The organism is Streptomyces smaragdinus, assembly GCF_009604385.1.
Classification (GTDB): Bacteria; Actinomycetota; Actinomycetes; order Streptomycetales; family Streptomycetaceae; genus Streptomyces; species Streptomyces smaragdinus.
Genome location: NZ_WEGJ01000001.1, coordinates 1 through 55,820, shown reverse-complemented (window position 1 = coordinate 55,820; position 55,820 = coordinate 1). Strand labels below are relative to the sequence as shown.

Here is a 55,820-nt window from a genome sequence, read left to right as displayed (position 1 = left end):
CGGCTGGAACGGTGCCTGGTCCATCAGGGCACCGGTCGGCAGCGACGCCACCATCCGGGTGTCCGCGCTGGGCTTCCACACCATGTACACGCAGACCTTTCAGAACCTCTCGGCCGACATCGACGGGATCTACCTCCAGACGCCCGACGTGGTGGTGGCCGCCGCCCTCCAGGGCCTCATCGCGGTCTACGAGGGCCGCGACCCGTTCACCGACGGCTGCGTCGTGGTCTCCACGGTCAGCGACCCGCGGGTCGTGGGCATGCCGTACGACGACTTCTGGGACTTCATCCCGCACGGCGTCGCCGGCGCCACGGTGACCGCGAGCCCGCCGCTGGCCAAGCGGTACTACTTCACCGAGGACGTCATCCCGGTGCCCTCAATTCTCTCGCCTACTCCGAGCTGTTGTCGGCTCGCTGCACTGAGTGCCGAACCGGTCCATACGCCCGCGCTCAGACAGAGGTGGGTCTCAGGCCCACCGGCGGGGCAACCATCCTGCGCTCCTGATCGGGGATCATGGGCGGCATGGAACACATTGCGCCGGTGAGCGTCCTTGCTCTCCGTCCTGTCCTTCCGCATCCGCAGTCGATCATGAAGGGGGCGGGCATACGTCCTTTGATCGACGACCAGGACGTGCTGGAGGAGATACATCCGGACGGCGATTCAAGCTGCTATCAGCAGATGTGGCTCGGTTCCTCGGAGACATGGCCGCTGTGGGCCGCTCGCGAGCCTCGCCGTGTCGAACTGTCGAACAACGACTGCGTCACCGATTGCTGTGGAGGAGTGTTCGTCACCATCCAGCGTCGTGGCGATCACGTCGAGTGGGTGAGCTGGGAGAACACCAACGACATACGGGTCCCTGTTCCACCGGAGGTCCGCTTCGACGCCTCACAGTACGACGCCGAACTGGCTCGGGTCGTAGCTGACCACAGCTGGGAGGAGCCCGTAGACACGGCGGCCCGTCTACTGGCCCACCGGATCGCTGCAACCGACTGGTACAAGCGGTGGGACTGCCAGCCGTTCGCGCACGGCATCCGTGTGCAAGAGCGGGGGGAGTCTGCTGAAGTAGTCATGCCCTTCGTCACCAGCCAGTTCGACGAAGGCGGTACGTACCGCTGGCACGTCATGTCCGTGACTGCGCAGGAGCCCGTCGAGGAACAGGTAGGGCGGTTCGTTGAGCAGATCACAGCTACCGACCCCCGCGAGAGTGCAAAGGGTCCCTGACAGCGCCCCCGGGGGCCTCGTGCATCAAGGGGCGCTGGTGGGCAGCGTCCGGACAAGGCTGCGCTGACCTCTGTTGTCGGTGCGCCGGTCCAGCTCGGTGCGCAGTTCGTGGATGACCTGGGCATAGACGGCGACGCGCTCGCGAAGCCGGGCGTTGTCCTCCCGCAGTGCGCGTGCGATGGCTTCGGCGTCTACTGCGCGGGCGTGCAGATGCTGGAACGCGGGCGGGATGCCGTTCACCTCGGACTTTCGGCGGGTGAATTCTTCCTTCAGGTCAACGTGCTTGTGGGTGAGGACCCAGCGCTTGACGCCTGCCTCGGCGGCAAGTTGCAGCGTGGTGAGCGCCCCCGTGGACCGGGTTGGACGGCCGTCGAGGAGCCGTTGGATCGCTGCGGTGATGGCGTCGCGTTCGTCGTCTTGGTCAGTGGCCATCGTGAGGTTCTCCGGTGCGGTCGTGGGCGGTGACGATGCGTTCCAGGCGGTCGAGTTCGTGCTGTTCGCGGGCGTGTCGGAAGGCGGGAGCCAGCGGGTCGTCGACGAGTGGCCGTAGTCGCTCGATCTGGACGAGGACGTGTTCGATGTCGCGATCGGTCCTTGCGATGTTGACGCAGTTCGGGCGGCAGTCGTCGAGGTCGGGGGTGCGACGGGTGCTGTCCTCCTCGCTGCGCAGGCGGCAGGCTGCTCGCTTGGGGTCCAGGACGCAGGTCATGCCCTTGCCGGGGAAGATCTGGAGGTCGGGGTTGGCGAGCATGGTGGTGGCGTGCCGCTTGGTGCGCAGAACTCGGCCGGCGAAGCGAGTGGCGGCCTGGACGCGGTGCCGGTAGGTCTCGGCTGCTGGGCCGCTGACCTGCTCGCCTTCACGTAGGCGCTGGTGCGCGTCGGCGAGAGTGTCCAGCCGGGCCAGCCAGTCTTCGAAGGCGAGGTCGTCGGGGAAGCCGGAGGTGTAGTTTCCGGCGTAGCCGAGGGTCATCTGGACGCGGAGGTGTCCGTATTGGATGGCGGCGGCAACCAGGCCCCGTGGCCGGCGGACGATGAACCAGGCCAGGGTGCGGCGCAGGCGGGCGGTGTAGATGACCGGGTGGACCGGGTCGGGCGGAATGCGGTCACTGCGGCCGTGCTCGGTGCAGTAGGTCTCGACCCAGGCCAGGAATTCGGCGATGTCGTGGTTGATCCGGGTCTCCGATCGGGAGGCGCCGACGCGGCTGCGCAGGATGGTCTCGCCGTCGCGGCCGTCGGTGAACAACGTCGCCGGGAACAGCCAGGTGCTCGTGTGGAGCCGTTCCAGGACGGCGACGGCGGTGGCGACGGCCTCGGTGACGACCCACGGATCGGCCCGGATCTCGCCCTCGGGCATCTTGTCGCCGGCAGCGTCGCGGACACCTTTCCAGTGTCTGCCGCGCAGGAGGACCAGGCCGTGGGCATGGTCTCGTTCGACGCAGCCGCGTTCCAGACTGAGGACTTCGCCTGCCCGCATCCCCGACAGGTAGCTGATCACGATGAAACAGGCCGTGCTCAGGTGCCGGGCCAGGAAACCGGCCTCGGTGTAGTCGATGGCCCCGTCGTGCCAGGGCCGGCCGTCCAACCGCCCGGTGACCGGCGCGTCCAGCGGCGCGCCCTCGATGACGCACAGCCCCATCTCGGCGAAAACGGCGCGGTTGCTGGGGGCGTCCAGCGCGCCGCGGCCCGTGTCGAGCACCTTTCCCAGATGCGAGAGGTTGACCCGGAGCGTGCCGTCCTTATCCCGGATGCCGGGAAGCGGACGTCCCTGCTCGCGGTAACCGCTCAGCAGGACGCGCAGGGCGTCGGTCAGCGCGCCCTTCGGGCGCCGCGGTGGGGGAATGTCCCGGCCCCCGCGGCTGCGGCCGCTGCGCTCGCTGAGGACAAGGTGCTCGCTGAATGCCGCGGTGATGTCCTCAGCGAAGGTCTCCACGAACCGCAGGGACCAGGCCAGCAGCGCCGAAATCGTCTCGGGGTGGATGCGGGGGGTGCGGTTCTCTTCGCGGACGGCTCGCCGCTGCTGGAGGATGTCCTGAATGCGCTCGCCGCGCCAGGGCGGTGTCTGCGGCAGCCGGTCGGCCTCGGGCAGCAGGTCCCGGTAGGACCACACCCGGTTGTCGGCGTACACGTGAACGTCCCCAGCCGCGTACGGATGAACGCGGCCGGTTTCTGATGTGCTCAGGTCTTCGGGTGGGCACTCTGCTGCCAGGTCGGTGCGACGTGGCGGAGGGGGTCTGTGGTGGTTTTGGATCCGTATCGCTGGCTGGAGTTGCGGCGTTTTCGCGGCCTGTTGGAGTCCGGCGCGATGAGCCTGTCGGAGATCGCCCGGGAGACCGGGCTGGATCGCAAGACGGTCCGCAAGTATCTGTCCGTATCGGGGTCGGCGACCCCGCCACGCCGTTCGCCCGCGGGTCGGTCGCGGGCGAGGGTGGTCGACGCGTTCGCGCCGCTGATCGACTCGATGCTGCGGGCAGAGATTCTGATGAAGGCCGCGGTCATCCACGAGCGGCTGGTCAGTGAATACGGTTTCACCGGCAACTATCAGCGGGTCAAGCTCTACGTCCAGGAAGCCCGGCCCCGGATCGCCGAGGAGTTGGGTATCACGCCGAGGGAGCTGGCGGGGATGCACCGCCGGTTCGAGGTGATCCCGGGCGCCCAGGCCCAGGTCGACTGGGGCGATGAGGGCAAGATCCTGGCCCATATGGGGATCGCGAAGGTCTATTCGTTCCACATGACGCTGTCGTACTCCCGTGATCCGTTCTGCTGCTTCACCACCAGCCAGGACATCGGCACCTTCTTCGAGTGCCACCGGCGGGCGTTTGCCCACTTCGGCGGGGTGCCGATGACGATCGTCTATGACCGGACCAAGACAGTCGTGCGCCGGCACGTGGCCCCCGGCAAGGCGGTGCCGCTGCATCCGGAGGCCGTCGGTTTCGCCGGCCACTACGACTTCGACATCGACGTGCTGGCGGCCTACCGCCCGACCGGCAAGGGCCGGGTCGAGCGGCAGGTGCTGATCGTGCGCGACCACGTGTTGTCCGGCCGCGCGTTCGCCTCCGTCCCCGAGATGGATGCCGCCTTCGCTGCCTGGGTGCCGGTGCGGCGAGGCCAGATCCACAAGACCCATCGGGAGGTCATCGGCGAGCGGGCGGCCCGCGACCACGCGGCCCTCAAGTCGCTGCCGCCGACTGTCTATGTGGTGGCCGAGCGGCATCTGCGGCCGGTCGGCAAGGACAGTCTGATCGCGTTCGGCGGCAATCTCTACTCGGTGCCTGCCCGTCGGGTCCGTCCGCGTCAGCTGGTGGAGATCCGGGCCACCAAGTCGCAGGTCATGCTGCATTCGACGGTTCCCGGCCCGGACGGGCAGTCGCTGCTGGCCGCGCATCCGCGGGCGGTCGGGCGTGGAGCGCGGGTGGTCGACGAAGCGCACTGGGACGGGCTGCCCACCGGCAAGACCCGCGCCACCACCACCGGTGACGTCGACCCGCCGCGGCCCAGGCCACAGCCGCCGGGTGATCAGGCAGGTCCGCTGCAGGCCCTGCTCAACCGGGCCGCCGCCGCCCGGATCGAGGTGGGCCGCCGGCCGCTGTCGGTCTATGACGAGTTGACCGGCACCCGCCCCTTCAACAGCCCCCGACCTGCAAAGGAATCGTCTTGAGCGAGCTGACCGGCACCCGCATCCGCACCACGGCCGCGAAGCTCGGCCTGCCCCACCTGGCGGAGACCTGGAACGAGTACACCCGCCGCGCGGACGAGGGGAAACTCGGCTACCTGGACTTCCTCGACCTGGTGTTGTCCGAGGAGCTGGCGGTCCGCGACGACCGGCGCTTTCGCCAGGGCCTGCGGCTCTCGAAGCTGCCGCACCACAAGACGCTGGACGAGTACGACTTCTCCTTCCAGCCCGAGCTCGACCCGCGCAAGGTCAAGGACCTCGCCACCTTGTCGTTCGTCGAGGCCAAGGCCAACGCGGCTCTGCTGGGTCCGCCCGGGGTGGGCAAGACACACATCGCCGTCGCGCTGGCGGTCGCGGCCTGCCGGGCCGGCTACTCGATCTACTTCACCAGCCTCGACGACATGGTCCGCAACCTCAAGGCCGCCGAGACCGCCGGACGCCTGGTCAACAAGCTCGGCACCTACCTGCGGCCCTCGGTTCTCGTGGTCGATGAGGTCGGCTACCAGCCGCTGGAACGGGCCGAGGCGAACCTGGTCTTCCAGGTGATCTCCAAGCGCTACGAGAAGGGGTCAATCATCTTGACCTCAAACAAGACCTTCAGCGAATGGGGACAGGTGTTCGGCGACGAAGTCCTGGCCACCGCCATCCTCGACCGCCTCCTGCACCACTGCGACGTCGTCGCGATCAACGGACCCAGCTATCGGCTGAAGAACCGACTCCAGGCCATCGAGCGAGACACCAACGTGGCCTAGCAACTGGGGACGTTCAATCGTACGCAACTGGGGAGAGAAGGTCGTACGCCGACACCGGTTCACGATCGAGAGCCGGTCCTCGCGCTGGCCATGGCTGGTCTCGGTTGCTTTGACGTGCGCGGCGTAGTCATCGAGGTCGGCCAGCGACACCTCGCCGAAGCATGCCCGGCCGCGTCCGTGGAGCCAGTCGGTGAACAGCCGGAGGCTGCGGAACATGGAGGTGATGGTGGTGATCGCCAACGTGCGCGGACGGAAGTAGAAGGTGGAGACGCCGGCGCTGGTGTGGTTGAGCAGCAACCACGTAAGCGTCTTGACCGTATGCAGGAACGGCCCGGCGATGGGGCTGAAGTCGATAGAAAACGCGGTGGTGTGGCCCTCGAAGACGGCGGGCGAAAGGCGCCAGCGCTGATCAGCGAAGACCGACAGGGTGCTGGGGTCGGTCCCGGGGCGCAACGGCCGGTTGAGCAGTACGAGGGTGTCTGGCTCGGGCAGTGCAGGCGCAGATGGGGCCGGGGTGGTGTCCGGGAGGATCATGTCAGGTCGAGTCCTCGGGTCAGGAACCGCTCGACCAGGGCGCGCTGCTCGGCGGTGATCTCGGTGCGGGTCGTGGCGATCGTCGCGGTGGGGAAGCTGGCGAGCAGGTCGGCCAGTTGCGCGACGGGCCCGGCGAAGCGTTCGGCCCCGCGCAGAGGCGTCATCTCCTGCCTGCGGGCCTCCAGTCCGTCCTGGACGGCGATCAGCACCGGCAGGTGCGCCGGAGTCGCGCGGGCGCAGGGACAGGACAGGCAGAGCAGGAACGAGGCCCGGCAGGGCTCGCCCGCTGGGCTGTGCGGGGTGGCCAGGTGGTCGGTGCAGCCTCCCAGCACGGTGTCCAGTTCCCCGGCCAACAGCTTCTTCAGGGTGGCCGTCTCCAGGCCGTGGCGCCTGGCGACGGCCTCGGGCCTCTCCCGGGCCTCGGCGACATCGGTGGCCGTCAGCACCCGCATGACCTGCGCGGCCCTCGCGCCGGCCAGTTGCTCCTCCAGCACGTCCGCGACGACCTTCTGATACTCGGCGAGGTTGCCGCGGTTGCGCGCCAGATACTCGTTCGCCAGCGTCCGTTCCGTGTGCGCGACCGGCTGCTGGTGGCGCTCCAGCCAGCTCATCCGCAACCGTCGGCTGTCGACCACGAGCGGAACCGGAAGACCGTCCTCGCCCAGGGCGTCGGCGCGCAGGTTCGCGCCACGGCTCCAGCTGGCCAGGATCGAGTTGGGCAGGCCGGCGCGGAATCCGCGGGCCTTCTCCACGCCCTTGGCGCAGAAGAAGGCCAGGAGCAGATCGGTTCCGATGTGCGCCCGTGCTGGGCCGGCCAGATCGACCAGCAGCGCGTAGACCCCGAACGGTGTGTGCAGGTCGAACTGCCGGTGAGGGCTGCCGCCTGGCCCGCCGGGCGCGCTGCCGGAAAATGCGGTCGGCATGTGTGCGCGATCCCGGCCGCGGCGCGGCTTGACCAAGTCCACCACCGCAGTCGCGGTGGTCCCGGTGTGCCCGTCGGCGCGGTGGTGCGTCGCCGTGGCGGTGGCGATCGTGCTGTAGTTCTGCCCGGTCAGGCAGAGCAGCAGCACGCCGGCCGCGCCGATGTCGGAGAAGGTCAGGTGCAGGTCCGCCATCAGCCGGCCCGCCCCGAACGGACGGACGCAGTGGTCGGGCTGCTGGCGGGTGTCCCTGCGCGGGACGTCGCCGCGCCGCTCCACGTAATCCAGCAGCTCGCCGTGCTGCCAGGTTCGCGGCTCCGCTTCGGCGTCGATCTGTCCGGCCCTCCAGCGGGCCAGCAGTTCCCGCCCGGCGAAGATCCGCTCGGCGGCCCGCCTGAGCTGGGAGCGCGCGGTGGTGGTGATGCGGTCGAACTCGGCCGTCGTGTAGCTGGCGGCGGGCGTGGAGTTGCGCTCCAGGCCCTTGCTGGCCAGCCGCGCCAGGAAGTCCTGCCCTGCGCCCTCGGGTGCGAACCGCAGCACCGAGCGCAGCGTCGGCAGCTCCCGGTTCAGGTTCGGCGTGCCCAGACCGGCCATCTGAAAGCTCTCCAGGTGGGCGGCTCGAAGCTGCGCCGGATGGGCTGGCGGGCGGTTGAGCGAGGCCAGGTGGTGTGCGAATCGGCGCAGCAGACCGTAGGCGCTCAGGGCCGAGGAGGTCGTCCTGCGCCGCCCGGCCGGAGAGGTCGCCCCGGCGAAGGCGGTGGCCAGCCACACCACCAGCTCGCGGGTGATGGGGAAGGCGGCGAAGTCGTAGTCGACCGGCGGGCCGCCGCGCTCCGGGAAGAAGCGGACCAGGCACTGCCCGTCGTCGAGGAACAACCGTTGCGGCGCTTGGTATCCGGGTGTCGGCAGCGCAGCCGGGCGCCCTGCAGCGCGGGTCATGACGGTTCTCCGGCGACCGGGTCGGACAGGACCTGCGGGTGCGTGGCGAACATGGACGCCATCAGGGCCGACAGCGCAAAACCGTGAGCGTGCTCGATCAGCAGCGAGACGTCGAGGTCGCGGAAGGGCTCCAGGTAGGTATCCATGGTGGTCGTCACGTCGGCGTGCCCCATCAGCGTCTTGACCAGATACCAGGTGTCGCCGAACTGGGCACGGAAGTCGCGTACCTCCTCAGCGTTCAGGTGCGCGACCTGCCGCTCGTAGAGCAGCCGGCCGACCGAGTACCAGCGCAGCGCGAACGAGTGCCGCATCATGTGCGCGTTCGCCTCGAACGAGGTGAGCCCGGCGCGGGCGACCCGCTCGTTGCCGGTGTCGAAGGTGTGTTGCCAGCCGTGCGCCGCGCGCGGAAGGCCGTCCTCGTTCAGCCAGACCGCCAGCGGTTCCAGTCCGGCGGCGGTCCGGCGGAACAGCCTCTCGCGGGCGGCGGGGTCCAGCGAGTCCATCGACACGGTCACCCGCCGGCCGCCTGCGTCGCGCATCTCCAGGCGGCGGTTGCGGGTCCTGCGTTCGACCAGCAGCAGCCCCGGCAGCCGCTCGTAGCGGCAGACGCGCTGAGCCCGGCGGACCGCTGCGGCGCGCTCGCCCTCCTCGTAGGCCAGGACGTCGACCAGGACGCTGCGCGGCATCCAGAACCGGCGCCCACGTCCACCCTTGGCGCATGCCTCCGCCAGCCGACAGGTGTAGTAGGTGCGGGTCTCGTCGTCGGCGGGCAGCTCCAAGCGCAGGACGCTGGCCCACTCACTCAGCCGCAGCCCGGTGCCGTAGAGCCCGTCGACAAACGCGCAATCGCGCTGGCTGTTGCGGCCCCGCCACCCGTCGATCTCCCGACCACGCAGGTCCAGTCCGCGCAGCCCGACGTCGACCCAGCGGGCGTAGCCCGCCGGGTCCAGCCACTTCACGTCCTTGCTGCGTACGAGATGCGGGCCCGCCTCGAACGACTCCGTCACCGAGCCCGGGTCAGGACCGGGAACCTGCCGCCGGGCCACCGGATCGCTCACTCCGAACCGGAACCCGGCCCAACGGTAGAACGCGCTGATCGCGACCAGGTCGCCCAGCACCGTCCCGCCGGCCACGCGCCGGACGTTGGCCTCGGCGGTCATCCGCCAGAACTTGAACCCGGCGACGTCCTCTTCGTCGGCGTCGTGCCAGGCCCGGCCCACCGCATCAAGGAACCCCAGCCAGACAGCGACCGCGAAGGCATACTTCCTCCGCGTGCCCGTGCTCGCGTTACGCATCCGCGCCGAGGCGAAGAACCCGTTGACCTCCGGCACCGACCACCCATCGGCCCGCAGCAGCACCGGCTGCCCCGGCTGCGTACCGTGCGCGTGCGCCCACTCCGCCAGCGTCGGCAGGCCCGCCAGCACCGGATCGACCGCGTACCACGACACCTCCCGCCGCGGGTCACACCAATGCACCTGCCACCGCGCCAACGGCCCGGCTTCCACCTCAAGTTCATCGATCATCAACGAGTGAACATACAGCCACTCACAGTCACTGAAATCCCAGCAACAGTTCCTTGTGGCTAGAGACCGCCGGCCGGACCACCGTCGACGGCGGCATCCTTTTCCCGAACGTCCCCCCGGGCACGTACGAGTTCACCGCCACCCACCCGACGGTAAAGTTCGCGAAGTTCACCGCCACCTGCACCGGCAACCGCCTCATCAACGCCAGCCCGCCCCAGGGCCTGCACGGCATGCCGTAACCGGCCCCGTCACTGCCCTGCCCATGCCGCCCGCGAATCGCCGAGGATCCTGGCGCAGGACGCCGGAGCCATGCGGTTGCATGGTGAGCGGTGGGCCCCGAGTGGTGACTTCGAAGGAGGGCGGCATGGCGCGGGTGCTGGAGCGGGCGGAGCTGGAGGTCCTCGTGGTGGATCACCTCTTCGCCGTCGTCGACGAGGAGGGGACGACAGGGCCGCGACCACCGTTTCCGCATGAGACCGGCGGTTGGGTGAGCGCGGCGGGGTCCACACTGTTCGTGGAGATCGAGGACCCGCTGGTGGCCACCGCGGTCCTGTGTCTGGAGGCCTGGGACGGCGAACCACCCGGGGACGATGCTTCGTGGACCGCTCGCGAGACGGTCCGGCTGGATCTTCCCAGCGGGGTCATCGGAGTGGAGGAGATGGAGGCCGGCGGGGAATCGGACGTGCTGCGGGTGCCGAGCCGGGGCGTTCATCGGGCCCGGGTCGCCCTCCGGGAAGACCCGGAGGGCCCGCCCAACGTCCTGGTACGGCTATGGCCCGCGCAACCGGCCGCTTGAGGCAACCAGCCGTATGCGGCATGAAGCGTGCGGAACGCGCCCGTTGCCGGAGCGGATCCGGCTCCGCACCGGCAACGGGCTTCCGCATGGGGCTTGCCGGCAGATGCGCCGGCGGGCCTACGGCTGAATCGGCAGGAAGAATTCCTCGTGGTCGAGGATCCGGTCCACGCCGTACCAGCGTCCGAGGCGGGCTCCGGCCTCGCGGTTCACGGTCCGGTTGACCCAGCGCACCGAGAACTGATCGCGGAATTGCGCCTGCTGGTCCGCGGGCTCGTACTTGAAGCGGGCCGCGCCCTCGTAGGTGGAGGCGAAGGGGTACTCGTCGCAGTCGAACGGGCCGCCCGTCGGCGGCTGCGGCGGCATTCCGATGGTGCCGCAGAAGCCGGTCGACACGTTCCGGTTGTCGATGACCCGGGCCCGCTGCGCCGGCATCAGCCGGCTGCCGGGCAGCCGGTGGAGCGGGGCGACGGGCGTCGCGCCCACCAGGTTCTTGAACGCACGCGGAGGCACCGTGGAATCCGGATCGGTACGTGCGTCGTCGATGTGCTGCGCCACGCCCGCCACCGCGGCGTCACCCAGCCGGTACGCCATTCCGGGGACGGCGCGGTCGAAGACGCTGCCCATCCGGGAGTTGCCGGGACCCAGATAGACCGCGCTGTCGAAGCGCATCCCGCCCTCGGGGCTCTCGGTGTCGAGGGCCTGGAAGTACCACGGCAGGTCGAACTCGTACTCGATGTGGAACACACCGGTGCCGATCTGCGCGCCGTGCGAGATGTCCGGCTCGCTGGCCTGGGAGATGACGTCGAAGTGGGCCCCGCTGTCTCGCCGCCATTCGTTGATGGACTTCTCGGTCTCATTGTTGAGACCGGGGAAGCAGGCGTTCTCGTCCGTCTCCGGGAAGTCGTCGTCGAGGTAGTTCCCCTCGCACTCGATGGACGCCTCCAGATCGGCGCCGGACCCGGAGAACACGCCGGTGGTGAGAATATTGTCCACGCTCAGGCGGAAGTCCGCCCATCGGCTGCTCGCGGGATTGGACTCGTAGCCCGAGGTCTTGCCGTACCCGATCAGCGTGTTCGTCGAGGCGTAGGTGCCGCTCAGTCTGCAGCGGGGCGGGAAGATGCCGCATTCGAAGGCGGGCATGAACAGCACGTGCTTCTGGCAGTACGAGTAGCGGTTCTTGATCCAGCCGGCGTCGGCGCTCGCCGCCTCGGAGTTGTCGTCGCACTGGTCGCGCGTGGCGTAGTCGAAGATGTCCGCGGGTACGCTGCCGCGCGGGAACCGGGAGGAGTCGACGACGTATCCGGCCGGCGTCGCCTGTGCGGCCGCCTTCGTCCGCGCCGCCTTCGCTCCCGTGATCCGGGAAGGACCGTTCTCGGTGGCCGGCTTGATGCCGAGCCGGTCCAGGTCTCCGTGCTCCTTGACCTCCTCGACGAGTTTGTCCGGGTGCTCGACGAGTGCCGGGTCGGAGATGACGTACGGAACTACCTTGTAGGTGGTGCGAGTGTCGGACGACTGCGCCTGGGCGGGCAGGCTGCCCAGAAGCAGTAGTGTCGCGGCGGCCAGTGCGGTGGCTACCGCCGTTAACGGTCGTGGTGTCACGGCTTGCGTCTCTCTTTTCGCGTCAGATCATGAAGTTGCACCTCGATGCTGCCGTGACGGGAGTGCAACTCCTTCCTGAACTCGCCGATGCCACCCATTTGCGGATCCAAATACCTTCCGAACTCATCGGATAAGCGACTTCATTACTTGGGTCTGCCCGCCATTTCGTGAGGGCGGTGGTCGGGAGGTCAAGAGATCGATGTCATCTGATTTCCGGCCGGTTTAAGGTGGGCAGAGTTTCTGGAATTCACCGGCGGCGCTGAGCAACACCAGGACCTGTGAAAGAGTTCGCGGAAGCGCGTGATGGGCAGACCTGCTCGGGTGATCCACAAGACCCAGAGCGGCTACTCCGGTCCGACTCGTGGGTTCCGAGGTGTCGGTCGCGGCGGGTCCGGCGCGGGCGTGGCTCCACCAACGGCTCCCGGGGGACCCAAGCGCAGACATGACATGCCCAAGTAAAGATTCCGGGTTTGTTGAACGCGGGGTATTGACGCCCCGCCATCGGCCCCGGATCCTCTCTGTCTGAGAAGCCAGACAGAGTTCGATATTTCGAACACTGTCGACCGCAACCGGTCTGCGCCTGCTCCCGCGCAACAGACCACCGCACGCCGGCACCCGCACCGCCCCGTTTCCCGTCCGGTGACGCACTCCCGTGCCCGCACCGGCTCCGGGACACCTGACGAGGACGTGCGCGACGCCGCGCGGCGGGCCCGACTGAACCGCGATGGGAGCACTCACGGATGAGACGCACAGCCCTGTCGGCTGCCGTACTTCCCACCACGCCCACCTCCGGCACGGCGCCGAGCGGCAGACCGCCGGCCGGCCGGCGCCGCCGCACCGGCAACAGCACCGCCGTGGTGATCCGAGACCGCGGCGAACAGGCCGACCAGCAGTGGACTCTGCGCGGCTGACACCGCGAACCACGGCACATCGCCGGCCCGGGCGGCCTCGGACGGAGCCGCCCGCCCCCCACACAAGGAGGACGAAGTCCCATGCACGGACGAAGCTTTACCCGCGGACATCCCGCCGCGGCACTGGCCGCCGCAATCGCGGCCCTGGTCTGCCTCGCGGCGATGCTCGTCGCCACCGGCCCCGCCCAGGCCGCCACCAGCGGCAACCTGCGCGGTGTCGGCTCGGGCCGGTGTCTGGACGTGCCGAACGCCAGTCAGACCGACGGCACGTACCTGCAGATCTGGGACTGCTGGAGCGGGACCAACCAGCAATGGACACTGACGGACAGCAACCAGCTGACGGTGTACGGCAACAAGTGCCTGGACGTCCCGGGCCACGCCACCACGGCCGGCACCCGCGTCCAGATCTGGAGCTGCAGCGGCGCCGCGAACCAGCAGTGGCGGGTGAACTCCGACGGCACGGTCGTCGGAGTGGAGTCCGGACTGTGCCTGGACGTCACGGGCGCCGCCACCGCGAACGGCTCGGCGGTGGAGATCTGGACGTGCAACGGCGGCAGCAACCAGAAGTGGACCGGCCTGACGTCGACCCCGCCGGGCGGTTCGTGCTCACTTCCGTCGACGTACCGGTGGACCTCGACCGGCGCGCTGGCCCAGCCGGCGAACGGCTGGGTCTCACTGAAGGACTTCACCAACGTGGTGCACAACGGCCGGCATCTGGTCTACGCGTCGAACGTCTCGGGATCGTCGTACGGCTCGATGGCGTTCAGTCCCTTCACGAACTGGTCGGACATGGCGTCCGCCGGCCAGTCGGGGATGAACCAGGCCGCGGTGGCACCCACGCTGTTCTACTTCGCACCCAAGAACATCTGGGTGCTGGCGTACCAGTGGGGTCAGTGGCCCTTCATCTACCGCACGTCGAGCGACCCCACCAACCCCAACGGCTGGTCCGCTCCGCAGCCGCTGTTCACCGGCAGCATCTCCGACTCCGGCACCGGACCGATCGACCAGACGCTGATCGCCGACGGCCAGAACATGTACCTGTTCTTCGCCGGTGACAACGGCAGGATCTACCGGGCGAGCATGCCGATCGGGAACTTCCCGGGCAGCTTCGGCTCGTCGTACACGACGATCATGAGCGACTCCACGAACAACCTGTTCGAGGGAGTGCAGGTCTACAAGGTCCAGGGCCAGAACCAATACCTCATGATCGTCGAGGCAATGGGTGCGAACGGGCGTTACTTCCGCTCGTTCACGGCGTCCAGCCTGAGCGGTTCATGGACCCCGCAGGCCGGCAGCGAGAGCAACCCCTTCGCGGGCAAGGCCAACAGCGGCGCCACCTGGACCAACGACATCAGCCACGGTGACCTGGTGCGCAACAACCCCGACCAGACCATGACCATCGACCCCTGCAACCTGCAGCTCCTGTACCAGGGCAAGTCCCCCACCGCGGGCGGTCCCTACGACCAGCTCCCCTGGCGACCGGGCGTCCTGACCCTGCAGCGCTGACCTGCCGGATCCGGCGCGACCCGCTGAACCGATACAGCCTCCCCAGGAACCCAGCCGTATGGCCGCCGGAGTTCCTGGGGAGGCACCCACGGCGGCTGCCTCTCCGTAGCCAGGCCACGGACATGACATCCGGTGTCTCACCCGTCGCCGTGGCAGGCGTTCCCGCCCCCGGTGCCGAACCAGTCGGATCGCCACCCGCCACCGGGTCGGGGCCGGACCTTGCGGCTGTTGTCCGTGTGGCGAGGGTGATCCATACACTGGTGGGGTGCCGGCAGACTTCCACTCCCTCGGCGGGCTGCTCCGGGCATGGAGGGAACGGCTGCTCCCGTCGGATGTGGGGCTGGCGTCGGTCGGGAACCGGCGTACCAAGGGGCTGCGCCGCGAGGAACTGGCGGCGGTGGCCGGGGTGAGCAGCGACTACATCGTCCGGCTGGAGCAGGGCCGGTGGCTGACGCCGTCCGCGCAGATCGTCGCCTCCCTGGCTCGCGCGCTCCAGCTCGACCGTACCGAGACGGAGCTGCTCTACCGGGCCGCTGGTCTGGCACCGCCCGGCCCGGGGACGATCTCGCAGCACATTCCGCCGGGGGTGCAGCGGATGCTGACGCGGATGGCCGACCTGCCGCTCGGTGTGTTCGCGGCCGACTGGACGCTGCTCACGTCGACACGGTTGTGGGACGTGCTTTTCCTCAGGCCGGCGGCGGGGGAGGTCCCGGGGCAGAACCTGGTGGTTGACACGTTCGTGAACGCGACCTCGACGGCGGTGGCGGACCCGGACGGCGGGGCGGACGCCTTTGACCGGGCCCTGGTGGCGGACCTGCGCCGCACGGCGGCGTACGCCGGGAACGACCCTGCTTTCGCTTCGCCGATCGCCCTGCTCCACGAGCACAGTCCCCGCTTCGCCGGGCTGTGGGCCGAGGGCGCCGCGGCAGCGTTCCGGAGTCTCGTTCAGACGGTTCACCACCCACTGGTCGGTGACGTCAGGATCGACTGCGACACACTGACCGTCCCCGACGCCGACCTGAGGATCATCGTGTGTACGGCGGCGGGCGGGAGTACCGCCGCGGAGCAGCTCGCGCGGCTGCGCACGGCGATCTGACCGGGAGCGCCGGCACGCGCCCCCCGGGCCGGCCGACCCGGCGGCACCCTCGTCCCGGATGTGCCAGGGAAGAGCCTTACCTGGCTGTCACCGGTGCGTACGCGCAGGCTGGTGCCGTCCCGACGACGAGAGGCACACACCATGGCGCAGTACGACGAGAACCCCGCCCGACAGTGGATCGGCGGCAAGTGGACGGAGAACGACCGGATCGGCGAGTCGGTCGACCCGTCGACGGGCGCGGTCATCGGCTCCTTCTACGACGCCAGCGAGGCGGATGCCCGGGCCGCCGTGGAGGCAGCGGCCGAGGCGTTCACGTCCACATCGTGGAGTGGGTCCGGTGCGGTGCGCGCCAGTGCCATCGATTGCCTGGCCGACTCCCTCGAGGCCCGGGTGCCCGCGATCGCGGCGATGCTCTCCCGGGAGAACGGCAGGCTCCGGCACGAGACGCGGTGGGAGGTCGGCCAAGCCGCGCAGTGGCTGCGGTACGCCGCCGCGAGCGCCCGGATGCAGAACACCGGCCGTGCCGCCGAAGTCGCCCCCGGACGCTACCTCTACTCCCATCCCGAGCCCAGGGGAGTGGTCGGCATCATCTCGCCCTGGAACTCCCCGGTCATCCTCACCGTCCGTGCGCTGGGTCCGGCCCTGGCCGCCGGCTGCACGGTCGTGGTCAAGCTCCCGGCACAGACCGCGCGGACCAACGCGCGCGAAGTAGGGATACATGGTGTCGCGGGCGCCCTGGCTGGTGGACCCGATGTAGCCGTGGAGGTTGATGCTGGTGCGCAGCGTTGCCGGGTCGTGCCCGGCTTCTTCGGCGGCGGCGCGGTACATGTCGAGGGTCTGCCGGTGCTGGGTGATGTGCCCGGTCAGCAAGGCCATGGCCATGGGCAGTCCGAGACGACCGGTGCCGATCGCGGACGCCACGGTGCCGCCCACTCCGACCCAGATCGGCAGTTCGGCCTGGAATGCCCGCGGTCCGATGTCCGAGGCCTGGAGCGGGGGACGGAAGCGGCCGCCGCTCCAGGTGAGCGGGTTGTCCGCCCGGATCTTCAGCAGGAGGTCGAGCTTTTCGCGGAAGAGGTCGGCGTAGTCGGCCAGGTCGTAGCCGAAGAGCGGGAAGGACTCGGTGTAGGAGCCGCGGCCGGTGATGATCTCGGCCCGGCCCCCGGAGAACTGGTCGAGCGTGGCGAACTGCTCCCACACCCGGACCGGGTCCTCGGAGCCGAGCACGGTGACGGAGCTGGTCAACCGGATGTTCTCTGTGGCTTCCGCGGCTGCTGCCAGGACCATCGCCGGGGCCGAGCCGACGAAGTCGGTCCGGTGATGCTCCCCGACGGCGAACAGGTCGAGGCCGACCTGATCGGCGAGCCGGGCCTGCTCGATCGTCTCCCGTGCCCGCCGGTGGGCCGAAGGGAGCTTCCCGGTGCGCGGGTCGGCGGTCATCTCGACGAACGTCATGTGGCCGAACTCGAAGGACGGCTGCGCGGGCTCGGCGGTCGTGCCGGTGGTGTCACTCATCGTGGGACTCCTTCGGATGTCCGGTGGAACCGCCTCGACCAGAACAAGATGTCTGCGCAGGCAGATATTCCCGAGCCTGTACTGTCTGCGCAGTCAGGTTCCTCGGGCCGCGCGACGCGCTGGCGTTCGGGTATGTCCACGCTGCAGGAGGAAGCGCGGAACCGTACGGACGACGGGCCGGGCCGGCAGCAATCGGATCAGCCCGAGGGAGGAAGATGAGCACGTTCGAGGCCGCAGAATTCGCTGTCGCGGTGCCGGAGGACGACATCGCGGATCTACGCCGCCGCCTGCTGGCAACGCGCTGGCCCAGGCCCTGGCCCGAGCCCGCCTGGCTGGCGGGAACCGACCGCGCCGTACTCGCACACCTGGTCGACTACTGGGTCCACGGATTCGACTGGCGCCGTCACGAGCGACGCCTGAACGCCGAGCCGCAGTGGACGGCGACCGTCGGTGGCCAACGGGTGCACTTCCTCCACGTGCGCGCACAGGAGCCGACAGGCATTCCGATGATCCTCACCAACGGGTGGCCGAGCACGTTCGCCGAGATGATCCCGCTGGCACACCGGCTCGCCGGCCTCGGCCACGACGTCGTGGTGCCGTCCCTGCCGGGATTCACCTTCTCCGATCAGTCCGCCGAGGCCCCGGCCGCGACTCCGACGCACGAACTCTGGCACCGCCTCATGTCCGGTCTCGGCCACGACCGCTACCTGGCGCACGGGGGAGACCTCGGTGCCGGGATCACCTCGCGTCTCGGGGCCGCCCACCCGGAAGCAGTCGCGGGTATCCACCTGATGGCCGTGACGCCGGCCGTCGACCACAGCGACCTCACGGCAGCCGAGGCGGCGTATCTGTCGGGGATCGAATCCTGGACCGGCGACGGCGGCGCCTACCAGCATCAGCAGCAGACCCGTCCCCTGACACTCGCCTACGGACTGAGTGACTCTCCGGCCGGTCTGCTGGCCTGGGTCCTCGAGAAGTACCGCGCCTGGAGCGACTGCGGCGGGGACATCACCACGCGATGGACCGACGACGAGATTCTGGTGCACGCCTCGCTCTACTGGTTCACCAACACGATCGGCACGTCCTTCCGGCCGTACTTCGACCACCTGGCGCATCCGTCCCCGCGGCCCGCGATGGGCGACCTGCCGACGGCCGTCGCCGTGCTCCCGTACGACATCTCTGTGCCGCCGCGCGAATACGCCGAGCGGACCTACCACGTCGTTCGCTACACCCGCCTCGAGCGCGGAGGGCATTTCGCACCGCACGAGGAGCCGGACGCACTCGCCCGGGACATCCACGAGTTCGCCACCACGCTCCGCGACTGACACCGGAGCCCGCCGGCCGCCGGACCCGGCCCCACACGGGTACCTTGCCCAGGGCTGGGGCCTGCGGTCTTTCGGGATCCGCAGACGCGGCATCGCGCGCATCGCGGTCGGCGCGTGCCCCGTCCCGCTGATCACGGAGCGCCGGTGAGTTGACCGCTCTTTCCGGTCATGGTGTACTCCGACTCGTGGTCGACACCTGTGTGCGCCTGTGGCGGAGGGTCCATATGGACCTTGTCCGCTATGCGGGCTGCGTGTGTCATCCGTCCGTCTGAATTCGCATCCCTTTGCCGCGCCGCTCATCTTGCCGCGCGTTTTCCCCGCGAACGCACCTTCAGGACGGTACCCGTGCCCGTATCACCTGCTTCCCCTGTCCCCTCCGGCTCCTCCGCCGTCACTGCACCGACCCCGGCGGACCTGCTCGCCTTTGCCCGCCGTACGGCCGCGGACGTCGAGCTGATCGCCTCGCTTCCCCTCGATCCCGAAGGCCGCACCTGGGTACGCCTCGACGGCCCCGGGGGCAGCGAGGCATGGCTGATCGGCTGGCCGCCCGGCACCGGGACGGGCTGGCACGATCATGCCGACTCGGTGGGCGCCTTCGTCACCGCGGCCGGTGAGCTGACGGAGAACTCGCTCGCCGCCCGGCTGCCCACCGACGGCTGGAAGATGCTGGAACTCACCGAAGGCGTGGACCGCGTACGACGGTTGCCGGCCGGCGAGGGCAGGCAGTTCGGCCGGGACCACGTGCACGAGGTGCTCAACGAGTCCACCGAACGGCACGCGGTATCCGTCCACGCCTACTATCCGCCCCTGCCGGAGATCCGCCGCTACAGCCGTACGGGGCAGGCGCTGCGCCTGGAGCAGGTCGAGCGTCCGGAGGACTGGCAGTGAGCACCCACCACGAACACCCCGTCGGCATCGACGAGCTGCTGGAACGCGTTCGCGCGGGGCTCGACCGCATCGAGCCGCACGAGGCATACGAAGCCGCCCAAGACGGCGGGGCGCTCCTGGTCGACATCCGCTACGCCGCTCTGCGAAACCGGGACGGCCTGATCCCCGGCGCCCTGGTCATCGAGCGCAACGAACTGGAGTGGCGCCTCGACCCCCGGGGCAGCCACCGCGTCCCCCAGGCCACGAGCCACGACCTTCCCGTCGTGATCATCTGCAACGAGGGCTACGCCTCGAGCCTCGCGGCCGCGTCGTTGCGGCAACTGGGCCTGCACCGGGCGACCGACCTGGTGGGCGGCTTCCAGGCGTGGCGGGCGGCGGGGCTGCCGGTGGCGTCGTAAGCGGGCGATCCGCCTGGGCGCGGCCATCCCCGGCGACCGTACGATCACCCGCGCCCGGTCTGCTGTGCCAGGCGGGAGCGCAGCCGGGTCAGGCGGTCGATCTCGTCGTCGATCGCCGCCAGCCGGTGAGTGATCACGCTGGAGGCGGGGGAGACGGAGTCGGCGTTCGTGCAGCGCTGCTGGGGATGGTCGGCCAGGAGCTGGATCCGATCGGCGATGAGGCGCAGATCCTCGACGGTGAGGCCGAGACCGAGCAGTTCGCGGATGACGCGGAGGCGGGCCACGTCGTCCGGGCCGTACCGGCGTTGACCGGACGCCGTGCGGTCCGGCGGGGCGAGCAGCCCTCGCTCCTCGTAGAACCGCAGGGCCCGCGGGGTGGTTCCCGCTGCCGCCGCCGCATCTCCGATGCGCATGTCGACCTCGCCTCGCTCTCTCTCGCCCGTCCGCCCGTACCGTGCGGCGGCGGGCGTGCGCTATCGCGGCGGCAGTTCCACGACGACAGTGCCGAAGTGCCGCCCCTCGGACAACTCCTGCAACGCCTGCCGGGCCCGGTCCATGCCCGCCAGCCGCACATGCGGAAACGTGATCTCACCCGAGCGGAGCCAGGCGCCGAACCGGTCGGTCCACTCCTTCCCCACCTCGGGATGGTCCGCGCCGCGGTAGCCGCGGAGCGTGATCCCCTTGGTGATCAAACGGTAGGTGTCGATCTCCGCCGGGGAGCTGTCCCCCCGCCGGTCCGGTGCCAGCTGGCCGGCGAGGGCGCCGACCAGCGCGACGCGGGCGCCGGTACGGACCGCCGCGAGCGCCGCGCTCAGCTGCTCGCCTCCCACGGTGTCCAGCACGACGTCGATGCCTCCGGGCGCCGCCGCCTCCAACGGTTCCGGAAGACCGGGTGACGGGGCGACCACCACCGAGTCATAGCCCAGCTCGCTACGCAGCCGCCCGGCCTTGGCCGGAGAACGGGTACTGCCGATGACCCGCCCGGCGCCCAGCAGCTTGGCCACCTGACCCGCCAGGGTTCCCACCGCCCCGGCCGCTCCGGTGACGAACACCGAGTCGCCGGGCCGGACATCGGCCAGCCGGGTGAGTGCTCCGTAGGCGGCCGCCCCCGACGACAGATGAGCAACCGGGTCGGGCAGCACGTCGCCCAGCAGGACGCAGTCCGCCGCCGCCACCACCGCGTGCTCGCGCCACCCGAACAGATGCGTGACGGTGTCCCCCGGACGCAGCGGGCTGTCCGGGCCGACCGCGACGACCTCGCCGACGGCGGGGCCGAAGAGCGCGTCACCAGGGTGGATCGGCGGCAGTGGTACGTCCTGGGCCCCGCCTCCGATCAGGGTGCGCAGTCCGGGGAAGACGAGGAAGTACTGGTTTCGCACCACGACGTGGCCGGGACCGGGAGCATCCAGAGAGCGGGTGACGACACTCAGGTGCTCTGGTCCGGGCAACCCCTGCGGGGCATGCGCGAGCCGGATCTCGCGGGTGGCGGTGGGCAGGGCAGTGGCCATGGAGGGGACTCCTGATCTCGGGACGTGTGCCGCGGCGGGACGGCCGCCAACGGCGCGCCGACCCTAACCCTTGACGTGCACGTCAGCGGCAAGGCCGCTGCCGCTTCCCGCAAGGGCCGACAGCGACGGATCAGGACTCGTCTTCCACTTCATTGCGGCGGGCCTTCCGGATTGGCTTCCTGCGCAGGCAGGCACCCGGAGTGGTTGCGCGGGCATGGTCCGATACGGTGCTGGGCATGGCGACGGAGAAGCTGAGCGATCTTGAATACCAGGCCTGGAACGGTCTGCTGGTCACTCATGATCGGATCTGGCGTGAGATCGAGGCCGGACTGGCTCCCCTGAACGTGAGCATGGCCGAGTACAGCGTGCTTGCGCTGCTGGCCGAGGCCGGCCGCAAGGGCATGAGGATGTCGGACCTCGCCCAGCGGCGCCTGATGTCCACCGGCGGGTTCACGCGGCTCGCCGATCGGCTCGAGAGCCGCGGGCTGATCGAAAGGCAACGGTCGGCCGGCGACGGCCGCGGCTTCACGGCGGTCCTGACCCGCGACGGCCGGGCACTCCTGCGCAAGGCGTGGCGCCGGCAGTACAGCGACCTGCGCAGGCTCTTTCTCGACCGGCTCGACGACGACCACCTGCGCAACCTCGCCGAAGCATGGGTGCTGCTCGCCCCGGAGGACGAGAACACACAGGACGGACCCTCGGGAGCATTCTGATGTGAGCTTGTCCGTTTGATCGTGTGCGGATGAGGTGACGAGGGCTGTGGCGAGTTGCAGTGATACCCGGAGGCCGGTGTCTGTAGGGGCGGGTGGCCTGTCAGTCCAGGAGTAGTGCGGCTGCGGCCCGTAGTTGCCGGATGTCCTGGTAGTGCACGCCGGTTGCGCCGGCTGCTCGGGCTGCGGTGATGTGGCCGGCGGTGTCGTCGATGAACAGGCAGCGCTCGAGGTCGGCTCCCGCCCGTTGGGCGGCTATGTCGAAGACGCGTCGGTCGGGTTTGGCCACTCCGATCCTGGCAGTGTTGACCACTGCGTCGAACGCCTCGTCCAGTCCGATTGCGGCGAGATACGTCTCCAGCCGCGTGGTCGCGTTGGAGACCAGGACCACCGGCACCCTCGTGCGAAGCGTGGCGAGCAGATCCACGACGTCGGGATCTACTCGGCCGGTGAGCCGGCTCCATGCCGTGACGAGCTCCCGGGCCCGCTGAGCTGATCCGCAGGCCGGGGTCAGGCGCTGGGCGACCTGGTGCCGCCACTGTTCGTCGCTCAGGTGCCCCGTGACGGCTGCCTGGAGCAGCTCATCTTCGAATGCCGTCCCTGCCAGCGTGCCCTCCGGCAAATCCCAGGCCCGGTCCAGCGTGGTCATCCCGTCTGGGTCCCACAAGTGCACGACTCCGTCGAAGTCGCACAGCACTGCGTCGAACGGCAGCGTATCCATGAACGGCGATCATGCCATGCCCGATCGACGCCAACGTTGTCCGGACGGCCGGCGGAGCTTCGTACGCGGCTGTGTCGTCATGACCAGCGAGTGTCGCAGCCACCTGCGACAGCCGGAGAAGCGCCCACGGCGGTTCTTCCTGACAACGACAGTGGTGCCGCAGGATGCTCGGGACGTGGTGGCGGACGTCAACCGGCCACAGGGGACTACGCCCGGGTGGGCACCTTCGTCGTCTGTGGCCACGCCTGAACGCGAGGGGCGTTTGGGGCGGTTGTCCTGTCTGCCCCGGGCGCCTGCGTGGCGCGGGTTGTCGGCGTTCAACGGCTGGTGGTGGGGGCCGTTTTGGTGTGGGGGCGCCGTGGTCAATAGGATCCGGCGATGATCAGAAGTTATCGGTGGGCGGCCGGGGTTTTTGCCCTGCTCGTCGTCCTTTCTACCGGGGTCGCCGTCTCGTCCACGGCCGTCGCCGATGAGACCACGGCGACCGCGCCCAAGGTCGATCTCGTTCTCGACGTGAGTGGTTCCATGCGCGCGACGGACCTCGGCGGGCAGTCGCGTATGGCTGCCGCAAAGCAGGCGTTCGACGAAGTGCTGGACGCCACGCCCGAGGAGGTCCTGCTCGGTATCCGTACGCTGGGTGCGAACTACCCCGGCGACGACCGGAAGAAGGGCTGCGAGGACACCGCGCAGCTCTTCCCCGTGGGGCCGCTGGACCGCACCGAGGCGAAGGCCGCGGTAGCGACCCTGACTCCGACCGGTTGGACCCCCATAGGCCCGGCCCTGCTGAAGGCCGCCGATGACCTCGAGGGCGGTGAGGGCAGCAAGCGCATCGTGCTCATCAGCGACGGTGAGGACACCTGCCAGCCCCTCGACCCGTGCGAGGTGGCGCGGGAGATCGCGGCGAAGGGCGTCGGCCTGACGATCGACACGCTGGGTCTGGTGCCGGACGCGAAGCTGCGTGTGCAGCTGAGCTGTATCGCGGAGGCGACCGGCGGTACGTACACCTCGGTCGAGCGCCGTGAGGAACTCAGCGACCGCGTCAGCCAACTGGTGGAACGGGCAGCCGATCCGGTCGTGGTGCCCAAGGCCGTGCAGGGCGCCGAGGCATGCGAGCAGGCGCCCGCCCTCGAATCGGGACTGTTCACGGACCGTGAGGAGTTCGGGCAGCAGCGCTGGTACCGGGTGGATGTGGAGCCGGGTCAGGAGCTGCGGGCGTCGGTGAGCGTGGCGGCCGACCGGGCCGTGAACCCGGACTACGGGGTGCTGCTGCGCGCGGTGACCGTGAAGGGCAGGGAGATCGTCCGCGGTGAGGCCGCGGGAGCCGGCCGCACCGACGTGATGTCGACGGGCCTGCGCTACCCCAAGGCCGAAGCCGACGACGACGAGACCGCCGAGACGGTGTGTCTCGTGGTGACGAACTCGTTCTCGCCGGCCGGCGGGGTGAAGACCACCCCGGGGCTGCCGCTGGAGCTGACCGTGGACGTCGTGGACGCCGGGGACTCGGCGTCCGACGTGGCCGCGTTCGGCCTCGGGCGGGGCTGGTGGCTGCTGGGTGTGCTTGTCGTTGTCGGGTTTGTGGCGGGTGTGCTGTGGGGCTGGGTGTCGCGCTGGCGGGTCGCGGTCTGGAGGACCAACTGATGCGAATCGTACGAATACTGACCGGCACCCTGCTCCTGCTGGGGCTTGCCGTTTCCCCGGCCGTCGCCGACTCCTCACCCTCCGCAAGCTCTTCGCCCGAGGCTGACGGGCCGACGGAGGCGGGTACGTCGTTCCGTACGGCTGCGGAGGTCGACCAGGGCACCAAGGCGACGGCCCAGGGCTCGACGGGCGACTACATGTACTGGTCGTTCCCGGCGGAAGCCGGACAGCGGCCCACCGCACGAGCCGTGGTCACACTCCCGAAGGAGACCGCGTCCGCGTCCACCTGGCAGCTCGACGTCTACGACGGCCTGCGCCGCCGCCAGGCCTGCCAGTACGGCGCCCAGACACGCACCGCCGCCACGGGCGCCGCCACGGTGGACCTGTCGTGCACCCTGCGCACGGTCCGCGCCTGGTCGGAGCCGTGGGCCAACGACCCGCTGCCCGGCACGTACTACATCCGGCTGACCGCCACCAATCTGGCGACGGGTGACCGAGGCCTGGCGTTCGGCGCCGAGACCGAGGTGGAGTCCAAGGACATCGGCGGCCCGGCGGCGGTGGACGGCTCCCTGGCCGAACCCCTGGTGCCCGGGATCGCGGTGACCTCGGCCCAGTCGCAGGACTCGGACGACTCGACGGACACGGCCAAGCTGTTCTCCCTCGAGCCCGACGGCGGCTGGGGTTCCGGCTGGTGGTCGGACCGCTGGGTGTGGACCGGGATCGGCGGCCTGCTGGCGGCCCTCGCGGGCGTCGGCGGCTACGCGCTCACGCGCGGGTCGGGCCGGCCTGCTCAGGTGCCGCCGGGACACTGACACGCCGCACGAAGGGGTCCGTCTGCCGCAGAGGCGGGCCCCTTGTGGTACCTCGTGTACGCCGGACCTCGCGCACACGAGGTACCACTCGACCGGCGGCGCGGCACGCGCCATGATTCCCGGCATAAGCGGTGCCTGGTGTCAGTGACCGATCTCGAGCACCATCCGGAAGCGTGCCTCGCCGGACATCATCCGCGTGTACGCCTCCTTGGCCTGCTCCAGGGGAACGGTTTCGACCATCGGGCGGATGTTGTGGGCGTGGGCGAAGCCGACGTTGTCCTCGTTGTCGCGAGGCGTGCCGGTCAGCGAGCCGACGATCGAGCGAGCACCGAAGACGAGCGGCACAGTGCTCACCTCGACCGGATCCTGCGCCACGCCCAGGACGACCAGCTGCCCGCGGACGGCAAGCCCCCCGACCAGCGGCGACATCGATGCGCCACTGCTGGCGGTGGCGAGAGCGACCCTGGCACCGCCGAGTTCCCGCAGTGCCTGTCCCGGGTCGCTCGCGGTGGAGTCGATGTAGTGATGCGCTCCGAGCTGCAGCGCGAGCTCCTTCTTGCCCTGACCGCGCGCGATCGCCGCCACCTGGAACCCCATGGCCCGCGCGTACGGGATGCCGAGGTGTCCCAGGCCGCCGATGCCCTGGACGGCGACGAGATCGCCCGTACGCGCGGCCGAGGTCACCAGCGCGTGATGCACCGTCAGGCCCGCACACATCAGCGGTGCCAGCTCGGCCGCCGGCATGTCGTCCGGTACCGCGACAAGACCCGAGGTCCGGGCCGTGACGTACTCCGCGTACCCTCCCTGCTGACTGTCGCCCAGTACCGGCTGGTCGGTGCAGTACACGAAGTCGCCGCGCCGGCACATCGCACACGTGCCGCAGTGCCCGCCCAGGTAGCCCAGGCCGACCCGCTGTCCGACGTGCCACCCGGAAACACCGTCGCCGAGGGCGTCGATCCGGCCGATGACCTCGTGCCCGGGCACCACGGGGACGCCGGACGGCCGACTGCCGGTCATGTTCATGATTCCGGCTGCGTCGCTGTGGCAGACCCCGCACGCCTCTACGGCGATCCGGACCCGTCCGGCCCCCGGTCGCTCCAGCGTGCGCTCGACGAGGGTGAAATCACCGTCGGCGGTCGCCTCGACGGCGCGATAGCCGCTCATGACATCCCTCTGTTCCTGTCGGGGCCCTGTCGGGTGGACGTTCGTCGCTTCACGAGACCGTGATCTCGGTGAGGTCGATGGAGATGATCACCGGCTCGGCGACCTTCCGGTTGTTCTCGTCGGTGAGGTGCACCGAGCGCCTGGCCGGGAAGACGAGCCCGCCGACGTTCTGGTGCTCCCACGTGTAGTGCGCCGAGTCGCGGTCGGCGGCACCGAACACGTCGGGACGGTAGTCGTGGCGCCGGATCAGGCCCTCGGCATCGATGTAGTAGGTCTGCACCCGGCTGTGGGTGGCGATGTGCTCGGGGAAGGTCACCTGCAGACGGCGCCAGGTCTCGCCGTTCTCCTCCCACGGCCCGATCTCCGTGGCGGTGAAGCCCGGCTCGGTGAAGACGAAGGGCTCGGTCAGATAGGTCCACATGGCGTACCCGGCGAAGTACGCCGCGTGCAGACGGTCCCACGGGGTCTCCAGTGTGTGGCCGGCGAAGGATTCCCGTGGCCGGACACGTTCCTGCGACACCTGCCCGTCGAGGGATTCGACCGCGACCCGGTCAGGGGTGTAGGCGGCTCGCAGCCCGGGCTCCGCGAAGGGGGCGAGGGTGGCCGACTGCCGGTGCAGGTCGGCGGTGATGCTGTACCGGTCGAGGACCCCGGGCTGGCCCTTGAGGCCCCACAGCGCTCCGCCGGCCTGCACCTCGGCCGTGATCCGAGTGGCGGAGTGCCATCGGTCGAGGCCACCGTGGGCGGCGACGACGGTGTCGAGGAGATCGGACATGAGGGGGTTCCTTTCCTGGTCCCGATCAAATGAATATGACCGGTCGTCTTAAACGCTAGATGCGGATCGCCCCAAACGCAAGCGAGGGTCTTCGTGGGGGCTGTGCGACCGGGTCCTCGTGCTGGCGTGTGAATCGGCAGAGCGGTGATTACCATCCCGCACCGCCGAGAACGCGGCCGGAACGAGTTGCCGGCCAGGAAAGAAGCCCACAAGGCTTCCTGCCGCAAGGCCCGCGCCCGGGCCGACCACCGCCTCGCCCGTACGAAGGCCTGGGGGATCTCCTGCTCCGGGGCGGGCCCTCAGACGACGAGCGCGTCGAAGACGTCGAAGAAGCCGTCCAGCGGAGCCCGGCTCCGGGTGACCTTCGCCCGCAGCACCGCGCCTTCCCACCCGTCCACGAGGAACTGCCCGAGCCGGTCGGGCGGGAGGGGACTCGTGAGGGCGCCGGTTTCACGAGCTTCCTGCAGCACCTGTGTGACGGCGTCGGTCCAGGTGCTTAGCCCGGTGTCCACCTTGCCGCGCATGAGGTCGGTCTGGTTCGACAGTTCCGCTCCGAAGTTCCCGAACATGCACCCGCGCTTGTAGGAGAAGTTCTCCAGATCTGCGGCGAGGTACTCGAAATGGGCGCGGAGCCTCGGCACGGGCGCCAGCTGCCCGTCCGCGAGCATCCCCAATCTGCGGGAGGCGGCGTAACGGTCCAGGACCTCGCCGGCGAGGGCTTCCTTGTTCTCGAAGTGGTTGTACACCGACCCCTTGGGAACACCGGCCGTGCGGGCGATGTCCTGGATCCCCGTGCCGTTGAATCCGTGCTCGTGGAAGCACTTTGTGGCGGCCTCGACCAACTGCGGACGAACGCTGGGCCTGGGCATGCGGCCCCCTTTCTTCCACACACGAGAATATGAACGGTCGTCTTGTTCGTCAAATCGAACTGTTCAAGATCGGTGGCAGTGGCCCGTGTGCGTCCGGAGCCGGTGGGCCGGGCCGACGGCACGCGGTGTGCTCGCCCTGGGGAGGGGGAGGCCGGTAGTCGGTCTTGTCTGCACCAGCTTCTGGCCAGGTCAGTTCAACCTGCGCGGGTGCATGAGCCGGTCGAGGGCGGTGGTGGTGGGGGGCGAAGGAACGGTCTTCGGGAGTCGGATGTATGGGGGAGCGGTCAGGAGCACATGAACGCGCTCGTGCGGGCGGAACCTGCCGTTCCGCCCGCACGATCCGGGGCAACCCAACCCGTCAGGGTCGGATCAACCGTGACTCCAGGAAAGTCAGCTGAGCTGGTCCGGGTGCGGACCCGTGCGCAGATCACGGTCCAGGCCGGCGATCGACGCCATCTCGGCGTCCGTCAGCGTGAAGTCGAAGACGTCGAGGTTCTCGCGGATACGGACTGGCGTGACGGACTTGGGAATGACAATGTTCCCGAGCTGCAGGTGCCAGCGAAGGACCACCTGGGCCGGGGACTTGCCGTGGGTGGTGGCGATGGTGGTGATCGCCTCGTCGCCCAGGACGGCGCCCTGCGCCAGGGGGCTCCAGGCCTCGGTCGCGATGCCCAGCTCGGCGTGTACGGCGCGCAGTTCGGTCTGCTGCAGGCCCGGGTGCAGTTCGATCTGGTTCACGGCGGGGACGAGGTTTGCGCCGTCGGTGAGGCGGCGGAGGTGGTCGGGCTGGAAGTTGGAGACGCCGGCGGTACGGACCCGGCCGTCGGCGACCAGCTTCTCGATGGCCTTCCAGGTGTCCCGGTACAGGTCACGGGCGGGGGTGGGCCAGTGGATGAGGTACATGTCGACGTGGTCCAGGCCGAGCTTGGCCAGGCTGGCGTCGAAGGCGCGGAGGGTGGAGTCGTAGCCCTGGTCGGCGTTCCACAGCTTGGTGGTGACGAACAGTTCGCCGCGGTCGAGTCCGGAGGCTGCGAGGGCCTTGCCGACGCCGGCCTCGTTGCCGTAGATCGCGGCGGTGTCGATCGAGCGGTAGCCGGCCTCGAGGGCCGCCGTGACGGCGGCGGTGGTCTCGGTGTCGGGGACCTGGAAGACGCCGAATCCGAGCTGGGGGATCTCGGTGCCGTTGTTCAGAGTGACGGTGGGGATGCTGTTGTGCGGTGCCATGGTGGGTGTGGCCTTTCGGGCGGTACGGGTTGTACGGGGGGTCAGGGTGTAGCGGACGGTCTGGGCGCTGATGAGCCCGTCGCGGAAGACGAAGGTGTCGACGCCGTCGGTGACCTCGTGGCCGGCGGTGGTCGCGCTCCACTGGAGGAACAGCACGTCACCGGCGAACCGCGGGGTCAGCTGCCAGTCGGCGTCCGGGAGATCGGCGAGCAGTGCGCCGATGCCCTGCCGTACTCCCTCGCGTCCCGTGAGGGTTCCTCCGGGGGTGAGGAGGACGGCGTCCTCGGTGTAGTTCCGGCTGATCAGGTCGAGGTCTCCGGTGCCGAGCCGGTTGCCGTGGTCGGCGAAGACCTCCTGCGGGGTGCGGCTCATCGGGCGAGCTCTGTGGTGGGGGCGGCGGTGGTGCTCATCAGAGGTTCCTTCTCGGGGACAGTGGCGGGGGCGGGCTCGGTCGCCGCGGACCCGGCGACGACGCGGCCCGCGCTGTGGGTACGGCGGTTCAGGCGGGCGGCGAGGAGGGCGAGGAGCAGGGCCGTACCGGAGAGGATCGCGCCGACCCAGTTCGGGGCGGTGTAGCCGAGTCCGGCGGCTATGACGACGCCGCCGAGCCAGGCCGCGAGGGCGTTGCCGAGGTTGAAGGCACCGATGTTGGCGGCGGAGGCCAGGGTGGGCGCGGCGGAGGCCTGGTCGAGCACCCACTTCTGCAGGGGCGGTACGGTCGCGAAGCCCAGGGCGCCGATCAGGCTGAGGGTGATCGCGGCGAGGATTTTGTTGTGCGCGGTCGCGGTGAACAGCAGCAGGGCGGCGGTGAGGCCCGCGAGCGCGGTGAAGAGCATCGGCATCAGGGCCCGGTCGGCGAACCTGCCGCCGATCAGGTTGCCCAGGAACATGCCGACGCCGAACAGGACGAGCAGCCAGGTCACGGCACCTTCGGTGTAGCCGGTGACCTCGGTCATCATGGGGGTGATGTAGGTGATCGCGGCGAAGACACCGCCGTAGCCGAGGACGGTCATCGCCATGGCGAGCCAGACCTGGACGTTGCGGAACGCGGCGAACTCCCCGCGTACGCTCACCGACTCGGGCCGGCCGGTCTCGGGGATGAGCCTGGCGACGCCGAGGAGGCCGATGATCCCGAGGGCGGCGACGATCGCGAAGGTGACGCGCCAGCCGGCGGCCTGGCCGATGGAGGTGCCGCCGGGTACGCCGACGATGTTGGCCACGGTCAGGCCCATGAACATCAGGGAGATCGCGGAGGCCTTCTTGTGCGGGGCGACGAGGCTGGCGGCGACGACGGAGCCGATGCCGAAGAACGCGCCGTGTGCGAGGGAGGCGACGATCCGGCCGGCCAGCATGAGGCCGAAAGTGGGGGCGAGGGCGGAGAGGGCGTTGCCGGCGACGAAGAGGCCCATGAGGAACATGAGCATCTTCTTGCGGGAGACCCGGGTGCCGAGCACGGTCAGCAGCGGGGCGCCGGCGACGACGCCGAGGGCGTATCCGGAGACCAGCCAGCCGGCGGTCGGGATGGTGACGCCGTAATCCGCCGCGACCTGGGGCAGCACGCCCATGATCACGAACTCGGTGGTGCCGATCCCGAAGGCCCCGATGGCGAGGGCCAGGAGCGCGAGGGGCATGGGGGAGACCTTCCAGATGATTGCGTGTGGTGGTGACGTCACAAGACAATAATTGCAGACGCTGGATAAAGGCAAGTGGCGTTAACCGTGACACGCAATAGTCCTCGTGTGCAATTATTGAGTGGGATGGCCCGACGAAGGAGCCTGGATGACCGCCGCCGCACCCGCACCCACCGCCCCGGCCCACGGCTGGCGCGCGCTTTCCCGGCTGCACGGCCGGATCGAGTCCCACCTGGAGCACGCCCTTCAGACCGGACACGGTCTGAGCACGCGTGAGTACTCCCTGCTCGACGTGCTCAGCCGCCAGCACGACGGAGAGGGCGGCCACCTGCAGATGAAGCAGGTCGCAGACTCCGTCGTCCTCAGCCAGAGCGCCACCACCCGCTTGGTCACCCGCCTCGAGGACCGCGGGCTCCTCGCCCGGTACCTGTGCCCCACGGACCGCCGGGGCATCTACACCAACGTCTCCGAGGCGGGCCTGAAACTCCTTGAGGAGGCCCGCCCCACCAACGACGCCGCGCTGCGCGAAGCCCTCACCGAAGCCGCCGAGGACCAGCAGCTCGCGTCCCTCGTCCGCGCGGTCGAGGCCACCCGCACGCCGGCGGTCGTGGGCGCGGCGTGACGGCTCTGAACATGTGCGGCGGACCGGATGATCCGCGGGACACCGGTCGGCGCCGGACCCGAAACTCCGCGCCCGGCGGGCCCTGAACCGCGTACGGAACGCCGGGGCCGACCCAGCCTGCCGGGCAGCCCGCAGCCCCGGCTGCAGGCGAGCGACCCTATTGCGGCCCGGCTGCGGGAACGTGGGGCGCGCCCTGCGACGCCGGCGCGGACCGGGCGGGGGTATGAGCCGGAGGCCAGAAGGCAGGGCGTGTACGGGTGCAGGGGCGCTGTGCCGTGGTGGTCGTTGGCCTGCGTGTTTGCGGGCGGCAGGGGGCGGGGCGCTTGCCAGGGGGTCACCGGGTCAGGTGGCGCAGTTCGCTGTCGTACAGCTCGGCCGGGTCGAGTCCCATGCCGGTGAAGTGGCCTGCCAGCTCCAGGGAGAGGACGCCGTGCAGGCGGGTCCAGAAGAGCAGGGCGCGGCGCAGGTCGGCCGGGGGTGCCGGATGGCCGGCCGCCCACTGGCGGTGCGCGGCGAGGTGGGCGTCGAGACGGTCCTCGTGCGCGGAGGGTGCGGCGGCGCTGCTCGACGGGGCGGCGTCGAGGAGTACGTCCATGATCTGTGAGGCGGTGACGGTGACGTCGTCGGGTGCGTGATAGCCGGGGACCGGTGTGCCGTAGACGAGGAAGTAGCGCTGGGGGTTGTCCAGTGCCCAGGTGCGCAGCGCGTGTCCCAGTCCCGCTAGGTCCGCGCCCGAGGCGGCGGCGGTGCGCAATGTGTCGGCGAGGCTGCGGTAGGCGTCGCGGATCAGTTCGGTGATCAGCTCGTCGCGGCTGGCGAAGTACCGGTAGAGCGCGGGGCCGCTCATGCCCATCTGCTTGGCGATGGCGTTCAGGGACAGGCCTGGAGCGCCTGCGGCGGCGATCTGCTCCCAGGCGCACTCCTTGACTTCGGCCCGGAGCTGGGCCCGGTAGCGCTCGCGTGGGGTCTCCTTGGCCGCGCTGGTCATGTGTTTGTCCCTTTTCGTGTTCGGTCACCGGCTCCGGGGGCCGGGTCGGCTGCTTGGAGTGTGCTCTGGGCGCATGCTTCGAGTTAGAGCCTATTACGAACGCGTTTGACTGTCACTCGAAGTGTGAGTTATAACTTCTAACGAACGCACTAGATGCTAACTACGCTGGTGGGAAGTCGATGGAGGCCGTCATGAACGCTGAAGAACTGATCGAGGTCGTACTGCCGGGCAAGGTCGAGCCGGAGGGCCTTCAGGTACGGCAGGGGCCCCTCCCGGCCGCCGCCCCCGGCCGGGTCGTCGTCCGCATGGAAGCGACCGGCGTCTCCTTCGCCGAGCAGCAGATGCGCCGCGGCCGCTACTACGACCAGCCGCCCTTCCCGTTCGTTCCCGGTTACGACATGGTCGGCATCGTCACGACGACCGGCGACGGTGTCCGGCCGGGTCTCGTCGGCACTCGGGTGGCCGCGCTCCTGAAGACCGGCGGCTGGGCCAGTCACGTGGTCGTCGACGCCGCCGATCTGGTACCGGTCCCGGACGGGATCGGCGCGGCGCAGGCGGAGACGGTGGTGATCAACGGCATCACGGCGTGGCAGATGCTGCACCGCAAGGCCCGCGTCCGTACCGGGCAGACCGTCCTGGTGCACGGCGCCAACGGGGGAGTCGGCTCGGTCCTCGTCCAGCTCGCCCAGGCCGCCGGCGCGCGAGTGATCGGCACCGCCTCCGCGCGCCACCACGCCGCCCTGCGGGAACGCGGAGTGGCACCGATCGACTACCGCACCGAGAACATCCCCGCCCGCGTCCGTGAACTCGCCCCGCGCGGTGTGGACGCGGTCTTCGACCACGTGGGCGGCCGCGGCATCACCGACTCCTGGGGCCTGCTGGCACCCGGCGGCACGCTCGTCTCCTACGGCAGCGCCTCCACCCGGGACGACGAGGGCTCCAGGCAGTGGCCTGTGCTCAAGCTGCTCGGCCGGGTGTGGCTGTGGAACGCCCTGCCCAACCGCCGCCGCGCCTACTTCTTCAACGTCTGGGCCGGCCGGGCGCTGAGCCGCAGCCGCTTCCGGGCCTGCCTGCGCGCCGACCTCACCAATGTGTTCGAAGCGCTCCAGCGCGGCGAGATCACCGCCCAGATTGCCGCCGAACTACCCCTCACCCGGGCTGCCGAGGCCATGCGCCTGGCCGAGTCCGGCACCGTCGCCGGGAAGGTCGTCCTGTACGCCTGACGAAGTCCGGGAAGCCGGCGCACACCACGACGGACCCGGCCCGCGCCCTCCTCTCACCCCTGTGCGCCGCGTCGGTTCCTGCTCTCCCCGGCGCGTGCGCGACGCGCCACCCGGACCCGCCGCCACCCGCTGAGGGAAGGGGCGCCTGGCGTCCCCTCCCGCGGCCTATAAGTAAGTGACCACTCACTCACCAAGCTGTGTTCCATCCCACTCAGAAGGACCTCACCATGTCGACCCTCACCGCCCAGCCCGCGCAGTCCGCCCGCGTGCGGTCCGTCATCGTCTCCGCGTGGGCCGTCCCCGCGCTGACCGTCGGGCAGTTCGCGATGCTCGCCGTCGTTCCCGTCGTCGTGCTCACCGTCACGGTGTTCCGCGACGCCCGCCTGCGCGCCCTGCGCTGGTGGACCGCGGCCGTCGCAGGGTCCTACGCGACCGGGCTCGCGGCCTGGGCGATCGGGCCCGACCGCGCACCGAGCCTGTCGAAGGACCTGAACCCGGCGCTCGCCACCCTGATCAGCCTCGCGGGCGCCGCCGTGGCCGTGCGGTACCACCGCCTCCAGCGCGACTGAACCACCACCGATCCAACCCTTCCCAGCTCTACCCCAACCGTTGAAAGACGAGGAACCGCCATGAACACCACCACATCCACCCGCCGCCGTCTGATCGTCCCGGTTCGCTGTGCGCTGGGTAGCGCAGGGCACCTACTGCGGCGGGTTCCCGGGCGCCTCTCAGGACGCGGCCGGATCGGTGATCACCTTCCACGACACCGACTTCGTGCGTGTTGAGAACGGACTGCTGGTCGAGTACTGGCTCAACGCCGACCCCCTCTCCACCGCCTGATAGGACACCAGTCAAAGAAATTCCTCTTCACGAACGGAGGCGTTCTCGTTCGAAGCACTCCGAGTTGCCGGATACGCCGACAATCGGCGTGGCTACGTCCGGTTTTGTTCACGAAGACGCCGATGCGAACATGTCGAGCGATGACATACGTCATGGCTCGGGCGTCGGGGAGGGCTTTAGCTTCTGCGCGGATCACGCCTTCTTCGTGCTGATCCGCCTGAGCACGGGCTGCGGACCTGTCCGCAGCAATTAGTGGCCTCGTTCCCGGCTGAGGAAGCACGACAGGAGTCGCCTGAAGTCGTACGGGTGCTCGAGCGCCGGCACGTGCCCGCATCGGCCGAGCACGTGCAGACGGGCATCGGCCAGGCGTTCGAGCAGAGGCAGGGCTGCCGTTCTGAGCGGGGTGACTCGGTCCTCGGCGCCGTGGACGAGCAGCACGGGCGCGCGGACCCCTGCCAGCGTTTGCGCCGAGAGGGTGAGATCGTCGGCCCAACGTGCCCTGGGCGGAGGGAACAAGGACGCGAATGCGGTCGCCCCCGCTCGCATCGCAGCCGCACGGGCAGCGACGGCCGACTCGGTCACGAGCGCTTGGTCGAGGACGAGGCGACTCAACATGTCTCGTGCCCCGAGCGGCCCGGCGGGGGCGGCCCAGACCGCGTCGAGCTCGGCGGACAGCGGCGCCCCGGGGGCGCCCATCGTCGAGACCGCCACGACACGGGTGACCTGCTGGGGACGCGCGGCCGCCAACGCCAGCGCCACGGCACCTCCCATGGAGTGGCCCACCACGGTGTAGTGCTCGACACCGAGAGCATCCATCAGGCCCGCGGCCTGCTCCGTCCACAGCCGGAGCCCGCCCCTGGAGCCCGCCGGGATTGGTGTACGGCCGAACCCCGCCTGGTCAGGAGCCACCAGGTGCCAGGACGTGCCCAGTGCCTGTGCCGTCGTTGCCCAGGCTCCGGATCCGGTCGTACCGGGTCCGGAGCCGTGCAGCATCAGCACCGAGGGCCCGGCACCGCTCTCCATGACGTGGACGGGGGAACCATCGACTGTGAGGGTCCGAAGTGCCGTCACCGAAACATGCCAGGGGTGCTCATGCCGGTGTGGAGTTGACGGACTTGGAGAAGACTTCCATCATCGCCCTGCCGAACTGTGGCATGTCGGGCCATCCGCGGCAGGAGACGAGGTTGCCGTCCACGACGTCGGGAGCGTCGACGACTGTCGCGCCGGCGTTTTCCATGTCTCCGGTGATGGGGGGAAAGCACGCCGTTTTTCGGCCCTTGAGCAGCCCGTATACGGCCGGTACCTGTGCGCCGTGGCATACCAGCGCGATCGGGAGGCTGTGCGCGAAGAAGTGTTCGGTGATGCGCCTGACGTCGGCGTCGGTCCGGATCCACTCGGGGGCGCGTCCCCCGGGAATGATGAGGGCGTCGTAGCGTTCGACGTCGACTTCGGCCCAGGGCACGTCGACGGGCAGCTTTCGGCCGTTCTTCTCCACGTAGGCGTCGGAGTCGGGGTCGAACTCGTGGATGACCAGCTGAACGTCACGCATCGTCCGTGACGACACGTCAACGTCCCAGCCGCCCTCCTGTACGCGATAGTAGGGATACATGGTGTCGAGCTCCTCGGCGGCGTCGCCGGTCAGAAGCAGCGCTCTGGACACCTACTTCTCCTCGCATCTGGGGCGGGTGAGGCGGATCCGATCCGATTGCATCAGCATTCCTCGGGCCAGCCCGCCCGTCAAGCCTCTACACCATTCGTCCGCCGCTTCCGGCCCGACACAGCCGACCGGCCCCAACAACCCCCAAGTCACCGACTGTCGCATCGACATACGTAATAGCCGAGTTTCGGGAGGCCCTCCGGCTGTCCGAGCAGCGTGTCACACAGCCGGCCGCGAGGTCTTCCCGGCGGCGCTCCGCCCGTCATGGCCCCACGGCCCCGTGCGATCGTCGCTTCGTCGCCCGTCGTGACGCGAGGTTTCTTCCAGACTCTTCGCGAACCTGTTGACGTCGGCCGCAACGCTGCTGCAGGCCGACGACCACCCCGATCGTATAGGAAAGGTGACGGACGCTGGCCGTCCTGCACCATCGCGGAGTCGCTCGCCGGCGCCCTGCTTCGGCCGCCTGAAGCTCCCGCCACGGGTCACCGTCATCTTCCCCCTCCGATCACGGACGCATCCGTTCTCCGCGTCGCGGAACGCGTTCTTTCATTTCATTTGGCCGGCTCATCACGATCTCGCGATCGGCCTCGGTAATCGCCCTGCCGGCACTGCGGCACCAGCCGATGTTTCGTCGGTGATCATGAGAAGGTCGTGCACACATCCGCGATGATGGTGCACTCCAGCGTCAGCGCGGTGGGAGCGGCGATCCACCGCTCCCACCGCGTGAACGGATCAGCGGTTGAGGTTCTGCATCCACTCCCGCAGCTCACGTGCCTGCCGTGCGAGCTCGGATCGCGCAGCAGCGTTGCCGGAGGCCTCGTCGTTCGCCAGGTCGACGATCGAGTTCAGCGCCGGGATAGCGGTGGTGTAGTTGGTTGCCAGGTAGCTGTCCCGCGCGATGCCCAGGGCGGTATCGGCGGCGTCCGCGGCGTCCGCGGTCAGCAGCCCGGCCGCTCGGTCAGCCTCGATCAGCAGGCTGGTCTCGCGGTAGGACGAGCAGTTGGCGCCCGTGCGGTCGGCGGTCGTCTCGATCCCGCCGAGGATGATCTGCATGAACGAGTCGTCGTAGTACTGCGTCCGGAAGTGACCCAGGATGTTCGAGAACGCCTTGCCACCGTCCCAGTTCTGGCACCACGCGATCGGGTGGTCGCCGTTCATCAGCCGCAGCGGGTTGGTGGCCGCGTTGCCGCTGTTGAGGCTGCGCTGGTAGCTGTCTTCGTTGAGGCTCAGCAGCGTGTGCACGTCGGCCCGCATGTTGCGGTCGAAGTTGTAGAGCTCATCGACCGTCATCCACCGGTCAGGGAGATGCGCGGTCGCCGGGTGCGTGTTGTCCTCGGTCACCACCTCGGTGTGGATGCAGCTGCCGCACTGGCCGAAGCCGTTCTGGCCGTTCGGATGGTTGGTGAAGAACCCACCGGCGAGGTTGCCGTACCACGGCCAGGTGCCGATCTCGAACGAGTCGGCGGCACCGTGGATGCCGACCCAGCCGCCGCCCTGCTTCATGTAGGCCTCGAAGTTCGGCTGCTCGGTGATCGCATTGAGCGGGCCCGGGTGCCCGACGTTGGACTCGAAGACGATCGTGTCGTACTGCTTGAGCGTGTCGAGGCTCAGGAACGGGCTCGTGGGCAGTGTGACGGTCGGGAGCTGCGGGTCGTAGACGTCGACGTTGAAGTTGTGCTCGATGCCGAGCTTCTGGATCGCGGCCACGGTGTGCGGGATGTGGTCGTGCCGGAAGCCCGTCGTCTTGGCGAAGACCAGGACGTTGTAGTCGGCGTCCGGATTGTGCGGGAGCGGGGCGAGCACCGGGTCCGGGATGAACTTCGGGCCCTCCGCGGGCTCGGACTCCAGGCCCGTCGCGGGCTCCGGCGCGAGCTGGCCGTTGAGCTGGTCGATCAGGTAACGCGCATCGCCCACGAGTGTGCTGCGGGCCGAGCCGGGTGCGATCCGGTCGCCGGCGATCGAGACGAACTCGTTCAGGACCTGGCTCGCGTGCTTGGCCGAACCTGCGTCGGCGAGCGCCTTCGCCTGGTCGAGCTTGGCTTGGAGCGCCGCGCCGGCCTCCGCCGGGACGCTGCCGGCGGTCACGAACCGGGCGATCAGCGTGCCGACGTCCGCGAACGATGTCGTCACGATGAACGTCTGCGTGTACTTCGCGCTGCTGGAAGCAGCGTCGGAGAGATGTACCGCGAGCGTGTGCACGCCGAGCGACAGGTCGGAGGTCTGCACCGGCAACGGCGGGACCAGCCTGCCGTCGAGGTACATGTTCAGCACAGCCACTCCGCCCGAGCCGGGGGCGGGGTCCGTGCGCGTCGGGATCAGTGTGGCGGCGTGACCGACGTGACCGTCGGTGATCGCCGGGTACGATGCAGCCGGCGCGCGCGTGTCGATCCGGACCGAGATCGAGCGGGCCGCCGCGATGTTTCCGGAGGTGTCGACCGCGCGGTACCGGACGCTGGTGTTGCCTTCCTGCGTGATCACCGCCGATGCCGTGGCCGACGCCGGTGCCTCCTCGACGGGCACGTCGATGTAGGCGGTGCCGCCGTTGAGTGAGTACTGGAACTTGGCGATGCCGACGTCGTCGGTCGCCGACATGTTCAGGGTCACCGAGCCGGTGTACCAGTTGTTCTGGCCGGTCGGCGCAGAGGGCGACAGCGTCGCCGCGTTGATCGTCGGCGGTGTCGTTTCCTGTGCCCACGACGGTGCCGCGGGGATGAGTGCGGCCGCCGTCACGCAGGCGACCACTGCCGATGTGCGAAGTCTTCTCCGCATGAGTGTCTTCTCTCTCCTGCCGCTGTAACGGCGGGTTCGCTAGGTGCCGATGCCCGTGCCGACGAACTCGGCCCAGTTGAGGTTGAATAGGTTGCCGCCCGTGGCGCCACCCGTGACAGAGCGGAACACCAGGAACAGCTCATGCGTCCCGGACATCGAGACGGGGAACGTCTGGCTCGTCCAGGTTCCCGACCCGCCGGTGGACACGAGGTTGTCCGTCGCCAGGATCGGCCCGGTGACCGAGTCCTGACGGACCTCGATTGCCGCCAGCGGCGACCCGGGCGTGCGGCCGTTCGCCGCGTCCGCCGCGCGGAACGTGATCGAATCGATGTCGGTCAGGTTGAATGGGCCGTTGAGTTGGAGCCAGTCGCCCGAGCCAAGGCTGCCGCGGTGCACGCCGGTGCCTCCGTCGGTGTTGGTCGCCGTGTTGGTGCCGGACTGGTTGACGACGAACTCCACCTCCTGGTGCTTCTGGCGGATCTGGTGCTGGCCGGTCGTGGTCAGCTGTGGGACGCCGCCCGGACCGCCGTGGTCGGCGTAGCGCGCCTGGATTACGCCGGAGACGGTGCCGCCGTGTGAGGCGTCGTCGGCCTCCGTGTGGAGCACGCCCGAGCAGCCGTTGACGGACTCCTCGGCGTGGCCGTGCGCGTCGTGGCCGAGCACGAACGTCACCTGCACCTCGGAGCAATTCACTGTCCCGTCCTCGGGGTCGGTGACCGTTACCGAGAACGGGATGTCGTCGCCGAACGCGAACGTCCCGCCCTCCACCGGCGTATCGACGACCACCGTCGGGCTTGTGTTGCCCACGGTGATCACGGTGCTGGTCGAGGTCTGCTCGCCGGACGAGTCGAGCACGGTCAGCACGGCCGTGTAGCGGCCGGACTGCGTGTAGGTGTGTGCCGGGTTCGGGTCGGTCTCGATCGCCGAGCCGTCGCCGAAGTTCCACTCGTAGCGGATCGAGTCGCCGGGATCCTCGTCCAGCGAGCCGGCGCTGGAGAAGTTCACGGTCAGCGGCGTCGAGCCGTCGGTGCGGTCCGTGGTGAGCACGGCCTTCGGCGCGCGCTTGCCCTTGACGTACTCCCACTTGTACATGCCCGCGTCGGGGCTGATGACGTTGAACCCGTTGCCGTAGGTCAGCAGGTAGAACGCGCCGTCAGAACCGAACTGCAAGTCCATCGGGTTGTCGCACTCGAACCGGAACCTGCCTGCCCCGGCGTTCGCCCGGCTGCCGCAATCCAGGAAGTTGTTGATCTTCTGGACGTGGTTGTTCTGTTTGTCGAGCTTGACCTCGCGCAGCGTGTCCTGCGTCCACTCGCTGACGATCACCGAGTCGTCGTAGTACGGCGGGAACTTGTTGGTGTTCGGGTTCTCCGCGTCGTAGTGGTACTTCGTGACCCCGTGCGGCCCGACGCCGCCGGTGAAGAGTTCGGGGAACAGCCGCGGGCATTCGGTCGTCGAGCCGGGCGCGACCGGGCCCGGGGTCGGCGCGTAGTAGGCCTCGCACGGGGTGCCGAGCGGCGCGTTCGTATTGTTGTCGCGGTAGGAGTACCAGATGTCCGGGTCGGTGACCGGCGGGACGTCCCTCAGGCCCGGCTCGACCGTCGGACCGCCCTCGATGTTCCACAGCGAGTCGTTGCGCTGCGTCGGCCCGTCACAGTCGAACTTCTGAGGCGGGTTGTTCAGCGGCGTGCCCGCGGTGGTGGTGCCGGGCGCGAACTCGTGGAAGTTCCACTCGTAGTGCGCGAGGTCGCGCTTGTAGCACGTCGGCCAGCCGTAGTTGGACGGCTTGCGCACGATCTCGAAGCGGCCGGTGCCTGCCGGGCCGTGCGAGCGCTGCGGTGTCTGGGCGTCGGGCGAGTAGTCGCCGATGTAGGCCACGTCGTTCTCGTCGACCTGGATCCGGAACGGGTTGCGGAAACCCATCGCGTAGACCTCCGGCCGCGTCTTGTCCTGTGGAGTGCCCGCGACCAGCGGGAACAGGTTGCCCGACGGGATCGAGTAGGCGCCCGTGCCGGAGCCGAAGTCGACCTTGTTGGCGTCGGCGGCGGAGATGTTGCCGTCCTTGACCTTGATCCGCAGCACCTTGCCGCGCAGGTCGTTGGTGTTCAGCGCGCTGCGGCGCGAGTCACCGGTGAGCCGCTGATACCAGCCGCCCGCCTGCGCCGTGTTGGTGGCGATCGCCGGCGTGGCAGTGCCGGTCAGGCCGGCACCGTCGGCGGTGATCTGCGGCTGATCGGACTGCTGCTTGCCGCGGCGGAAGAACACGTTGACGTTCGACGTGTTGACCGGGCCGCCGCTGGTCTGGATCTCATCCGCCTCGATGTTCGAGAGTTCCTCGAGCGCCGCGTCGATCGCATTGCGATCCGCGTTCCACGCGATCGGCTCCGTCGTCCGGCCCTCGAAGGTCAGCGTGAACGTGCCGCCCGTCGCGTTGGTGACGCGTACGGTCTGCTGCTCGTCGGTCTTCTGTGAGTTGTACGGCCCGTAGCCGCCGCCGTTGATGCCGCCCGCGGGCGTGTCATCGCCGGTGACCATCCAGAGGTTGCCGTGCTTGTCGAAGTCGATGTCGCCCCCGACGTGGCAGCACTCCTGGCGGTTGACCGGCACGCGCATGATCTGCTGCTCGGAGCCCATGTCGAGGTGCGCCGGCGTGCTGTCGGTGGTGTCGACGAACTTGAAGCGGCTGAGCTGGAAATAACCCACGTACGGATCCCACGCGGTCTTGGACGCCGCCACGTTCGGCGGGGTGGTGTTCGGCGTGATCTGGGTGACGACCGATCCGTCGCTCAGCTTGACATCGGTGACCTCCTTCGCCGAGTAGTAGAGGTACACCCACTTGTTGGTCGCGAAGTTGGCGTCGACCGCCGGGCCGTAGAGCCCGTCCTCGCCCGCGGTGTAGATCTGCTGCGTCATCGGCAGGCTCGGATCGGCGAAGTCGGCGACGACCGTGGTGACGCCCGTGGCCGAGTCGTGCATGCGCAGCGAGCCGAGGCGGTCCGACTGCAGAACGCGGCCGTCCGGCAGCTGGTCGAAGCCGATCGGCTCCTGCAGGTTCGGCGGCGAGCCGATCTTCGTCTGCTCGTAGTTGGTCAGCACGGTCGCGCCGCAATCGCTGTAGACCGGGTCGGCCTGGCCCGCGGCCCAGCCGATCGCCCCCTTGAGGTGCTTGGTGAGGTCGGCGTCGAAGCTCGCGGCCGTGTTGCCCAGGCCGGTGTAGAACGAGCGGCCGCCCTTGAAGTCCTTGCACCACGAGACCGGGTGATCGGCGCCCATCGTGCCCCCGGCAATCCCGTCGAGGTCGGCGCCCTGCGGCTGCGGCCCGAACGGGTCCTCGACGACGGTGTCGAGGACGTGCGACACACCGCGGACGTTCTTCGTGAAGTTGTACCAGTTGTCCGTCCGCGACCAGAACTGCGGCAGATTCTTGGTCGCGTCGTGGACGCGGTCGGCGACCTTCACGTCACCCGATTGCACGTCGGTCCTGCCGGTCGCACGCGTCCCCAGGATGTCAGTCAGGAACGACCAGGACTCGTCGGTCTCGACCGCCGAGCCGACGCCGACGAAGCCGCCGCCGTCGCGGAAGTAGCTCTCGAAGTTCGCGCGTTGCCCGTCCGTGAGCGGACTCGCGTGACCCGTGTCCAAGAACACGACCGCGCGGTACTGCTCCAGCTTCTTCTCCGTGAACTGGTCGCCCACGTCAGCGGGTCCGGGCGCCACGACCGTGAAATCACCGGTTCTGGCCGCGTCCCGGATCGCGGCCAGACCGGCCGACGACACCGTGTCCTGGGTGCTGCGTACCACGAGCACCTTGAAGCCGGCGTCTGGTGGTGCGGCCTTGGCGGCAGGCGCGGGCTCAGCCGCCGTGGCGGCTTCGACGCTCACCGGCGTCGCGAGGAGCGTGATGAAAGGGGCGATGAGGGCCAAGGCCATCGCGGTTGCGGTGCGACGTCTCGGGCGTCGTCCGTTATCTGGCAGGGCTGCTTCGGGCAGCCTGGCCCACGTTCGATGACGTGGTGACATGAAAAACCCTTCCTGACTGGAGCGATATCAACCAAGGCGCGCCGCCGCGCCTGTTGCCACTCGGTGGTAGCGGATATTGCGGTTGCTGGAGGGTGCCGTCTCCAGGTCTGTGGGGCCGTCGGTAAGGTGCCGGCCGGGGCAAATCCGTGATCGCGGTCGGGTCGTCGATGTTGTGGTTGATGCCCGTGCTCGCCGCGCCGCGGGAGGCGGCGCCGAAGCCGAGCGTGGAGGCGACGAATCGGCACTGGGCGGCTGGAGCTGCCACCACGAGCCGTTGCAGCTGATCTTGTGCGTGTGGCAGCAGCCACTGGGCCGGCGAGGCGAAATAGCCTCCGGTGAGGATCACTCGCGGGTTGAACAGCGTGGCCAGGATCGAGCCACCGAGCCCGAGCCACTCGCCGGACTGTGCCACCGCCCTCGTCATACGCCGGTCGTCAGAGGTCTGGCCTCTGACGATGTCGGCCACCCGTTCGCCGGGGTCGGGAACCGGCATGCCGGCAATCCGTGCGCCTGCTCGGGCCTGGCCGCACGTACGAGCGCGGCCAGGCCGACCGGTCTTCCCGCAGCCGATGCGGCCACAGCCGCGCTGGTCGCCGTTCGGATCGACTCGCAGATGTCCGACCTCGCCGGCGAATCCGTCCGCCCCGCCCAGAAGCTGTCTAATTCGGCCAGGGCGGCGAGATCCGCGTCGTTGCCCACCCGCACCGGCACGCTCGGCGGGCCGAGCATTGAGCTCAGCAGCTCAGCAGCTCAGCAGCTCGGTCAGGGCAGGTCGCGCCAATAGAGGTTCGGCGCGGGTGTCACGACGCCACGTGTCACGTCGGCGAGTCCGGGGACGGCCACCGCGATGCCGGCGAGGACCGCTCCAGTCCGCCGCATCGCCTCCACGGCCTCCTTGGCCACGGGCCCGACCCGGCCCACGGCGCTGTCCGGGCCGCCTGCAGCATCAGCGCTGCGGGCCCCGTGCCGTTCCGGGTGTGCTCATGCCGGTGTGGAGTCGATGGACTTGGAGAAGACTTCCATCATCGCCCTGCCGAACTGTGGCATGTCGGGCCATCCGCGGCAGGAGACGAGGTTGCCGTCCACGACGTCGGGAGCGTCGACGACTGTCGCGCCGGCGTTTTCCATGTCTCCGGTGATGGGGGGAAAGCACGCCGTTTTTCGGCCCTTGAGCAGTCCGTATACGGCCGGTACCTGTGCGCCGTGGCATACCAGCGCGATCGGGAGGCTGTGCGCGAAGAAGTGTTCGGTGATGCGCCTGACGTCGGCGTCGGTCCGGATCCACTCGGGGGCGCGTCCCCCGGGAATGATGAGGGCGTCGTAGCGTTCGACGTCGACTTCGGCCCAGGGCACGTCGACGGGCAGCTTTCGGCCGTTCTTCTCCACGTAGGCGTCGGAGTCGGGGTCGAACTCGTGGATGACCAGCTGAACGTCACGCATCGTCCGTGACGACACGTCAACGTCCCAGCCGCCCTCCTGTACGCGATAGTAGGGATACATGGTGTCGAGCTCCTCGGCGGCGTCGCCGGTCAGAAGCAGCGCTCTGGACACCTACTTCTCCTCGCATCTGGGGCGGGTGAGGCAGATCCGATCCAACCCGATCCGATCCGATCGGATCCGATTGCGTTAGCATTCCCCGGCCCAGCCCGCCCGTCAAGCCTCTACACCATTCCGTCCGAGCCCTTGACTTCGTCGAACAACCGTCGGAACCGCTCGCCGGACAGCAGGATGTGCCGACGCATGGCGTACGCTGCGGCGTCGGGGTCACGCGCGGCGATCGCGGCCAGAACTTCTTCGTGCTCGGCCATGGCCAAGTGAGTGACCTGGGTGTCGTGGAGAAGCCGGAACAGGTGCACGTGCGTGTGCAGGCGAGCGAGCGCTTCGCGGATGACCTGGTTCTCCGCGCCCAGGGCGACGAGATCGTGAAAAGCGGCGTCGCGTAGCCCGAAGGCGCCATAGGCCATGAGCCCGTCGCCCCCCTCGAGCTCCGCCATCTCCTCCAGCACTCCTCGCAGATCGGCCACCTGCTTCAAGGACGCGCGTTCGGCGGACCTGCGCGCCGCTGCCGGCTCGAGGAGCAGGCGGAGTTCGAGCATGTCCTCGAATCGCTGCCGGGTGATCTGGGGCGGAATGTGATAGCCGGCATGGGGCACACGCACGACCAGACCCTCGGCCTCCATGCGGTTCAGAGCGTCTCGGATCGGCGTCTGCGAGACCCCCAGCTCTCGCGCCAGGATGTCGATCGTGACGCGGGAGCCAGGCTCGATCCGTAGCGACATCAGCTGTCCGAGCAGTGTGTCGTACACCTCGTCGGCAAGCCGGCCGCGAGATCTTCCCGGCGGCGTTGCGCCCGTCATGGCCTCCTGGCGCCGCGCGATCATCGCTTCGTCGTCCATCTTGACGTGAGGTCCTTTCGTACGTCTTCGGGAACCTGTTGACATCGGTCGCACGCTGCGGGATGTTGATGCCCCTACTTGGATCGTATAGGAAAGATGACGGATGCCAGTCATCCTTCACCCATCGCGGAACCGCCCGCCATCGCTCCGCTTCGATCAGCCGGAGCTCCTATGAGCATGCGCGACGTGACGCCCGTCTGCGGGTCAGCCCCTGCGACAGCCGGCAACACGCCTGAACGCCCCCCAGCAACTGCTCGGCGAAGCACGTAGTAAGGCTCCAGAGCTCGCCTCCCGGAAAGCAGGCACGAAGATGCGGTATCCGAAGCGGATCAGACGACTGTCCGTTCCCCGTCGAACGGCGCAGCTGGCGACGGCGGCCATGCTGGTGGCCACGACCATGGCGGCTTGCGGGCAGGACGACGGCGCGGATTCGAGCGCCCCCAAGGCGCCGGCGACCATCCCCGAGCTCACCAAGGACCCGCTGACCCTCAGCTTCATCTGGTTCGACTGGCCCCCCGCTCACGCGCTGGAAGACTTCGCGAACGCGGAGTACGCCAAGGAGCGGCCGAACGTGACCATCAAGGTCAACACCGTACCGAACGCGAACTGGCACGACGCGATGTTCACCCAGTTCGCAGCGCACAAGACCGACTTCGACATCCCGATCCTGGACTCGCAGCACATCGGCGAGGCCGTGACGAACGGCAACATCCTCGACATCACCGATTTCGTCAAGAAGAACATCGACGTCAAGGCCTACAACCCGTACCTCCTGGCGGCCTACGGCCAGTTCCCGCAGGCGGAGACCGGCAAGCGCGACGAAAACGCCAGCATGTACGGACTGCCGCTGCTCGGCGACACCTGGACGATGATCTACCGCAAGGACCTGATCGGCGACAAGCCACCGCAGACGTGGGACCAGATGATCTCAGTCGCCGAGAAGTGCCAGGCAGACCACCCCGGCGTCAGCGGACTGGCCTTCCACCAGGCCAACGGCTCCGACGCCGCGGCCGTAACCTACAACACGGTCAACGGCGTCTACGGCGGCAACCTCTGGAACGCCAAGGAGCGCAAGATCGAGGGCGTCCTCAACGACGCTGCTGGCCAAGAGGCGATGGACGTCCTGGTCAACAAGATGAAGCCGCTGACCGCCAAGGGCTCCGGCAACTGGTTCATCGACGAGGTGAACGCGACGGTCGCCCAGGGCAAGGCATGCATCGCGTTCAACTGGATCGCCGCGAGCGGCGGCCTGCTCGACCCGAAGCAGTCGACACTCGGCACCACGCGGGAGCAGATTCTCGACAAGCTGGGTTTTGCCACCTTGCCGAGCCAGAAGACGAACCTGGTGCCTCTCGGCGGCATGGGGATGCACGTGTCGGCCTACTCCTCCAAGGCGAACCAGGCGGAGGCCCTGAACTTCATCAAGTGGTTCGAGCGGGCTGACATCCAGAAGAAGTGGGCCGCGGCCGGCGGCGTGCCGTCGCGTACGGACGCCCTGGCGTCGCCCGAGTTCCTCGATGCCGGGCCGTTCAACCAGGTGTACGCCGACTCGGTGCCGCGGATGCGGGACATGTGGAACGTGCCCGAGTACGCGCGCCTCGTCGACATCGAGAACACCAACGTCAACGCGGCGCTCAACGGAGCGAAAGAGCCGGAGGACGCCCTCGACGACATCGCCAAGGAACAGCAGGGCGTGCTCGACTCCGGCAGCGGCAAGGGCGGCGGCGGACTGTGAGTGACTCCGCCCCTCTGACGACCGACCACCCCGAGCAGGCGGCGTCCACGATGCCGCCTGCACCGGGTCGGTCCCGCCGCTCGAGTGACCGCAGGCTCGCCGTGGCCTTCATTTCCCCCGCGCTGCTGCTGTTGCTCGCCATGTCGGTGTTCCCGTTGCTGTGGGCGTTGTACCTGTCCTTCACCGACTACTCGGCCACCCGCGGGGGGCCGGCCCATTTCGTCTGGTTCGAGAACTACACCGCCATCCTGACGTCGGCGCAGGTCCACACGAGGGCCCTGACGACGTTGATCTACGTCGTCGGCGCGGTCACCCTGCAGACCGCGCTCGGCTTCTCCATCGCCTACCTGATCTCACGACGTACGCACGGGCGAGGACTGCTGACCACTCTCTTCCTGGTTCCGATGATGCTGTCGCCGGTCGTGGTCGGGCTGTTCTGGCGATTCATGCTCGACGCGCAGTTCGGCGTGATCAACAGCATGCTCGACTCGCTCGGCCTAGGGCAGGTGGAGTGGCTCACCCAGCAGCGAACGGCATTGATTTCCCTCATCGTGGTCGACACCTGGCAATGGACGCCGTTCATCATGCTCATCGCACTTGCGGGCCTTACCGCGGTGCCCAAGTATTTGTACGAGGCCGCCTCGATCGACCGGGCGTCCGAGTGGTTCCGGTTCCGCACCATCACTCTTCCGCTGGTGTGGCCGCTGCTCCTCATCGCTGTGCTGTTCAGGGCCATCGAGGCCTTCCGGCTGTTCGACCTCGTCTACATCCTCACCAGCGGAGGTCCGGGGGTCTCCACCGAGACGTTGTCGTTCCACGTCTACAAGGTCGCGTTCCTGGGCTTCAACACCGGAACCGCCTCGGCGTACGGGATCCTCATGGTCCTCGTTGTCATCGTCCTGACGCAGCTCTACCTGCGCTACTTGAACAAGCTCAAGGAGGACTGATGGCCGTCTCCGTCGACGAGGCCGTGTCCACGGGCTCTGTCCGGGATCACACGCCCCCCGCGCGTCGCTTCGGCGGCCGGGGGCGCTCCGTGCTGGAGGTCGCGCTGCTGACCGTGCTGGCCGTCGTGATGCTCTTTCCGGTGTTGTGGATGATCGAGACGTCCATCAAGGAGAACCGGGACGTCTACGCCATCCCGGCCAAGTTCTTCCACTTCACAGTCACCTTGGACCATTTCAAGGACGTGTTCGCCGCCCCCGGCGGCGGTCGCTCGGATCTGTCCGTCGCGTTCCTCAACTCCCTCCTTGTCGCCGGGGCCTCCACGGTGCTGGCCACCGTGCTGGGGGTCCCGGCGGCCTGGGCCTACTCACGCTTCGCCGTGAAGGCCAAGAAGGACCAGCTGTTCTTCATCCTGTCCACCCGCTTCATGCCGCCTGTGGTGGTCGTGATCCCGATCTTCCTCATGTACCGCGACGTCGGGCTCATCGACAGCAAGCTCGGCCTGATCCTCATCTACGCCGCGTACAACGTCCCGTTCACGATCTGGATGATGAAGGGGTTCGTCGACGAGGTGCCCGCGGAGTACGAGGACGCCGCCATGCTCGACGGCTACACCCGCCTGCAGGCGTTCCGGCGGTTCACCCTTCCCCTGCTCCTGCCCGGCATCGCCGCGACGGCGGTCTTCGCACTCATCTTCTCGTGGAACGAGTTCGTGTTCGCCATCTTCCTCACCTCCAGCGACGGCGTGCGGACGGCCCCACCCGCCATCGCCGGCCTCATCGGTGGAACCACTGTGGACTGGGGTCTCGTGGCCGCCGCCTCCCTCGTGTTCGCCCTACCGGTGCTGGTCTTCGCCTACCTGGTGCGCAAGCACCTCGTCGCCGGTGTGACGCTCGGGGCGGTGCGACGCTGATGGCGGGCATCGAGGTGACCGCCCTGCACAAGCGCTACCCGGACGGGACGGTCGCAGTCGAGCACGTGGACCTGTCCATCGGCGACGGCGAGCTGTTCGTGATGCTCGGCCCTTCGGGCTGCGGCAAGACGACCACGCTGCGGGCCGTAGCCGGCCTGGAGAGGCAGACGGGGGGCGACATCCGCATCGGCGACACGCTGGTCAACGACCTGCCGCCCGCCGAGCGCGACATCGCCATGGTGTTCCAGTTCTACGCTCTCTACCCGCATCTGAGAACGCGCGACAATCTGGCGTTCCCGCTGCGGGCCGAGGGCCTGCCCAAGGCGGAGGTGCGCGAGCGGGTCGACGAGGCCGCCCGGCTGATGCGGCTCGGTCCGCTCCTGGACCGGCGACCGCACCGGCTGTCCGGCGGGGAGCAGCAGCGCGTCGCGCTTGCTCGCGCCCTGGTGCGACGACCGCGCGCATTCCTCATGGACGAACCCCTCACCAATCTGGACGCGGAGCTGAGGGCGGACATGCGCACGGAGATCAAGCACCTGCAGGGGGAACTGGGGACGACGATGGTCTACGTCACCCACGACCAAGTCGAGGCGATGTCGCTCGGCCACAGGATCGCCATCCTCAACAAGGGCCGCGTCGAGCAGATCGGCACGCCGCTGGAGGTCTACGACCGTCCGGCGAGTCTGTTCTGTGCCGCGTTCATCGGCTCCCCGCCGATGAACCTGATCGAGGTGGAGGTGGCCGACGAGAAGCTGCGCAGTCCGGGCGGACTGGTCCTCACGCCACCGCCCGGCCTGCCGCGCGACCGTCGCCTGATCGCAGGCGTCCGGCCGGAGGCGCTGGAAGTCACAGAACCGGGGGCCGAGCGTTCGGCCCCGGCCCGCGTGGTCTCGGCGGAGTGGCTGGGAGACGAGAACATCTACGTGGTTGACCACGGCGGCCGGCAGGACCTACGGGTTCGGATGCCACCGACTGTCCGTTTCGCCGCCGACGCGCCGGTCGGGCTGCGGCACACCGGCGGCCCCCCGCCGGTCTACGACGTGAGCACGGAAGAGCTGGTGGCCTGATGGGAACCGTGGCAGTGCACGGGCTGTGCAAGTCCTTCGGCAAAGTCCAGGCCCTGGACGGGGTGACGCTGGACGTGCCGGACGGCTCGTTCTTCGTCGTGCTCGGGCCCTCCGGGGCGGGCAAGACGACCACCCTGCGAGCGATCGCCGGCCTGGAGAAGCTTGACGCCGGGTCGGTGCATCTGGACGGGAGGGACGCGACCGGTGACTCCCCGGCCGCACGCGACCTGGCCATGGTCTTCCAGAGCTACGCCCTCTACCCGCGACTCACGGCGTACGAGAACATCGCTTCGTCGCTGCGGGCACGCCGCTGTTCCTCGAGCGAGATCGCCACCGCCGTGGAGCAGATGTCGAGCCTGCTGCACATCGAACGTCTGCTGCAGCGTCGTCCCGCGCAGCTGTCGGGCGGTGAGATGCAGCGTGTCGCCCTGGCCCGGGCGCTGGTCCGGCGCCCGCGCGCGTTTCTCATGGACGAGCCGCTGACGAACCTCGACCTCAAGCTCCGCGTCGAGATGCGTACGGAGCTCACCCGCATTCAGCGGAGTCTCGGGGGAACCTTCGTCTACGTGACCAACGACCAGGTCGAGGCCCTGTCCATGGCCGACCAGGTCGCGGTCCTCAAGGAGGGGAAGGTGCAACAGGTCGGAACACCGGCCGAGGTGTACGAGCGACCGGCAAACCAGTGGGTCGCAGGCTTCGTCGGGAGCCCGCCGATCAGCCTCCTCCCCTGCCACGCCGAGGGGGACCGTCTGGTCGGGGCGGAAGGCTGGACGCTGCCGCGACCCCGCTGGACCACGGCTGAGGACGGTCGTCCGCTGCTGCTGGGCCTGCGGGCAGAGGACCTGTCCATCAAGCAGCGTGGGGACGCGTCGTTGTCGGGCGAGCTCTACGGCCTTGAACCGCTCGGTGACCGAACCGTGGTCGACGTCCGGGTGGGGACGGAGATCCTCAAGGTCAAGGCAGGACCCACCGTCACGGGTACGCCGGGCGAGCAACTGCATGTCACGGTCGACCTGGACCGTGCGCACCTGTTCGATGCGGAAACCGGACTGACGCTCTCCGAGGCCGGGCGGTAGCCGCGCAGGGCGGCGACGCCAACATACGCCCGCACGTGGCAATCGAGCCCCAGCCGACCGCCACCGGCGGACACGGTTCGACGACGCCGTGTGACCCGTTCGTCAACGGGCGTGGCGCGATCGCTGAGGTCACGCCGGACATCACCGAGAACGTCACAGGAGGCGACGCAATGAGTGACCCGATGAACGTCCTGGCCCCTGAACACCGGCGGCTCCGGATCGGCGACGCCTGGCGTGACGCCGCCGGCGGAGCCACCTTTGCCGTCGAGGACCCGGCCACCGGCACGACCATTGCCGAGGTGGCGGACGCCGGCGTCGTCGACGGGCTCGCCGCTCTGCACGCGGCGAGCGAGGCAAGGGCGGAGTGGGCGGCGACGCCGCCGCGAAAGCGGTCGGAGTTGCTGACCGCGACGTACCGGGCACTGACCGAGCGATCCGAGGAGGTCGCCCGGCTGATCACGCTCGAGATGGGCAAACCGCTCGCCGAGGCTCGGGGAGAGGTGGCCTACGGCGCCGAGTTCTTCCGGTGGTTCGCCGAGGAGGCGGTGCGCGTCGAGGGGCGCTACAACACCGCTCCCGGTGGTGGATATCGCATCCTCACCGTGCCGAAGCCGGTCGGACCGTGCGTCTTCGTGACGCCCTGGAACTTTCCGTTGGCCATGGGCGCCCGCAAGATCGCTCCTGCGCTGGCGGCGGGCTGCACGACGATCACCAAGCCGGCAGCCCAGACGCCACTCACCATGCTCTTCCTGGCCCGCATCATGGAGGAGGCCGGCGTTCCCCCGGGCGTCGTCAACGTCGTGACGACCAAGCGTTCCGGCGAGGTGGTCTCAGCACTGCTGTCCGACCGCCGGACCCGCAAGCTTTCGTTCACCGGGTCGACCGAGGTCGGGCGCGTACTGCTGCGACAGGCGGCGGACAACGTACTGCGCACTTCCATGGAACTGGGCGGCAACGCGGCCTTGATCGTGTGCGCCGACGCGGACCTGGACGTCGCGCTCGACGGTGCCATGGTGGCCAAGATGCGCAACATCGGGGAGTCCTGCATCGCGGCCAACCGAATCTACGTCGAGGAGCCGGTGCGCGAGGAATTCACGGCCCGCTTCGCCGAGCGGATGGGCGCGCTCTCGATGGGCCGTGGTCTCGACGACGGCGTGGACGTCGGGGCGCTGATCGACGAGGCCTCGGTCAACAGGATCGACGAACTCGTCACCGACGCGGTCAATCGCGGCGCCCGTGTCCTGACGGGCGGCGAGCATCCGGACGGGCCGGGCCACTTCTACCCGCCCACGGTCCTCGTCGACGTGCCCGAAGACGCGCGGATGCTGGAGGCGGAGATCTTCGGCCCGGTGGCGCCGATCATCTCGTTCACGTCCGACGACGAGGTCATGGCGAAGGCCAACGACACCGAGCACGGCCTGGTCGGATACGTCTTCACCCGTGACCTCCAGCGGGCGCTCCGGTTCACCGAGGGGCTGGAGACGGGGATGGTCGGCATCAACCGTGGTCTGATCTCGGACCCGTCGGCTCCGTTCGGAGGCGTGAAGCAGTCCGGGATCGGCAAGGAGGGGTCGCACGAGGGCATCCTCGAGTACCTCGACGTCACCTACGCGGCGATCGACCTGCCGTGACCCGCCTGCTGCTCCGGGTGCCCGCCGAGGATCACCGAACCCTGTGCACACATGACCTGACCGGCCTTCACCCGCGGGGCGGGATCCGGGCCATGGCCGGCACGACTCCGCCGGCACCCGTCGACTCCGCCGGTGTGCGCGCAGGAGCGGCCGCGGTGGTGGATGGGGCGATCAGCCCTTTCGGCGGTCCCCAAGGCTACGCCCTCGGGCTCGTGATCGAGGTGCGCGTCGCGACCGTGGCTCGTACCGCCCTTGGCGACGATGTCCGCCCGACCCTCGACCCGACTGACCCGCCCACCAGGGGCGACGTCTTCATCGCGATGGACTCGAGGGCGCCCGGGCACGACCGAATCCGCAAGCCCGGCGCGCGCTTGCGCCACCCGGCAGCCAACCTTGCCGACGCCGTCCCGGTCTCGTGGGTGACCCGGACGTCCGCCCAGCACATCTCCGCCGCCGTCCCAGAGAGGCACCCGCATGCTTGAGACCGTCCGCGGACCACGCCAGCTGATGGTGGGCGAAGGGGTCGCGCAGAACATCCCACGAGTGGTGGCCGAGTGTGGCTCGCGAGTCCTCATCGTGTCCGACCGGGTTCTGCTGGGGCAGCCGGGCGTGGCCGAGATCGTGGCCGCCGTGCGGGAGAAGGCCGAAGCCGTCGGGATGTTCGCCGACGCGACTGCGGACGTGCCACTCGCCGATGTCGCCCTGGCCGTTTCGGCCGCCGCAGAGGTGGACGCCGACGTCATCCTCGCCATCGGGGGTGGCACGGTGATCGACCTCGCCAAAATCGTCGGCGTCATCCGGCGCCACGGTGGAACGCCGCGCGACTTCTACGGCGAGTCGAAGGTGCCGGGGCCGACGATTCCTCTCGTCGCGGTCCCGACGACGTCGGGCACCGGCTCCGAGCTCACGCCCGTCTCGGTGCTGACCGACCCGGACCGCGAGCTGAAGGTGGGGGTTTCCAGCGTCCATATCGTGCCCGACTTCGCCATCGTCGACCCCGAGCTCACCTACACCTGCCCCGCGACCGTCACGTCCCACTCCGGCATCGACGCGTTTTGTCACGCGGTGGAGAGCTACACGGCGCGACCCCGGGCCCACGGACCGCGCGACCTGGTGGAGCAGGTCTTCCTCGGCCGCAACCCGATCACCGATCACTACGCGCTCCTGGCCGCGGAGCGGATCGCCCGCAGCTTGCCCCGTGTCGTCAGGGACGGAGGCGACAGGGACGCACGCGCGGACATGTCCTATGGGTCCATGCTGGCCGGGCTCGCATTCTCCCACGCAGGCAACGCGGCTCCGCACGCCCTCCAGTACCCCATCGGCGCAGCCACCCACACACCGCACGGCCTGGGCGTGGGGCTGCTGCTGCCCTACGCGCTGGACGCGGCCAGGGATGCCATCGGCAACCGGTTGACCGTCCTCGCCGGGGTGTGCGGGCTCGACGTGACCGACGCCTCGGATGCCGAGGCCGCGGATACATTCCTGACCTGGCTCGACGGGCTCCTCGCCGATATCGGCATCCCTGCCACCTTGGCGGACATCGGCGTGGCACGCGCCGACCTCCCGCGCTTCGCGGAGATGGCCGGTGGCGTCACCCGCTTGATCCAGAACCATCCGGGCCCGACCGACACCGCCAGCCTGACCGCGATCCTCGAAGCGGCCTGGACCGGGGACCGGACCCGACACGTCCTGACTCAGGAGCAGAGATGGTGACGGGCCTTTCATTTGCCGACGAGTTCCCTGTCCCACCCTGGGCATCGGAATTGTCGGCTACGCCTCAATGAGAGCCGCCCATTCCCAGGCCTTGACGCACGGCTGCGCGCCCACCCGGCCGGCCAGGGCCACACAGCCACATCTTCACCGGATTGCCTCGTTGGCGTGCCCGGACCGTTCCAGGATCCGGGCCTGTGCGGGGAGGACCTCCCACATGTCGGGGCAGTGCTTCGGGGCGTGCCGGAACTCGTGTGCGACTGGGGTCGGCAGCTCGAGTACGTGTTCGTCGCACTCCTGGCCTTCGGTGATCTCCACCAGGGCTCCGGGCACCCGTCTGTGGCGCAGGTACGGCCCCAGCACGCCGATCGCCTCGTCCGCCCGCCCGGCCCGCACCAGCGCCTGGGCATAGGCTTGCCACGCGTCGACCGCGTTCGTACGAGGCCCCCGGGGATGCGCCAGCTCCAGAGCCCGGCCGACGCGGCCCCAGCGCAGCAGGACGTCGGTGCCCGCACGCACTGCCGGCTGCCGGCCGGTGGCCGCGAACGGCTCGATCACCGTCCGGGCCCGCCCGGACTCCCCCTGGCGGACAGGCCCCGTACCGCACCCGCGGTGCAGAACCAGTCCCCACGCTCCCGTGCCGCGTCCATCAATGCCTCCGGGCCGCCGCGTTCGAGGATCTCGTCCACGATGCGCGGCGGGACACCGCCGAGGTTGCTCAACTGCCACTGGAGATTATCTGCATTCACGGGAGGACCTCTAAGGCCGGCTGCGGTCTTGAGCCGGCGGATTTCGTCGCGGTGGTGGGCTCGGGTGCGCTCGTTGTGGTTCAGGCGGATGTCGCGTCAGGGAAGGCGGCGGACTCGCTCGTGGAGTCCGGGGTGGTTCCGCTTGACGACGGCGAGGTAGTGGGCCCGCGTTCGTGCAGGTAGGTGGCGTGGTCGTGTTCGGGGGTGGAGGGCGTCGGCAGTGATTACCGCGCCGGTGAGTTGATGTTGTCCAGGAGCGGGGCGAAGGGCTGGGATCTCGTTGCTCTTGTCCTCGATCTGCCGTTGGGTCAGGAGGTGTCTTTCGTGGGTCATTGCGGCGATCAGGGCGGCGGCAGCTTATTCGGGGTGCGGGAGCCGCGCAGTGTCTTGCTGGCTTTGTTCACGAGTTCTGACAGCAGATGTCGATGGCTTCGGGAGGCACCCGCTGTCGGGGCTAATCGATGTCCACGAGAACGGGAGGCACCTGCCGGCACTCGGCATCGGCGCGGTAGCAGCTCCCGACTACGCCCGTAGCCAGCGCTTTTGCCCAGCGCGCCGGACGGCCGCAAGACGGCGTCGGGTCGGACATCACCGAGCTGCCGCCCGTTCTCGTGAGCATCCGGCGCGAGCAGTGCCTCCGGAACTCCTGTCGAAACGCTGCTCTGCGTCGTGAACAGAGCCATCTTGCCGTCAACGGTGATGAGCCTGCGACCGTCGGCGGGGGCCCGGCGCTCCTGGAGGAAGTGCCCGATCGCCGTTCCAGGGCGTCACCGTCTACGGCGGCCAGGACGAGGGGGTCCGCAATCTGGCGTCGTGCCCGGGGCGGGTCGGGTG

53 protein-coding genes and 3 pseudogenes (1 of these 56 running past the window's edge) are annotated in these 55,820 nt (G+C 69.1%); 30 read left to right on the top strand and 26 right to left on the bottom strand.

What is annotated here, in order from left to right:
• Both SRB5_RS00260 and SRB5_RS00255 read left to right on the top strand, forming a co-directional pair.
• On the top strand, positions 1 to 544 hold the 3' portion of the coding sequence (locus SRB5_RS00260) for a peptidase associated/transthyretin-like domain-containing protein (protein ID WP_153449347.1). 191 nt of this gene lie to the left of the window's left edge; only the last 544 of its 735 coding nucleotides appear in the window; its start codon lies off the left edge, out of view; its stop codon occupies positions 542 to 544.
• Positions 523 to 1,221 carry a hypothetical protein gene (locus tag SRB5_RS00255; RefSeq protein WP_153449346.1) on the top strand — a complete coding sequence of 233 codons (699 nt, stop codon included), beginning with the start codon at positions 523 to 525 and terminating at the stop codon, positions 1,219 to 1,221. Before SRB5_RS00260 ends, SRB5_RS00255 begins: the two co-directional genes overlap by 22 nt.
• Positions 1,222 to 1,245: 24 nt before the next feature.
• Here SRB5_RS00255 and SRB5_RS00250 read toward each other — a convergent pair whose 3' ends face one another.
• A complete protein-coding gene (locus SRB5_RS00250) occupies positions 1,246 to 1,653 on the bottom strand; it encodes a hypothetical protein (RefSeq protein WP_153449345.1) in 408 nt (135 codons plus the stop codon).
• Positions 1,643 to 3,346 (bottom strand): hypothetical protein, encoded by a 1,704-nt coding sequence (locus SRB5_RS00245; protein WP_228389665.1) that lies wholly within the window; start codon positions 3,344 to 3,346, stop codon positions 1,643 to 1,645. The genes SRB5_RS00250 and SRB5_RS00245 overlap by 11 nt, the downstream gene beginning before the upstream one ends.
• Positions 3,347 to 3,454: 108 nt before the next feature.
• Here SRB5_RS00245 and istA point away from each other — a divergent pair, with 108 nt between their 5' ends.
• Together istA and istB are read left to right on the top strand one after the other, a co-directional pair.
• Entirely contained in the window at positions 3,455 to 4,876 is a 1,422-nt protein-coding gene (gene istA / locus SRB5_RS00240; RefSeq protein ID WP_456114905.1) for an IS21 family transposase, read from the top strand.
• On the top strand, positions 4,873 to 5,643 hold the full coding sequence (istB, locus tag SRB5_RS00235) for an IS21-like element helper ATPase IstB (RefSeq protein WP_153449344.1): 771 nt from the start codon (positions 4,873 to 4,875) through the stop codon (positions 5,641 to 5,643). The genes istA and istB overlap by 4 nt, the downstream gene beginning before the upstream one ends.
• A gap of 530 nt (positions 5,644 to 6,173) precedes the next feature.
• Here istB and SRB5_RS00230 read toward each other — a convergent pair.
• On the bottom strand, positions 6,174 to 8,036 hold the full coding sequence (locus SRB5_RS00230; RefSeq protein WP_153449343.1) for a hypothetical protein: 1,863 nt from the start codon (positions 8,034 to 8,036) through the stop codon (positions 6,174 to 6,176).
• Complete coding sequence (locus SRB5_RS36105) at positions 8,033 to 9,559, bottom strand: integrase (protein ID WP_228389664.1); 1,527 nt, start codon at positions 9,557 to 9,559, stop codon at positions 8,033 to 8,035. The genes SRB5_RS00230 and SRB5_RS36105 overlap by 4 nt, the downstream gene beginning before the upstream one ends.
• Positions 9,560 to 9,612: 53 nt before the next feature.
• On the opposite strand from SRB5_RS36105, the gene SRB5_RS00220 reads away from it, so the two are divergent.
• Together SRB5_RS00220 and SRB5_RS00215 are read left to right on the top strand one after the other, a co-directional pair.
• The gene (locus SRB5_RS00220) at positions 9,613 to 9,798 is read left to right on the top strand and encodes a peptidase associated/transthyretin-like domain-containing protein (protein WP_153449342.1); all 186 of its coding nucleotides are present in this window, start codon (positions 9,613 to 9,615) and stop codon (positions 9,796 to 9,798) included.
• Positions 9,799 to 9,923: 125 nt separating this feature from the next.
• The gene (locus tag SRB5_RS00215) at positions 9,924 to 10,355 is read left to right on the top strand and encodes a hypothetical protein (protein WP_153449341.1); all 432 of its coding nucleotides are present in this window, start codon (positions 9,924 to 9,926) and stop codon (positions 10,353 to 10,355) included.
• A gap of 117 nt (positions 10,356 to 10,472) precedes the next feature.
• Here the strand turns inward: SRB5_RS00215 and SRB5_RS00210 are convergent, their stop codons facing one another.
• On the bottom strand, positions 10,473 to 11,954 hold the full coding sequence (locus tag SRB5_RS00210; protein ID WP_153449340.1) for a NucA/NucB deoxyribonuclease domain-containing protein: 1,482 nt from the start codon (positions 11,952 to 11,954) through the stop codon (positions 10,473 to 10,475).
• Between the two features lie 740 nt (positions 11,955 to 12,694).
• Between SRB5_RS00210 and SRB5_RS00205 the strand changes: the two genes are divergently transcribed.
• The 4 genes and pseudogenes from SRB5_RS00205 to SRB5_RS36100 form a co-directional block, all read left to right on the top strand.
• Positions 12,695 to 12,865, top strand: coding sequence for a hypothetical protein (locus SRB5_RS00205; RefSeq protein ID WP_153449339.1), 171 nt, complete (start codon positions 12,695 to 12,697; stop codon positions 12,863 to 12,865).
• A gap of 81 nt (positions 12,866 to 12,946) precedes the next feature.
• On the top strand, positions 12,947 to 14,371 hold the full coding sequence (locus SRB5_RS00200) for a non-reducing end alpha-L-arabinofuranosidase family hydrolase (protein WP_153449338.1): 1,425 nt from the start codon (positions 12,947 to 12,949) through the stop codon (positions 14,369 to 14,371).
• Positions 14,372 to 14,636: 265 nt separating this feature from the next.
• The gene (locus tag SRB5_RS00195; RefSeq protein WP_323376662.1) at positions 14,637 to 15,467 is read left to right on the top strand and encodes a helix-turn-helix transcriptional regulator; all 831 of its coding nucleotides are present in this window, start codon (positions 14,637 to 14,639) and stop codon (positions 15,465 to 15,467) included.
• A gap of 141 nt (positions 15,468 to 15,608) precedes the next feature.
• Positions 15,609 to 16,109 (top strand): annotated as a pseudogene (locus tag SRB5_RS36100) (aldehyde dehydrogenase family protein); the annotation flags it as partial.
• A gap of 27 nt (positions 16,110 to 16,136) precedes the next feature.
• Here SRB5_RS36100 and SRB5_RS36095 read toward each other — a convergent pair.
• Positions 16,137 to 16,907: pseudogene (locus SRB5_RS36095) on the bottom strand (LLM class flavin-dependent oxidoreductase); the annotation flags it as partial.
• Positions 16,908 to 17,197: 290 nt separating this feature from the next.
• Between SRB5_RS36095 and SRB5_RS00185 the strand changes: the two are divergent.
• From SRB5_RS00185 to SRB5_RS00175, 4 genes are all read left to right on the top strand, one after another.
• Positions 17,198 to 18,307, top strand: a complete 1,110-nt coding sequence (locus SRB5_RS00185) for an epoxide hydrolase family protein (RefSeq protein WP_153449336.1) — start codon at positions 17,198 to 17,200, stop codon at positions 18,305 to 18,307.
• A gap of 185 nt (positions 18,308 to 18,492) precedes the next feature.
• The gene (locus SRB5_RS37685) at positions 18,493 to 18,579 is read left to right on the top strand and encodes a putative leader peptide (RefSeq protein WP_407703865.1); all 87 of its coding nucleotides are present in this window, start codon (positions 18,493 to 18,495) and stop codon (positions 18,577 to 18,579) included.
• A gap of 73 nt (positions 18,580 to 18,652) precedes the next feature.
• On the top strand, positions 18,653 to 19,195 hold the full coding sequence (locus SRB5_RS00180; protein ID WP_323376660.1) for a cupin domain-containing protein: 543 nt from the start codon (positions 18,653 to 18,655) through the stop codon (positions 19,193 to 19,195).
• Positions 19,192 to 19,593 carry a rhodanese-like domain-containing protein gene (locus SRB5_RS00175; protein ID WP_323376658.1) on the top strand — a complete coding sequence of 134 codons (402 nt, stop codon included), beginning with the start codon at positions 19,192 to 19,194 and terminating at the stop codon, positions 19,591 to 19,593. Before SRB5_RS00180 ends, SRB5_RS00175 begins: the two co-directional genes overlap by 4 nt.
• A 44-nt stretch (positions 19,594 to 19,637) precedes the next feature.
• Here the strand turns inward: SRB5_RS00175 and SRB5_RS00170 are convergent, their stop codons facing one another.
• Both SRB5_RS00170 and SRB5_RS00165 read right to left on the bottom strand, forming a co-directional pair.
• Positions 19,638 to 20,006: a MerR family transcriptional regulator gene (locus SRB5_RS00170; RefSeq protein WP_153449333.1), complete on the bottom strand. Its 369-nt coding sequence runs from the start codon at positions 20,004 to 20,006 to the stop codon at positions 19,638 to 19,640.
• A gap of 60 nt (positions 20,007 to 20,066) precedes the next feature.
• Positions 20,067 to 21,101, bottom strand: coding sequence for an MDR family NADP-dependent oxidoreductase (locus SRB5_RS00165; RefSeq protein ID WP_153449332.1), 1,035 nt, complete (start codon positions 21,099 to 21,101; stop codon positions 20,067 to 20,069).
• Positions 21,102 to 21,337: 236 nt separating this feature from the next.
• Here SRB5_RS00165 and SRB5_RS00160 point away from each other — a divergent pair, with 236 nt between their 5' ends.
• On the top strand, positions 21,338 to 21,814 hold the full coding sequence (locus SRB5_RS00160; RefSeq protein ID WP_153449331.1) for a MarR family winged helix-turn-helix transcriptional regulator: 477 nt from the start codon (positions 21,338 to 21,340) through the stop codon (positions 21,812 to 21,814).
• A 100-nt stretch (positions 21,815 to 21,914) separates the two neighbouring features.
• On the opposite strand, the gene SRB5_RS00155 is transcribed toward SRB5_RS00160, so the two are convergent.
• Positions 21,915 to 22,532, bottom strand: a complete 618-nt coding sequence (locus tag SRB5_RS00155; RefSeq protein ID WP_153449330.1) for an HAD family hydrolase — start codon at positions 22,530 to 22,532, stop codon at positions 21,915 to 21,917.
• Positions 22,533 to 22,910: 378 nt separating this feature from the next.
• On the opposite strand from SRB5_RS00155, the gene SRB5_RS00150 reads away from it, so the two are divergent.
• Together SRB5_RS00150 and SRB5_RS00145 are read left to right on the top strand one after the other, a co-directional pair.
• Complete coding sequence (locus SRB5_RS00150) at positions 22,911 to 24,170, top strand: VWA domain-containing protein (protein WP_153449329.1); 1,260 nt, start codon at positions 22,911 to 22,913, stop codon at positions 24,168 to 24,170.
• The gene (locus SRB5_RS00145; RefSeq protein ID WP_153449328.1) at positions 24,170 to 24,982 is read left to right on the top strand and encodes a hypothetical protein; all 813 of its coding nucleotides are present in this window, start codon (positions 24,170 to 24,172) and stop codon (positions 24,980 to 24,982) included. The genes SRB5_RS00150 and SRB5_RS00145 overlap by 1 nt, the downstream gene beginning before the upstream one ends.
• Positions 24,983 to 25,123: 141 nt before the next feature.
• On the opposite strand, the gene SRB5_RS00140 is transcribed toward SRB5_RS00145, so the two are convergent.
• From SRB5_RS00140 to SRB5_RS00120, 6 genes and pseudogenes are all read right to left on the bottom strand, one after another.
• Positions 25,124 to 26,146: an alcohol dehydrogenase catalytic domain-containing protein gene (locus tag SRB5_RS00140; RefSeq protein ID WP_153449327.1), complete on the bottom strand. Its 1,023-nt coding sequence runs from the start codon at positions 26,144 to 26,146 to the stop codon at positions 25,124 to 25,126.
• Positions 26,147 to 26,195: 49 nt separating this feature from the next.
• Positions 26,196 to 26,921 (bottom strand): hypothetical protein, encoded by a 726-nt coding sequence (locus tag SRB5_RS00135; RefSeq protein ID WP_153449326.1) that lies wholly within the window; start codon positions 26,919 to 26,921, stop codon positions 26,196 to 26,198.
• 299 nt (positions 26,922 to 27,220) lie between these two features.
• Positions 27,221 to 27,790 carry a TetR/AcrR family transcriptional regulator gene (locus tag SRB5_RS00130; protein WP_153449325.1) on the bottom strand — a complete coding sequence of 190 codons (570 nt, stop codon included), beginning with the start codon at positions 27,788 to 27,790 and terminating at the stop codon, positions 27,221 to 27,223.
• A gap of 390 nt (positions 27,791 to 28,180) precedes the next feature.
• Complete coding sequence (locus SRB5_RS00125; RefSeq protein ID WP_228389702.1) at positions 28,181 to 29,014, bottom strand: aldo/keto reductase; 834 nt, start codon at positions 29,012 to 29,014, stop codon at positions 28,181 to 28,183.
• Positions 29,015 to 29,092: 78 nt separating this feature from the next.
• Positions 29,093 to 29,386 (bottom strand): annotated as a pseudogene (locus SRB5_RS36090) (nuclear transport factor 2 family protein); the annotation flags it as partial.
• Complete coding sequence (locus SRB5_RS00120; protein WP_153449323.1) at positions 29,383 to 30,645, bottom strand: MFS transporter; 1,263 nt, start codon at positions 30,643 to 30,645, stop codon at positions 29,383 to 29,385. The pseudogene SRB5_RS36090 and the gene SRB5_RS00120, both read right to left, overlap by 4 nt.
• Before the next feature lie 148 nt (positions 30,646 to 30,793).
• On the opposite strand from SRB5_RS00120, the gene SRB5_RS00115 reads away from it, so the two are divergent.
• Complete coding sequence (locus SRB5_RS00115) at positions 30,794 to 31,267, top strand: MarR family winged helix-turn-helix transcriptional regulator (RefSeq protein WP_153449322.1); 474 nt, start codon at positions 30,794 to 30,796, stop codon at positions 31,265 to 31,267.
• 334 nt (positions 31,268 to 31,601) lie between these two features.
• Here SRB5_RS00115 and SRB5_RS00110 read toward each other — a convergent pair whose 3' ends face one another.
• Positions 31,602 to 32,255: a TetR/AcrR family transcriptional regulator gene (locus SRB5_RS00110; protein WP_153449321.1), complete on the bottom strand. Its 654-nt coding sequence runs from the start codon at positions 32,253 to 32,255 to the stop codon at positions 31,602 to 31,604.
• Positions 32,256 to 32,446: 191 nt separating this feature from the next.
• On the opposite strand from SRB5_RS00110, the gene SRB5_RS00105 reads away from it, so the two are divergent.
• From SRB5_RS00105 to SRB5_RS00095, 3 genes are all read left to right on the top strand, one after another.
• A complete protein-coding gene (locus SRB5_RS00105; protein WP_153449320.1) occupies positions 32,447 to 33,478 on the top strand; it encodes a medium chain dehydrogenase/reductase family protein in 1,032 nt (343 codons plus the stop codon).
• Positions 33,479 to 33,705: 227 nt separating this feature from the next.
• Positions 33,706 to 34,047, top strand: a complete 342-nt coding sequence (locus tag SRB5_RS00100) for a hypothetical protein (RefSeq protein ID WP_153449319.1) — start codon at positions 33,706 to 33,708, stop codon at positions 34,045 to 34,047.
• 109 nt (positions 34,048 to 34,156) lie between these two features.
• Positions 34,157 to 34,318, top strand: a complete 162-nt coding sequence (locus SRB5_RS00095) for a hypothetical protein (RefSeq protein WP_153449318.1) — start codon at positions 34,157 to 34,159, stop codon at positions 34,316 to 34,318.
• 249 nt (positions 34,319 to 34,567) lie between these two features.
• Here the strand turns inward: SRB5_RS00095 and SRB5_RS00090 are convergent, their stop codons facing one another.
• The 3 genes from SRB5_RS00090 to SRB5_RS00080 all read right to left on the bottom strand — a co-directional run bounded on the left by SRB5_RS00090 (position 34,568) and on the right by SRB5_RS00080 (position 38,579).
• Positions 34,568 to 35,341, bottom strand: a complete 774-nt coding sequence (locus SRB5_RS00090) for an alpha/beta fold hydrolase (protein WP_153449317.1) — start codon at positions 35,339 to 35,341, stop codon at positions 34,568 to 34,570.
• A 67-nt stretch (positions 35,342 to 35,408) separates the two neighbouring features.
• Positions 35,409 to 35,978, bottom strand: a complete 570-nt coding sequence (locus SRB5_RS00085; protein WP_323376656.1) for a DJ-1/PfpI family protein — start codon at positions 35,976 to 35,978, stop codon at positions 35,409 to 35,411.
• Positions 35,979 to 36,707: 729 nt separating this feature from the next.
• Positions 36,708 to 38,579, bottom strand: coding sequence for a ThuA domain-containing protein (locus SRB5_RS00080; RefSeq protein WP_194292784.1), 1,872 nt, complete (start codon positions 38,577 to 38,579; stop codon positions 36,708 to 36,710).
• Here SRB5_RS00080 and SRB5_RS35780 point away from each other — a divergent pair.
• Complete coding sequence (locus SRB5_RS35780; RefSeq protein ID WP_194292783.1) at positions 38,566 to 38,772, top strand: hypothetical protein; 207 nt, start codon at positions 38,566 to 38,568, stop codon at positions 38,770 to 38,772. The genes SRB5_RS00080 and SRB5_RS35780 overlap by 14 nt on opposite strands.
• 11 nt (positions 38,773 to 38,783) lie before the next feature.
• Here the strand turns inward: SRB5_RS35780 and SRB5_RS00075 are convergent, their stop codons facing one another.
• The 5 genes from SRB5_RS00075 to SRB5_RS00055 all read right to left on the bottom strand — a co-directional run bounded on the left by SRB5_RS00075 (position 38,784) and on the right by SRB5_RS00055 (position 45,160).
• Entirely contained in the window at positions 38,784 to 42,674 is a 3,891-nt protein-coding gene (locus SRB5_RS00075; protein WP_194292782.1) for a ThuA domain-containing protein, read from the bottom strand.
• 34 nt (positions 42,675 to 42,708) lie between these two features.
• A complete protein-coding gene (locus SRB5_RS00070; RefSeq protein WP_153449314.1) occupies positions 42,709 to 43,416 on the bottom strand; it encodes an ROK family protein in 708 nt (235 codons plus the stop codon).
• A gap of 110 nt (positions 43,417 to 43,526) precedes the next feature.
• Complete coding sequence (locus SRB5_RS00065; protein ID WP_153449313.1) at positions 43,527 to 43,667, bottom strand: hypothetical protein; 141 nt, start codon at positions 43,665 to 43,667, stop codon at positions 43,527 to 43,529.
• A 78-nt stretch (positions 43,668 to 43,745) separates the two neighbouring features.
• Positions 43,746 to 44,315 (bottom strand): DJ-1/PfpI family protein, encoded by a 570-nt coding sequence (locus SRB5_RS00060; protein WP_323376654.1) that lies wholly within the window; start codon positions 44,313 to 44,315, stop codon positions 43,746 to 43,748.
• 110 nt (positions 44,316 to 44,425) lie between these two features.
• Entirely contained in the window at positions 44,426 to 45,160 is a 735-nt protein-coding gene (locus SRB5_RS00055) for a GntR family transcriptional regulator (protein ID WP_153449312.1), read from the bottom strand.
• A 310-nt stretch (positions 45,161 to 45,470) separates the two neighbouring features.
• Between SRB5_RS00055 and SRB5_RS00050 the strand changes: the two genes are divergently transcribed.
• The 8 genes from SRB5_RS00050 (at position 45,471) to SRB5_RS00015 (ending at position 54,240) form a co-directional block, all read left to right on the top strand.
• Entirely contained in the window at positions 45,471 to 46,895 is a 1,425-nt protein-coding gene (locus SRB5_RS00050) for a sugar ABC transporter substrate-binding protein (protein WP_153449311.1), read from the top strand.
• Complete coding sequence (locus tag SRB5_RS00045) at positions 46,892 to 47,842, top strand: carbohydrate ABC transporter permease (protein WP_323376652.1); 951 nt, start codon at positions 46,892 to 46,894, stop codon at positions 47,840 to 47,842. The genes SRB5_RS00050 and SRB5_RS00045 overlap by 4 nt, the downstream gene beginning before the upstream one ends.
• Positions 47,842 to 48,753, top strand: coding sequence for a carbohydrate ABC transporter permease (locus tag SRB5_RS00040; RefSeq protein WP_153449310.1), 912 nt, complete (start codon positions 47,842 to 47,844; stop codon positions 48,751 to 48,753). Before SRB5_RS00045 ends, SRB5_RS00040 begins: the two co-directional genes overlap by 1 nt.
• A complete protein-coding gene (locus SRB5_RS00035) occupies positions 48,753 to 49,820 on the top strand; it encodes an ABC transporter ATP-binding protein (protein WP_153449309.1) in 1,068 nt (355 codons plus the stop codon). Before SRB5_RS00040 ends, SRB5_RS00035 begins: the two co-directional genes overlap by 1 nt.
• Positions 49,820 to 50,896, top strand: a complete 1,077-nt coding sequence (locus SRB5_RS00030) for an ABC transporter ATP-binding protein (RefSeq protein ID WP_153449308.1) — start codon at positions 49,820 to 49,822, stop codon at positions 50,894 to 50,896. The genes SRB5_RS00035 and SRB5_RS00030 overlap by 1 nt, the downstream gene beginning before the upstream one ends.
• Positions 50,897 to 51,066: 170 nt before the next feature.
• Complete coding sequence (locus SRB5_RS00025; protein WP_153449307.1) at positions 51,067 to 52,527, top strand: NAD-dependent succinate-semialdehyde dehydrogenase; 1,461 nt, start codon at positions 51,067 to 51,069, stop codon at positions 52,525 to 52,527.
• Positions 52,524 to 53,009 (top strand): hypothetical protein, encoded by a 486-nt coding sequence (locus tag SRB5_RS00020; RefSeq protein WP_153449306.1) that lies wholly within the window; start codon positions 52,524 to 52,526, stop codon positions 53,007 to 53,009. The genes SRB5_RS00025 and SRB5_RS00020 overlap by 4 nt, the downstream gene beginning before the upstream one ends.
• Entirely contained in the window at positions 53,002 to 54,240 is a 1,239-nt protein-coding gene (locus SRB5_RS00015; RefSeq protein WP_153449305.1) for an iron-containing alcohol dehydrogenase, read from the top strand. The genes SRB5_RS00020 and SRB5_RS00015 overlap by 8 nt, the downstream gene beginning before the upstream one ends.
• A gap of 144 nt (positions 54,241 to 54,384) precedes the next feature.
• Here SRB5_RS00015 and SRB5_RS00010 read toward each other — a convergent pair whose 3' ends face one another.
• On the bottom strand, positions 54,385 to 54,795 hold the full coding sequence (locus tag SRB5_RS00010; protein WP_153449304.1) for a hypothetical protein: 411 nt from the start codon (positions 54,793 to 54,795) through the stop codon (positions 54,385 to 54,387).
• Positions 54,792 to 54,986 carry a hypothetical protein gene (locus SRB5_RS00005; protein ID WP_153449303.1) on the bottom strand — a complete coding sequence of 65 codons (195 nt, stop codon included), beginning with the start codon at positions 54,984 to 54,986 and terminating at the stop codon, positions 54,792 to 54,794. Before SRB5_RS00005 ends, SRB5_RS00010 begins: the two co-directional genes overlap by 4 nt.
• Between the last annotated feature and the right edge of the window lie 834 nt (positions 54,987 to 55,820).

Excerpts from the sequence above, each read along its gene's own strand:
- SRB5_RS00255 (WP_153449346.1), top strand. The coding sequence starts at position 523 with ATGGAACACATTGCGCCGGTGAGCGTCCTTGCTCTCCGTCCTGTCCTT.
- SRB5_RS00250 (WP_153449345.1), bottom strand. The coding sequence starts at position 1,653 with ATGGCCACTGACCAAGACGACGAACGCGACGCCATCACCGCAGCGATC.
- SRB5_RS00230 (WP_153449343.1), bottom strand. The coding sequence starts at position 8,036 with ATGACCCGCGCTGCAGGGCGCCCGGCTGCGCTGCCGACACCCGGATAC.
- SRB5_RS36105 (WP_228389664.1), bottom strand. The coding sequence starts at position 9,559 with ATGATCGATGAACTTGAGGTGGAAGCCGGGCCGTTGGCGCGGTGGCAG.
- SRB5_RS00215 (WP_153449341.1), top strand. The coding sequence starts at position 9,924 with ATGGCGCGGGTGCTGGAGCGGGCGGAGCTGGAGGTCCTCGTGGTGGAT.
- SRB5_RS00205 (WP_153449339.1), top strand. The coding sequence starts at position 12,695 with ATGAGACGCACAGCCCTGTCGGCTGCCGTACTTCCCACCACGCCCACC.
- SRB5_RS00200 (WP_153449338.1), top strand. The coding sequence starts at position 12,947 with ATGCACGGACGAAGCTTTACCCGCGGACATCCCGCCGCGGCACTGGCC.
- SRB5_RS00185 (WP_153449336.1), top strand. The coding sequence starts at position 17,198 with ATGAGCACGTTCGAGGCCGCAGAATTCGCTGTCGCGGTGCCGGAGGAC.
- SRB5_RS00170 (WP_153449333.1), bottom strand. The coding sequence starts at position 20,006 with ATGCGCATCGGAGATGCGGCGGCGGCAGCGGGAACCACCCCGCGGGCC.
- SRB5_RS00165 (WP_153449332.1), bottom strand. The coding sequence starts at position 21,101 with ATGGCCACTGCCCTGCCCACCGCCACCCGCGAGATCCGGCTCGCGCAT.
- SRB5_RS00160 (WP_153449331.1), top strand. The coding sequence starts at position 21,338 with ATGGCGACGGAGAAGCTGAGCGATCTTGAATACCAGGCCTGGAACGGT.
- SRB5_RS00155 (WP_153449330.1), bottom strand. The coding sequence starts at position 22,532 with ATGGATACGCTGCCGTTCGACGCAGTGCTGTGCGACTTCGACGGAGTC.
- SRB5_RS00150 (WP_153449329.1), top strand. The coding sequence starts at position 22,911 with ATGATCAGAAGTTATCGGTGGGCGGCCGGGGTTTTTGCCCTGCTCGTC.
- SRB5_RS00145 (WP_153449328.1), top strand. The coding sequence starts at position 24,170 with ATGCGAATCGTACGAATACTGACCGGCACCCTGCTCCTGCTGGGGCTT.
- SRB5_RS00140 (WP_153449327.1), bottom strand. The coding sequence starts at position 26,146 with ATGAGCGGCTATCGCGCCGTCGAGGCGACCGCCGACGGTGATTTCACC.
- SRB5_RS00135 (WP_153449326.1), bottom strand. The coding sequence starts at position 26,921 with ATGTCCGATCTCCTCGACACCGTCGTCGCCGCCCACGGTGGCCTCGAC.
- SRB5_RS00130 (WP_153449325.1), bottom strand. The coding sequence starts at position 27,790 with ATGCCCAGGCCCAGCGTTCGTCCGCAGTTGGTCGAGGCCGCCACAAAG.
- SRB5_RS00125 (WP_228389702.1), bottom strand. The coding sequence starts at position 29,014 with ATGGCACCGCACAACAGCATCCCCACCGTCACTCTGAACAACGGCACC.
- SRB5_RS00120 (WP_153449323.1), bottom strand. The coding sequence starts at position 30,645 with ATGCCCCTCGCGCTCCTGGCCCTCGCCATCGGGGCCTTCGGGATCGGC.
- SRB5_RS00115 (WP_153449322.1), top strand. The coding sequence starts at position 30,794 with ATGACCGCCGCCGCACCCGCACCCACCGCCCCGGCCCACGGCTGGCGC.
- SRB5_RS00110 (WP_153449321.1), bottom strand. The coding sequence starts at position 32,255 with ATGACCAGCGCGGCCAAGGAGACCCCACGCGAGCGCTACCGGGCCCAG.
- SRB5_RS00105 (WP_153449320.1), top strand. The coding sequence starts at position 32,447 with ATGAACGCTGAAGAACTGATCGAGGTCGTACTGCCGGGCAAGGTCGAG.
- SRB5_RS00100 (WP_153449319.1), top strand. The coding sequence starts at position 33,706 with ATGTCGACCCTCACCGCCCAGCCCGCGCAGTCCGCCCGCGTGCGGTCC.
- SRB5_RS00090 (WP_153449317.1), bottom strand. The coding sequence starts at position 35,341 with ATGGAGAGCGGTGCCGGGCCCTCGGTGCTGATGCTGCACGGCTCCGGA.
- SRB5_RS35780 (WP_194292783.1), top strand. The coding sequence starts at position 38,566 with ATGTTCAGGGTCACCGAGCCGGTGTACCAGTTGTTCTGGCCGGTCGGC.
- SRB5_RS00075 (WP_194292782.1), bottom strand. The coding sequence starts at position 42,674 with ATGGCCTTGGCCCTCATCGCCCCTTTCATCACGCTCCTCGCGACGCCG.
- SRB5_RS00055 (WP_153449312.1), bottom strand. The coding sequence starts at position 45,160 with ATGGACGACGAAGCGATGATCGCGCGGCGCCAGGAGGCCATGACGGGC.
- SRB5_RS00050 (WP_153449311.1), top strand. The coding sequence starts at position 45,471 with ATGCGGTATCCGAAGCGGATCAGACGACTGTCCGTTCCCCGTCGAACG.
- SRB5_RS00040 (WP_153449310.1), top strand. The coding sequence starts at position 47,842 with ATGGCCGTCTCCGTCGACGAGGCCGTGTCCACGGGCTCTGTCCGGGAT.
- SRB5_RS00035 (WP_153449309.1), top strand. The coding sequence starts at position 48,753 with ATGGCGGGCATCGAGGTGACCGCCCTGCACAAGCGCTACCCGGACGGG.
- SRB5_RS00030 (WP_153449308.1), top strand. The coding sequence starts at position 49,820 with ATGGGAACCGTGGCAGTGCACGGGCTGTGCAAGTCCTTCGGCAAAGTC.
- SRB5_RS00025 (WP_153449307.1), top strand. The coding sequence starts at position 51,067 with ATGAGTGACCCGATGAACGTCCTGGCCCCTGAACACCGGCGGCTCCGG.
- SRB5_RS00015 (WP_153449305.1), top strand. The coding sequence starts at position 53,002 with ATGCTTGAGACCGTCCGCGGACCACGCCAGCTGATGGTGGGCGAAGGG.